This window comes from Fibrobacter sp. UWP2, from assembly GCF_900141705.1.
In the GTDB taxonomy this organism is placed as follows: Bacteria; Fibrobacterota; Fibrobacteria; order Fibrobacterales; family Fibrobacteraceae; genus Fibrobacter.
In genome coordinates this window covers 1-57,671 of the sequence record NZ_FQYM01000015.1, presented here as the reverse complement: position 1 = coordinate 57,671, position 57,671 = coordinate 1, and the positions used below count along the sequence as shown (strand labels likewise).

Here is a 57,671-nt window from a genome sequence, read left to right as displayed (position 1 = left end):
GAACGACTTTATCAAGGCCATTGACAACCGTTACTCCACCATGGAAAAGGTGATGCGGGCTATTGTCAAGCGACAAAAGGACTTTTTCAAAAAAGGGCCCGCCTTCCTCAAGCCCATGATTTTGCAGGAAATCGCCGACGAGGTCGGGCGCGACCTCTCTACCGTGAGCCGTGTGACCAACGGCAAGTACGTGGAGACGCCCTACGGCATTTACGAGCTCAAGCAGTTCTTTACCTCGGGTGTCAAGCAGGATCCCTCGAGCAGCTCGGGCGAGGTCGTGGGCTCGGCGCAGATCCTTGCTGCCATCAAAAAGCTGGTGGACGAGGAGGACAAGAAAAAGCCCCTCTCGGACCAGGCCCTGACCGACGCCCTGGAGTCCCAAGGCATCAAGGTGGCCCGCCGAACCGTGGCCAAGTACCGCGAAGAGGAGCTCAAAATCTTGCCGGCGCGCCTTAGAAAACAGGTCTAGCGTCCCAAAAAAGCCCAAAAAGGGCAAAAAAACTCATTTATTCCAAATGGGACGGCTTTTTATCGGAAAATTCACAAAAATGCTTGTTTTTTTTGGGAAAAAAGATGTATATACTCTAAATGCGAGGTAAAATCCCCGCGATATAGTGCCATCTTTACTTTACGGAGGTATCATAATGGACATTCAGTTTTCTGCTCGCCACTTTAATGCATCTGCCGGTCTCCAGGACCGAATCCAGGAAGAAATGGATAAATTGGCAAAATTCTACCCGAACATCACCAGTGCCTCTGTAATTCTCGACCATGAAGTGGAACATCAGCGTCATTGCGAAATTACAGTCAGCATCACGGGTTCCACCGTAGTCGCCTCTGCCGATGAAGAAAACATGGGCAAGGCTGTCGACGTCACCCTGGAGCGCATCAAGGTGCAGCTCAAGAAAGCGAACGACAAGCAGAACGACCACCGCGCTCAGCCCACATCTTCTCTTGCATAATGACTGAGTCTAGGTTGAAAGATCTAAAGGTCCTGCACCGGGAGAAGCTCTCGGTGCGGGACTTTTTTTGCCATTATGGCAAAGATTTGCAGTTGGCGATCCATTCTCCCGAAACGGACCTGGACACCTTCATTGCCGAAGGCGGCATCCATCGCCCTGGTCTCGCCATGGCGGGTTATACCAAAGTTTATAGTTCGGAGCAAATACAGGTGGTTGGCCATACCGAGTGGAACTACTTGGAGTCGCTCGGACCCGAGGGCCGCAAAAAAGTTTTCGAGAACCTCTCGGTTTTCAAGGCCCCCATGTGGGTGGTGACGCATGCGCAAACGCCGCATGACGAACTCAAGGAGATGTGCAACAAGCTGCACATCCCGCTGTTCTCGACCACGCTCCACACCTACGAATTCAACAAAGTCGTCCAGCGAATCCTTGAGGAGTTCTTTGCCCCGCACGCCGTTATCCACGGGAGCCTTGTGGACGTGTACGGCATAGGCATGCTCTTTATTGGCGATAGCAACGTGGGCAAGTCCGAATGCGTGCTCGACCTCGTCGAAAGCGGTCACCGCATGGTCGCCGACGACGTGGTGCACATCAGCCATGTGGGTAACACCATCGTGGGCCGCCCCGATCCGCTAATCCGCCACCACATGGAAATCCGCGGTGTGGGCATTCTCGACATCCGTTCTATGTTCGGCATCCACGCCATCCGCAAGGTCAAAAAAATCGAAGTCATTGTGGAACTCCAGCCGTGGAGCCGCGATGTCTCTTACGAGCGTACGGGCCTCAACGAACGTGACGAGATTGTAATGGGAGTCTCCATCCCCAAGGTCGTAATTCCGGTGGCGCCGGGCAAGAACCTGACCGTGATCAGCGAAGTCATCGCGATGAACGCCTTGATGAAGATGAACGGGCAAAACGTCGCCGCAGAATTCAACGAAAGTTTAATGCAAAAGATAAAGGCCAAGGCAAAGGGAGAATATTCCGACGACCTGCTCGAAATGGATCCCCAGCACTGGTCTCCGTACGAGTAATATGAGCCCTTTCCTTAGAAAAGTCAAGTCGAATATTTTGCCTGCCATGGTAGGGATCCTCCTACTGGGCGGCTGCTGTGCCGCGTGGTATTTGTTCCATCCGGCAAGCCCATACCATGAGCGTTACACGTTCGTGGTGCGCTACGAGGCTATTGGCACGCTCTCGCCGGGAAACCGCGTGGAAGTGCGCGGCATTAGCAAGGGGCAAATCACCAAGGTGGAACTCACGGACGACGCCGTCTACGTGACCGCCGAGGTCCTGGCCGACGCCAAGATTCCGCGCAATTCGGAATTCCGTCTTATTACTGCGGGACTCATGGGCGAACGCGAGATGTGCGTGTTGAGCGGTGACTCGCCGGATCTTATTTCTGATGGCGATACCGTTTCGGGCATTTACGACAAGGGGACTTCGGGAATTTCGAGGGATCTGTTTGCCGCCCTCGACAACCTGGTCGAGATCAAGGACTCCCTTGTCGCCTTTAAGGACTCCATTGCCGAGGGCTCTTTGGGCAAGCGCATAGACCGCGTTTTCAAAAAGGGCAAAAAGTTGGTGAATACCACTGAGTCGACCGTGGATTCGTGGAAGCAGGAGGCTGAGGGCATTATCGACCGGTGCGACAAGACTTTGCAAAATGCGAAGGGGCTGCTCGAAGACGCCAATGCCAAGGGTGACAATGCCATTCAAAGCGCCCATACGCTGGTCGAGCACATTGACCAGCTGCTCGCCAAGCTCAAGGACACCAAGAACGAGTTGAGCGCTCTTGCCTCCAAGTTGGAACAAGACGACAACACCGCCGGGGCCATCGTTTCGGGCAAAGGCCGCATAATTAGCGAATTGGACGCGATTTCTGCTGACATGGATGCCTTGATCAAGGACATCAAAAAGGGCGGTCTCAAATTAAATGTTGATATTTTTTAATTTGTGTTTGCTTTTTGTAAAAAAAAAGATAATTTATCACGGATAATAACGAATCTACCAACCGAACCCCAAAAGAAGGAGTTTACCATGGCTGAGAAAAAACCTGCAAAGATGAGTGATGCTGACCTGAAGTTTTTTGAGGAACTTTTGATTGAAAAGCGGCGCCAGTTGGTGACCGCTCAAAGTGAATCAGAAAAGGCGAATGCTTTCCAGGGGCAAAAGAGCCAGTCTGGTGACGGTGGTGATTCCGACAGTGCCGATTCCGCTACGGACTACAATGCCCTCGAGACGACCTTCTCGTTGGCGGCCCGCGAAGGCAAGTACCTGGTTTACCTCGAAGAAGCTCTGCAGCGCATAAAAAAGGGCACCTTCGGTGTTTGCAAGGTCTGCAAGCAGTTGATTCCCAAGACCCGCCTTTTGGCTGTGCCGACCGCCACCAAGTGCGTGAACTGCAAAGAGGAGACCAAAAAGAAGGAACAGGAAAACAACCGTATCGAAATGGCCCGCCTGTTTGCCGAGGAACAACGCCGCGAACTTCAAAAGAAGAATTCCGGCCGCTAATTTTTGGCGACTCCCGATTTTTAAGACGTCCCGGAAACGGGACGTTTTTTGTTTGGGTGTCGGACGTCTGCCCGGCTACAGGAGCATTCCGAAAAATGCGTCGCTGATGCGTGAGCGAAATGCGTGGATGCGGTCGGCGTTCGGTTCGCGGTGCGGGTAGGTGAAGTTGCTGAGCAGCACCACTGCGGCGCCGGCAATGGGGTCGGCGACAATGCTTGCTCCCGTGAAACCCGTTTTGCCGAATGCACGCGGCGAGACGCGGGTCCCCATGAACTTGGAGGCGTTCAGTTCCCAGCCGAGGGCGGTGCAGGCGTCGGCGGTTTCAGTCGTGCCCTTGGGAATGAATTGGCGGCAGTCGGGTCGTTCAAAGGCGTTGTGGCTCACTAGATCGAGGACGCCCTCGGGCATGACCCGCACATTGTTCAAAGTGCCATCGTTCAAAACCATTTGCACAAAGTTGAGCAGGTCCGGTATGCAGCTGAACATGCCCGCGCTCCCCACGGGGAACAACTCCCGCAAAACCCATGCGCTCTCGTCGTGGATTTCGCCCTGGATTTCACGACCGCGGAACGCGCAAATTTCGGTGGGCATAATCTGTGTTTTGGCGATGCGGTTGAAGTCGCGGGTGAGCGGATCCCAGCCACTGCGGGTCATGCCGAGTGGTTCAAAGAACTGCTCGCGGCCCAGGTCCTGCAGCGACTTGCCTGTAAGGCGGTTCAAGATGATACCCAAAAGGACGCTCGCCGGGTTGCCGTAGTTGAAGTCGGCACCGGGCGCCTTCTCGAATTGGTAGGTGAAAAGTGCGTTGAGGATTTCTTTTGCCGGGAGCGTACGGAGCGTCTTCATTGGTACACGGTAATCCAGGCTGTGCGTGAGCAGGTGGAATATGCAAATGTCGTCGCGGTAGTTCGTATGCAATTCGGGGATGTAGTCCACCACGCGGGTATTGACTGCGAGCTTGCCCTCGAGTATGTAACGCAGGGCGAGCGTCGAGGTGGGGCATACCTTGGTGAGGCTCGCGATGTCAAAGACCGTGTCGCGGGGTGTATTGAACTCCACTACACGTTGGGTGCCGTCGGGCAATACGAATCCCGCCACGGCCTTGTCAAAAACGCCCTGGTCCTTGGCGGATTGCATTAATTTTTGGATGGCATCTTCGTTGAACTGCATGCCCAAATACTAACAAAAAAACTCCACATAAACGTTTTTTTTCAAAAGATTGAAGAATTTTTTCACGCAAAAAAAACAAATTGTTTAAATTATACCTATGGAAGAAGAAATCGACATCTTGAAACCGGACGGAAGCCTAGCAGGCTACTCTCGCGGGCGTACCGAAGTCCACGCGAAGGGATTGTGGCACCGCACGGTGCATGTTTGGGCGTTCGATGAATCCGGTCGAATTCTGTTCCAGCTTCGCAGCCGGGAAAAAGAGAATAACCCGGGCCTTTTGGACACCAGTTGCGCGGGTCACATTACTGCGGGCGACACCAGCAAAAAGGCCGCTCTGCGTGAGCTCAAGGAAGAGCTTGGCATAACCAAAAAAGCCTCTGACCTCACGTACCTTTTTGAATCGACCCACGAGAGCGTATTGAACAACGGGACGTATTTTGATAACGAGTACTACGACACGTACCGTATTACCCTCAACGCCAAGGAAGCCGCCTCACTTGTGCCGCAACCCGGCGAAGTTGAAAGTTTTGTGTGGATGACGCGCGATGAATTTTTCTCGAAGCATAAACTGTACCCTGCAAAATTCGTGAGCCACCCCAAGGATTATGATTACCTGACTTCCGTGATCACAGAACATAAAGGAGAGGAACTGTGAGCAAAGCCATTAACGGGCACCGCTATCGTCATTACAAAAGTCCTACAATGATTTATACTGTTATTGAGGCGAACGCGCTTGATTGTGAAGACGTTAAGCCTATGGTTGTATACAGGAGTGAGTACGAAACTCCTGAACACCCGAGGGGGACCATTTGGATTCGTTCCAAGGCGGACTTTGAAAGCCGCGTAATGCTCCCGGACGACATCGTCATCGACAGATTTACGCAAATTGATTAAAAAAAACGCCTTTTGGTGTTTATTTTTTGTCAACGATATTTTTTAATACTGCTACTTTATATAAAATAATTTCGTTATATTAAGAATATGAAGTGCTTATATTCTATGTTGTTGCTGTTATCTTTAGGTGGCCTCGGCTTTGCCGCGGTAGGCGACACGCGGACTATCACCTATCACCTGAACGGGGGCGTGAATGACCCCGCGAACCCGGATAGCTATGTCGTCATAAAAGCAGATTCTAGCGAATGCACGATTACGCTCCAGGAGCCGACCCGCGAAGGTTCCCGGTTTCTGGGCTGGTTTAAAGAAGCTACCACCGGTGTTTTTTACGACGCTCCCCAAAAAAGTATATCCCGTTGCAGTGGAGACAAATACACGCTAACAGCGCTTTGGGCCCCTGCAGTCAAGGAACCCCAGTTAAGTGCTGACAGTTGTTACCAAATCACCTCCAAGGAGGAACTTTACGCCATCCCCAAACTTTCCACCTTTGCTTGCATAGAACTCCAGAACGATATCGTGGTCAATGAAAATCTGCTGGATGCGGAAGGGAACCCGGACTCCACCCGCAATGACATCATGTACTGGAAGCCTTTTGCATTTGGCGGAATATTTGAGGGCAACGGCCACACCATTTCGGGGCTTTATACAAAAAAACAGTATGAAGCCGGGTTTTTCTCTAAGCTTTATGAAGGCGCCGGCAAGCCCCCCGTCGTAAGGAACTTGGGTATTAAGGATTCCTATTTTGAAGGTACCCCTTATGCAGGAGGTATTGTCGGCTATATAAAACAGTCGGCGCTTCTTGTCAATGTTTTTAGCGAGGCGACGGTTGTCGCGCGCGGTAGCGCCGGCGGCATTGCCGGTGCAATTATAAGCAAGGAAGACTGGTCGTGCCTTTGTGCTCCGCCTCCCTTGGCAAAGCCTGCCCTAGCAAAGCCCGAATGGCCCACGATGAACCCGAGCAACGTGACTCAGATTATCAACGCCTACAATGCGGGCCGCGTTTCCGGTGCATCTCGCCCATATGATGGAACCGGAGGCATTGTCGGTCAAGCGCAGGATTTAACCCTCGAGAACGTATTCAACATCGGAACTGTTTCTGATAGCGGCGATGCCATTTTTGGCCTTCATAATCTTGAATGGTGTTACTATGACAGTTCCCGCCACCATGTTGAAATCAAGAACACCTACTATGCCGGCGATGGGGCAGCCCAATACGGTGGATCAAAGGCGACTGCGGACGAATTCAGGGACGGGACCGTTCTAGGGAAATTGCAGGAGGGCACCTATGGTGCCGCATGGGAACAAAGCGTGGGCGTAGATCCATACCCGGTTTTAAGTTCCAATGTGAGGTATTACCTTGACTACAAACTGAACGGTGGCGTGAACAGCGACAAAAACCCGGAGTACTACACAATCGATTCCGCCGTTATTCTGTCAAGTCCCACAAAGGAGGGCGATACCTTTGAAGGGTGGTTTGCCGACAGCCTGTATAAGGAACGGATTGACACCATCAAGGCCGGTAGCAAAAAATACTACACCCTTTACGCCAGGTGGGAGAGCGAATATCTTGTGACCTATGTTGCCAATGGCGGCATGGAGCCCGAAATCAATCCCTCGCGCTGGTCCTCGGATTCCGCGGCCTATACATTAAAGGGGCTTGAAAAAGTAGGCTACACTTTTGACGGCTGGTATGCCGATTCCACGTTCAAAACGCTTGTGAAAGAGCTTGCGAAGGATCGCCGCGACGATATCACGTTATATGCAAAGTGGATAACGAACAACTATAAGATCACGTACCACTTGAACGGTGGCGAGAATGCCCCCGCTAATCCGGCAACATTCAATTTCGACACCGACATCACCTTAAAAGAACCGACCCGTAAAGGCTTTATTTTTGTAGGTTGGTTTGAAAAACTCACTTATTCCAGCGAAATCAAGAGTTTCGGGAAAACATCCTACTACAGCCGCGATTTCGACCTTTATGCGCACTGGTACCCCGAACCCAAGAAGCCCGCCACAAACGAAAACGGCTGCTACCTCATCTCAAATCGCGAAGAACTGTACTGGTTTGCACTGTACACGAGCAACAAACTTGACAGCGCCAAACTTACAGAAACCCTCCCCTGTGCCTGGCAAACAAACGACATTGTCGTCAACGAGGTCCTCGTGGATGCCGACAGCAATTGGGTGGACGGAATCGTACTGTGGCAGCCCATTGGTGTACTGCTTAATGGCAATACTTTGGTTTATTATGCCAACAACCATAGTGTTTCGGGACTATTCATCAACGATTATTACAGCCAGTCCGTATGGGAAGAATTTTTCTGGCATCCGGATGGTAAGGGCTCCTTCCCAAATATCCTGAACAGTTGCGTAAACACATACGAAGGTACCATCTGGTCGAACAGTATAAGGCAATCGCTTCGCGAAGTTTCCAAGACGCTTTCGTTCGGCGTCAATGCCGCGGGTCGCCTGCTGCAAGTCTATGGCGCCCATGCGGGCTCAAAGGTAAGCGTGTTCGATATGCAGGGCCGGGTAATTGCCAAGGGGCTGGTGGGCTCCACCGGAAACGTTGCGCTCGAAATGCGTCGTGCCGGCAGTTATCTGGTTCAGGTTGACCGGCAGGTGCGCCGGATCGATGTAAAATAGCCGTTTCTTTATGCATGTATTTGCATTTTTGCATTGACAGGTTATAGAATCTTTCTATATTTCCACATAGCTTGAATATGGATTAGAGCCTTTTACACCTCTGGCTCTATCTATATTTGAGCAAAAAATTAATCAAGAGGCAAAAGAATGGCTCATATAGAAACCGATTGTGTACAGGCCGGCTGGACCCCCACCAAGGGCGAACCCCGCGTTCTTCCCATTTACCAGAGCACCACTTTTAAGTATGATACCAGCGCCCAGATGGCCGATTTGTTCGACCTCAAGGCTTCGGGTTACTTCTATACCCGCTTGCAGAACCCGACTAACGATGCTGTCGCGGCGAAGATTGCCGCTCTCGAAGGTGGCGTCGCTGCGATGCTCACCTCCAGCGGTCAGGCCGCGAACTTCTACGCCGTCTTCAACATTTGTGAAGCGGGCGACCATTTTATTAGCACGAGCGCCATTTACGGCGGCACCAGCAACCTCTTTAGCGTCACCATGAAGAAGCTCGGCATTGAGTGCACGTTTGTGGACCAGGACGCCTCTGACGAAGAAATCGAGAAGGAGTTCCGTCCGAACACCAAGTGCTTCTTCGGCGAAACGGTGGCAAATCCGGCCGGCAAGATTCTCGACTTGGAACGTTTTGCAAAGCTTGCGCACAAGCACGGCGTCCCGATGATTGTGGACAACACGTTCCCGACCCCGATTCTTTGCCGACCCTTTGAATACGGCGTGGACATCGTGACGCATTCCACGACCAAGTACATGGACGGCCATGCGACTTCTGTCGGCGGCTGCATTGTGGATAGCGGCAACTTTGACTGGGAAGCCCATCACGACAAGTTCAAGGGTCTCACGGAACCGGACCCGAGCTACCATGGTCTCGCTTACGCAAAGGCTTTCGGCAAGGGCGCCTACATCACCAAGGCGACGGCTCAGCTCATGCGCGACCTCGGATCCATCCAGGCTCCGCACAACGCATTTCTTTTGAACCTCGGCCTTGAAACACTTCACCTCCGCATGCCGCGCCATTGCGAAAACGCGCTCGCTTGCGCAAAGTTCCTCCAGAACCATCCGAAGGTCGCCTGGGTTGATTACGCGGGCCTCGAAGGCAACAAGTACCATGAACTTGCAAAGAAGCAGTTCAAGGGCGGGCTCCCGTGCGGCGTGTTGACGTTCGGCATCAAGGGCGGCCGTGAAAAGAGCATCCAGTTCATGGACAGCCTCAAGATGATCTGCATCGTGACCCACGTGGCTGACGCCCGCAGCTGCGTGTTGCACCCGGCAAGCCACACTCACCGCCAGCTCACCGATGAACAGCTCATCGAGGCGGGGGTCGCACCTGACTTGATTCGTTTCAGCGTCGGTATCGAGAACGTGGAAGACATTATCGCCGACCTTACGCAGGCACTTGAAAAAGTGTAGCCGCGTCGTCGCGCGGTTGAAAAAGCGCGGGCGGTATGTAAAAGCCCCGGACGTTAACCGTTCGGGCCTTTTTTCTTGTACTCCGCCATGACCATCCCCAAGATGATGGCGGCGGCGCCGGTCCAGGCCATGGCGGTAATGCGTTCGCCGACGGTCAAGGAGGCGGTCACAATGGTCACGAGCGGAATTCCGTAAACGTAGTTGCTCGCAAAGATCGTTCCGAGTTTTTCCATGACTTTGTTCCACACGAGGTAGCCGAACACGCCCGCGAATATGGCGAGGCAGAGAAAGTTCAGCGCCACGACTGGTTTCTTAAATGCATGCCATGGTATGGTATGGGCCTCGCCCATGAACCCGAAGTAGTCTGCAATCATCAGCGGCATGGCAGTCACGAACGCGTAGAAGAACACCTTGCGTATCGAAAAGAACGTGCCGTACTTGCTTCTTATCTTGTCAGTAGAGTAGGCGTAGAACGTCCATGAGATGGCGGCAGTGAAGGCGAGTATGTCGCCCAGGGGCGAAAGGTTCAGTATGAACCTGCCGTTCAGAACCACGAGCACCATCCCCAAAAAAGTGATGACGGAGCCTACGATTTGCCGCGGCACGAGTTTTTCGCGCTTAAAGAAGAGCACGCCCGCAAGCATAATCAAAAGGGGGTTCGTGCAAACAATCAGTGATACGTTGGACGAGGGCGACAACGAAAGGGCGGTGTTCTCGGTCCAAAAATAAAGCGTGCCGCCAGTGAATCCGCCCAGCAAAAACTTGAGTTCGTCGGCGATGCTCTTGGCAACGAACTTTTTGTGGCTTGCGCATAGCAAGATCAGGTAGGTGCATGCAAACCGTATAAAGAATATTTGCACCGCCGAGAAACCGTGCTCTATGAGCACCTTGGTGCTCACAAAGCTCGTGCCCCAGAACGCGATGGTGATCACCGCGAGCACGTGCCAAACAAGAGGCGAAGTTTTTCCGTTGCTGTTGAACATCGCCGTCAAATTTAGAAAATTACTTTATTCCGTTGTTCCGGTAAAATTGGACGTCATCCAGGACTTCTTTGATCCACGAGCTTTTGAGAGGGCTCTTGCGCCACTCCGAATTTAGGCCTTGGGTATTGTGGATGGGGTAGAACGTCGCAACGGCGTCCTCCACACCTTGGCATGTGTCCAAGGCCATGCGCAGCCGCGCCGCCCCGACGTACACTTGCTCCAAGCCGATTCCGGAGTCTTGCGCCATGAGGCCCGCCAAGCGGTTGTCGCCTTCATAGTTGAAGTCGAAATCGGAGATGTGCCTAATGATGGACATCAACAGCGCGGGGTCCACATGCTCGCGGATGGCGGCTTGGGTGGCGGGGAGCCCGCAAAGTTGTTCGTTGTCCCAGGGCTCGCCGCTGTAGGTCACGGTGATGGTGTGGCTCGTGCCGGAGCTTTCCATCTTAAGGGGGTAACGGGGGCCTAGCTTTTTTTGTGCGGCCTTGGTGATTTTGATGCTCCGATTCTTGAACTGCTTATAGCCATCGAACGAGAGGATGAGCTTGTCGTCGAGCCGCAGGAGCCTAGGCGTGGTGGGATTCTCCACAACCTGGTTGTACACGCCCACTATGGCGGGCAGCACATAGGCGAGTTCGGGCATGGGCGACTGCAGGTCACAAAGGCTGTCGATGGAAATGGTTCCTTGCTCCTGGAGCCCCAGCACTAACGACTGCGAAAAACCCTCGAAAATTGGGCGCGAGTCCATCTTCTCGATGGTCGCGGAGGGGAGCAAAATAAAGGCAAGCGATATGACGGCAAGCGTTACAACGGAGACAATGGACCACTTGCGTATTTTTTTACTGCGCCAAAGAATCCTGAACCACCCCTTTCCCTTGGGGGTGTGGTAAAAGTAGAGCGTCAAAAAAAGGGCAATGACAAACCACAGGATTATGAGCAATAAAAAGATCACGAATCCAATATAATTCTATTTTTGGGGTCATGATGGATTCCCTTAAAAATGTTGTAGTGATTGGCGACCGTGTTTTAATCAAACCGCTTGAAGCCTCGAACAAAACCGATAGCGGGCTCTTTTTGCCGCCAAGCGTCAAGGAGCGTGACGTGGTGCACACGGGTATTGTGATGCGCGTAGGTCCGGGGTACCCCATCCCGGCAAACCAGGATCCCGACGCCATTTTCCGCGAGGAGTCCCAGAATCCTGTGAACTACGTGCCGCTGCAGGTCAAGGAGGGCGACGAGGCGCTCTACCTCCACGCCAACAGCACGGAACTCGAAATCAATGGCGAAAAGTTCGTCATCGTCGGGCAAAACGCCATTTTGCTGGTGGTGCGTAACGAAATTCCCGACAGCGTCGACAACCTCTAGGCAAAACGCTACAAGAGCCGTTAGTACTTGTTCTGGCCCGCGATAAGCTCGTGGGCTTCCTTGATTTTGCTGATGACGACCTTCGTCTTGTCAAAGAGTTCGCTCACCTGTTCCTGGGACTTTTTAAAGAATTCCTTATTGCAGAAGAGGTCGTCCTTGGAGGCCTTGATGTCGCCGAATACGTCGCGGAGTTTTTGCAGGTTCCGTGTCTCGTTCTCGGCGGCGTCCTTGATCTCTTGACGGATATCGGCCAGCTGGGACTTTTTCGACTCGATGACCTCGGGGTCATTTTCCTTCAATATGTATGTCGGCAATGTACCGAAGTCCTCGAACTTGCCCTTGGGCTTGAGTTGCGACGACTGGGTCCCGCGCGCCATGTTGGTGCGGAGGCCGATGGTCTTGACGGCGGAATCGATGGAGATGGTGCAATTCGAAGTGCCATGGAAGTTGCAGCGCACGCGCTTTTCTTCTTGGCGTAGTTCGTTGTAAGGGTTAAAGTCCTGCTCCGTCTCGATGTAGCGCGAAGGCACGTAGAGCGGTGCGGGCTCGCCGGCGATGTTGATTTTGTAGAGCACGCATGGTTCGCCGTTGAAATCCTTGGTGTCGTATTTGTTGTCGCTGGTGTCCAAAATGCGGTGTACGCGGTTGAGCAGGTCGTCGGCGTCGTAAGGGTTCGCAATGATGTTCGGGATGTCCTTCAAAATGCGGTCGCGCACAATGATCTTGTAGTTGTCCACGATGGCGGTGTTCGAGGTGGAACGCCCCCAGATGGGGCTGCCCAAAAAGAACGTGTCGGTGATGCGCGTTTCGGTACGGCCGTTAAAGAATGCTGCCGCCTTGATGATGTTCGAGAGGGCGAGCCACTTGCGGATGGGAACGTAAATCTTGTTCTCGTCACAAATCTTGGCGATTTCGCCAATGATAAACAGCGTGTCTTCGGAAAGGGAAATCTTTTTGATTTCTTCGTTCCATTGTGCCTTTTCTTCGGGAGAAACCGCAAGTCCCACGGGCACATAGGTCTTGGTCACGTCACCCTGCGTTTGCAAAAGCGAGCAGAGTGCGCCCGCCGAAATGCTTTCGGGGAGCGTCACGATGAGAGATATTTTATCTGTAATCTCAGTGCGGTTGAGTGCCACTTCGGGACGGAGGTCGCCCGAGATGACGAGTGATGCCTTGTGACGGTAGTCCAGGGCGATATGCACGTTATTTTTGTTCTGCTCGTTAAACGGGTCGAAGCTCTGGAAAATAATGAGGTCGTAGCCCTCGATCTTTTCGGGCAGTTCATGTTCGCGTTTGCCGAGCTTCAAGATTTTTGCATTCTTAAAGGCGGCTTCGAGACGATCGATCACGAGCGACTTGCCCGAACCCGAACGCCCGTACAGGTAAAATGGTTCGCCCACGAGCGTGGCGAGGAAGCCGAGCTGGATGCAGAACTCGCGTTCTGGAATGCCGGCCGAAAGCGCTTGCAAAAGTTCTGTGATTCTCTTGGTCAGAGTCATAAGTCTATCCTTTTCCCTTGTCCTGACCAAATAATAAAAAAATAGGGTTCTACAAATAAGCGATTTTTTGTTGAATTTGTTCCGAAACCACAACTTTTTGCCTGGCGATGTACAAATTTGCGCTTTGGAGGAATTTTGTGGCGACCTTCACGGCGTCCTTCTCGGTGATCACCACTGGGCGGCCCGACCGCAGTTCCCTTGCCAAAGCCGATTCAAAACGGGAGTCGTGATCGGGGCGTTTTTTGACGCGCCTGGGCTTGACGCCAAAGCGTTCGAGGTCTTCTACAAAGCGACGTGGGTCGCCTATCGCGCAAAGGACTGTTGCCTCTTTTGCACGGGCGTTTTCGAGAATGGACTTGTCGCGGTTGTTTTTCACGCCCTCGATCAAATAATACACGTTGGCGTTGTCAAGCGCGGGGTCGTTGCCGCAGCGCAATACGAGTGCGGCTTCGCCGTGGTCGCAAAAGAGGCTTCGGTACTTGCCCGCTGGAATCAGGTCGCTCCATTTGTTCGGGATTTTTGCAGTGCTACCTTCGCCCCAGTCCAGGCGAATGGTGGTGGCGCCTGCAAGGCGGGAATCCTCGAACCCGTCGTCGCAAATGATGTAGTCAAAATGGCGGTCGAGGGCGTGGGCCGCAATGTAGCGGTTCTGTGTTGTGGCGACGCGTGCGAACGGCAACTTTTGCCCGAGCAGTTCCGCTTCGTCCTTTGCCTTGCTGTGGCAAAGGATGGCGATGCGTGGGGGCTGGGCGTTCTCGCCGTCGCCGTTGCGTGATGCGAGGAAGCTCGCGAGCCAAATGCAAAATGGAGTTTTGCCGGCACCGCCCGCAAGGTAGCTGCCAACGACAATCAGCCTGGCGTGCGCCAAGGGCCTGCCCGGTTTTAAGCAGAGCTTGTGGTGTAGTACGTAACCTGCGCGGTATAGCGCCGCTGCCGCCAACCGCCAAGGCTTCATTAAAGGCTATTCCGCTTTTGTTGCAGGTAGAGGTCGGCGAGCACGAGCGCCGCCATGCTCTCCACAATCACGGGAGCGCGGACGGCAACGCAAGGGTCGTGGCGACCCTTGGCGGCGAGCTCGCCGTTTTCGCCAGACCTGCTGGCTGTCTTCTGGGGTTGCGAAATCGTTGCTGTCGGCTTGAACGCCATGCGGCAAACGATGTTCTCTCCGTTGCTGATGCCGCCGACAATGCCGCCGGCGTTGTTGGTGTGCGTGCGGAACTTTCCGCCTTCGCAGTAAATCTCGTCGTTGTGCTCGCTCCCGCGCATGCGGGCTGCGGCAAAGCCGCTCCCGACCTCGAATCCCTTGCAGGCGGGAATGCTGAGCATGGCCTGGGCAAGCAGGGCGTCGAGCTTGTCGAACACCGGTTCGCCGAGGGCGGCAGGCACGTTCCTAATGAGCAGGCTCACGATGCCACCAACGCTGTCCATCGACTGCTTTGCTTCAAGTACGGCCGATTCCATCTTGTCGCTTGCCGCCTTGTCGGGGCAGCGCACCGGGGAGGCTTCCACCATCTCGAGCGTTAGTTTGTCTGTATCAAACTTTGGGCAGTCCACATTGCCAATGGAGTCGACCCAGGCAATGAACTCGGTCCCTGCCACCTGTTGCAAAAACTTTTGGGCCACGGCACCCGCGGCGACGCGACCGATGGTCTCGCGGGCGGAACTGCGTCCGCCACCGCGGTAATCCCTAAAACCGTATTTGAGGTCGTAGCACAGGTCGGCATGGCCCGGGCGGTACCACTTTTCGATTTCGGCGTAGTCGTTGCTGTGCTGGTCTTCGTTGAACACGGCAAACGAGATGGGAGTCCCCGTGGTTTTGCCCTCGAAGACGCCGCTCAAGATTTTCACCTGGTCCTTTTCGTTCCTGGCGGTGGTCATTTTGCTCTGCCCGGGGCGCCTGCGGTCCAGGTATTTTTGGATGTCCTGTTCGCTAAGGGGGATTCCCGCCGGGCAACCGTCCAAAACGGCCCCGACAGCCGGACCATGGGATTCTCCCCAGGTCGTTACAGTGAAAATCTTGCCAAATATGCTTGCCATATCACAAAATATAGATAAAGGGGCATAAAAACCAAAAAAAATGTGCCCGTTTCGGGAAAGTTTATTATCTTTTACAATGGTTTTAGGAGACTAACGTGCCAAAGTTTGTGACTATATTGACGCTGCTCGTGCTGACACTTTCCATGGAAGTGTTCGCCCAAAAGCGTAGTGAGCTGGAATTCGCAGGAATTCCTTTTGGTGCTACCCGCGAAACCGTCATTGAGGAACTCATGAAAATGGGTTACGATACTTTTGACCAGGGCGGCCATATTCAGGTCCCGGTGTTCAAGTTTGGCGAGCTTCCGGTACAGGTAGATTTCATTTTCAATAAAAACGAGAAGTTCTACGCTTTCGAAATCCGCACAGGCCGTGTCGAGGAAGCCCGCCGCAGCAAGGCGATCGAGGCCGTAGAGTACATGTCGGAACAGTTCACCCTCAAGTACGGCAAGCCCTCGGGCGATCCCACCGTCAACGAGATGAACCTGCGCAACGGCCGCAACATTTACCAGGAATGGTATGGCGTCAAGCTGTTGAATGCCGCCACCTCTGTGATCCAGCAGGGCAACAAGTACTTCGCCGTGGGTGTGGTCGAACACCGTACCCTGGCCAAGGAAGCCATCCCCGTCAAAAAGACGGACGCAAAAACTTCGGCCGAACCGGTGTTCTAAGTCAGACCGGACTGGCACTCTAAGTCTAAGTCATTTAACAAGTTAAGCCCCGCCGGAGCGGAGCTTTTTGTTTGCTGTCGGTCCAAGTGTAGAAACTGAACCGGCAGCAATGGTGTGACGAATATCACGCTTAGTTTATATGCGATGGAACTACTTGCAGTTCATGCACTTGCCGTAAAGGTAGAGGGACGCCGACGAGAGTGTGCAGCCCTTGGGGAGCATCTTCTCGCACCCTTCGGCAGTTTCCATGATGTCAATAACGGCGCCGCATTTCTCGCACTGGAAGTGGCTGTGCGGTTCGACGTTACCGTCATAACGCAAGAACCCCTCGCCAAAGTCGAGCGTTAGGATGAGCCCTTTTTTTGTCAACAGTTCAAGCGTGTTGTACACGGTAGTACGCGAAAGGTTTGGGTTCGTGGCCTGTAGTGCCTGGTAGATGGTATCGACCGAGGGGTGCGTTTTCACGCTACGCAGGTAGTCGAATACGACCAGCCTTTGCGCCGAGGGCCGTATGCGATGTTCCTGCAGTAGTAGAGCTGATGATTGCATAAGCGAGGGGGGCTTGTTTCTAGGTTACTTGAAGTAGCGTCCGAGGAGTCCTTGGAAGGCGCTTCCGTGGCGGGCTTCGTCCTTGCACATTTCGTGGACGGTATCGTGGATGGCGTCGTAGCCAAGTTCCTTGGCGCGCTTGGCAAGAGCGAGTTTGCCTTCGGTGGCGCCGGCTTCGGCGGCAACGCGGAGCTCGAGGTTCTTCTTGGTGTCGGGGTATACTACTTCGCCAAGGAGTTCGGCGAACTTGGCGGCGTGCTCGGCTTCTTCGAAGGCGATGCGCTTGTAGGCTTCGGCCACTTCGGGGAACCCTTCGCGGTCGGCCTGGCGGCTCATGGCGAGGTACATGCCTACCTCGGTACACTCTCCCGCAAAGTTCTCCTTAAGGCCCTGCACCACTTCGGCGTCGAGGCCCTGGGCAATGCCGATCTTGTGTTCGTCGGCCCAAACGATCTTGCCGCCGGCGGCCTGTTCTACTTTTTCAAAGAACTTGCTCTTGGGGGCGTGACACTGGGGGCATTCATCGGGAGCCTCGGGACCCATGTGGACATAGCCGCAAACTTTGCAGACCCATACTTTCATTTTGTCTCCTATTTCCGCTTGGCGGAGAGGTATGTTTTTGCCTTGACTCGCGAATCTCGTTTTATTCGCTTGTCGTTACTCTTTGTATTGTTTCAAAATAAATTATTTCGATTCTTTTCGCAATAGGTTTTCGAAAAAAAACGAAATTTTAGGTTCCTACGGGTCTGGGATTAGCTCTTGAACTTGTCGAGGGCGTCGTTCGGTCCAATAAGGAACAGCACGTCGTCTTCCTGAAGCACCACGTCGGCGATGTTACCGATCTTGGGGGTGGGCTCCTGCGGGTCGCGGATGGCGATGACCTGCACGCCGTACTTGTGCGTGATGTTCAGGTCCTTCAGGGTCTTGCCCATAAAGTCCTTGGGGCACACGACTTCGATAATGCTGAAGCCTTCCATAAAGGGGAGGAAGTCGAGCATGTTGGGACGGTTCAGGCGTTCGGCGAGCGCAATGGCGCTGTCGCGTTCCGGGTGGAAAATGTCGGAGACGCCCAGCTTTTCGAGGATGCTCGAGTGGGCTGCGCTGCTGGACTTGGCTATGATGTGCTTGACGCCCAGCTCCTTGAGGTTCAAAACGGTGAGGAGCGAGGCTTCGAGGTTCTCGCCAATGCAAACAATGACGCTATCGGCCTTTTGCAGCGGGATGGAAGCCAGCTGTTTTTTTCGGGTGCTGTCGGCGACCACGGCCTGAGAGACGGTGCTCGAGATGTCTTGCACTTTTTCGGGGTGGTTATCGACGACCATCACGTCGTGGCCGAGGCTGGTCAAATGGCGGGCTAAGAAGATGGCCGAGTTGCCGAGACCGATAATGATGTACTGTTTAGATGCCATGATTTAAATGTAGTTAATAGTTACTAGTTACTAGTTACTCGGTGATGCTGGCTTCGCGATGTTTATAGCCTTAAATGCAATAAACTAGAAACTGCGGCGGAGCCGCTAGCCCACCATGATGTCTTCTTCGGCGAACCAGGTGGTATTTTGGGCCGTGCCGGCCACCGCAGAGATCAGGAACAGGGGCCCCATGCGCCCGATGAACATGAGGCTGCATATGACGACCTCGCCCACGGTGGAGAGCTCGGTGGTGAGTCCCATCGAGAGGCCGCAGGTGCTGTAGGCGCTCACGACCTCGAACAGGACCTTCAGGAACTGGCTGCTGCCGTCGGCGCCGTTGGGGACTTCGGTAAAGAGCAAAATGAGTGTGCCGAGGGCCATCCCCACGATGGAGACCACAAAGATTCGTACCGCCTTGTCGACCGTCGCTTCGGGGAGGGTGCGTCCCATGACCTGGGTCTTTGTGCGCCCGAGCAGGCGGTTGAACCCGAGGAGTCCGATGACCGCGGTCGTCGTGATCTTGATGCCGCCGCCGCAGCTTCCGGGGTTCGCCCCGATGAACATGATGATTACAAAAAAGAACAGCGAAGAGGCCGAGAGCGTGGGGATGTCAATGTTGTTGAGGCCCGCGGTACGGCTGGTAAAGGCCATGAAGGTCGTGGTGAGCATCTTGTCGCCAAAGTCGAGGTCGTTCAGCACGTTGTTCCACTCGGTGAGGGTGAATACGAGGGTGCTGGCCAGCACGATGATGAGCGTGCCGAGGGTCGCGATCTTGGTGTGCAGGGAGACCTTGCTTATGGAGCGTTTCTTGATGTCGACCGCATAGCGCAGTTCCGTGATGGCGAGGAAGCCAAAACCGCCCGCCAGCACCAAAATGCAGGTGGTGATGTTCATGACGGGGTTCAGCTGGAATTGCACGAGCGAGTCGGGGAACAGGGTGAACCCTACGTTGCAGAAGGAGCTCACTGCTTGGAACATGGCCCCGAAGATGCGCTCGTAGAGAGGCATTCCCGAGAACTGGGTAAAGTAGACTACCGCGCCAATGGCCTCGAGGATGAAGGTAAAGGGGATGACCGCCTTGAGTATGTGGACTGCGTCCACGTTGCCCTCCTGGGTGTAGTTGGCGAGCAAAACGGACTGGTGGTTGAAACCCGGGTGCATACCGGCCAGGAGGATCAAGGTGGTAGATACGGTCATGATGCCGAGACCGCCCATCTGCATGAGGACAAGTAGGGTCCAGTGGCCAAAGTCGGTAAAGGTGGTGGAAATGTCGACGACGGTGAGCCCGGTGACGCACACCGCCGACATGGAGGTGAAGAACGCCTCGATGAACGAGAGCGGGCGGGTCGACGCTGCGGGGATGCTCAATACGCCTGTGCCAATGGAGACCAGCAGCAAGTAGCCCAGCACAACGAGGGTGATGGGGTTGCTCTGCTTTTTCGCCTTGAACACGTTCTCGGACGTGGTGTCGGTGAACGCTTGGTACTTGGAACGGAACATGGGGCTAAATTTAGCTTTTTTTCTAAATTTGCGACCGCTATGCGGAATTTGCGTTCCATACTGATGCCGATTGCCATTGTGGCGGGGATTTTATTGCCGCAGGCGGGGGCTTTGGCCCCGGCACTCCCCTTCCTCATAGGCATCATGATGTTTTTGACCTTCGTGACCAAGATTCCGCCGCAGACCCACGGCTACACATTTAAAATAGAGATTCGCGCCTTTGTGGTAAGCCTCGTTTTGATTGTGGCCCTGTGGGGAATCGTAAAGCTGTTCAGCCTCCCGCGTGAGGTCCTTTTGGGTGGCGCCATCATCGCTCTTTGCCCGCCCGCCAACGCGGCGCCTGCCATGGCCAAGATGCTGGGCGGGAGCGCCTCCCTCGCCTTGAAGATATTCCTCAGCGGGAACCTGATTGCCTGCTTCAGCATCCCCATCGTGTTCGGCTACCTCACGGGCATCGAGGCGAGCCTGTACGAGGTCGCCCTCAAGATTTTCAATACCATCCAGCCCATCATCAGCATCCCGCTCGCCTTTGCGCTCGGCATGCGCGCCTTTTACCCAGAGCTGGCCGACCGTGCCGCCAGGTACCAAAAGTACACGATGGTCGTATGGACCGTTTCGGTGTTCCTCATTCTGGCGAAGGCGAGCATGGATATTCGCGCCATGGGTTTTGCGGAACTGTGGGAGAGCGGCAAGCTCCCCATGATGGCCGCCGTTTCTCTGGTGCTGTGCATTTTGCAGTTTGCTTTGGGCTGGTATTGTGAGCGTGGCCGCCGGCCCATCGAGGGTTCCCAGAGCATGGGTCAAAAGAACACCACCCTCGTGATTTGGGTCGCGAGCCTCTACGCGGGGCCTGTGGTTGCCTTGGCGCCCACCTGCTACGTGGTGTGGCAAAACCTGGTGCTCACCTACATGACCGCCAAGATCAAGCCCCAAAAAGAAGCGGCCTGATCAGATCGCTTCTTTTTATTAGGGTCGCAGGTTTGTTTTTCCCGCGGCTTTGGGCTACCCGTTGTTACTTGAACCGCACGTTGATGGACGCCTTCCCGCCGGGGCCGCGTACCGTGGCGATGTAACTGCCGGCGGGCGCCTGCACCGCAAAACTGTGGGTCGCCCCCTGTTGTACGTAGGCGCGGGTGTTGGCCACTACGTGGCCCGTCATGTCCACAAGGGAGAACGTGACTTCTCCCGGAAGTTGCGGCGACACCACGATGTTTTGCCCCTGCAGTTGCACAAATGCTGCTGCGGGTGCGGTAAGGGCGATAAACTCCGTGGTGGAGCTGCTCCCCGGTGTTTCGGGTTCGCTGGAGCTGCTGGTGGGGATGGAGCTTGTGGCGTAGAGCGGTGCCAGCGCCTCGGCCCACAGCCGGTGCATGGCTTTGCCGCCGCCAGTTTCGCCGTTGGGGTGCACGCCGTCGTTGGCCAAAAGCTCGGGGTGGGCTTCAAAATAGCTGTAAAAGTCGGGTCCTTTGGGCAAACCGTTCTTTTGTGTTAAGTTGTCTATAACATCCAGGAACTTGGGGTTGATTTGCCAGCCGCCATCGGTTTTGGCCGGGTTCGTGGCGATGATGCGGGCCAATACCGGCGTGATGCCGTGCGCCTTTGCCGAGTCGATGATGGTCTGCATGTTCTTTTCGAAGGTCCCTACGTTCCAGTCGCCGCCGCCCCAGGCGTCGTTGGTGCCCATCTCGATGGCCCAGTATTTGACGTTGCCCGCGTATTCCAGGTATTCGCCCAGGTGGGCGACCACCTCGGTGCTGTTGATGCAGCCGATGCCGCCCCGCAGCATGGCGGGCGTAAAGTCGGGGTGGCGTGCGTGGATTAGGTCGGCGGTGGTGGAGTCGGTGTCCTGCTGCTTAATTCCCATCTGGCTGATGCTCGTGCCCATAAAGAACCAAGTGTCGTCACCGTCGTTGCTCATGTCGAACGCCTGCACTTCCAGAATCTGGCCCACTTCCTTTTCGCTTTCGATGCGGAACCAGGACTTGCCGGCAAAGTCGATGTCGACCCCGCGCGCCATGACCGGGTTTCCTTTCACCTCGGTGGCCAAAGTCCAGTCCCCGTCGACGCCGTTGGTGGAATTGGCGGAGGTAAAAATCTTGAAGTCCGAGAGCGCGGTGCCTGAGTGACCACAACCTGTGGTAAAATTGGTGGCCCAGGCGCAATCGCCCAGCGATTCCCAGTTGATGCGGAGCTTGGTGGGTCCCTCCTTGAGTTGGAAGGCAATTTTTTTGGCGGTGCTGTACTTCCAGTTGATGAGCGAACCGTCGGTGAGGTAGTCGGTTTCGGTGCCGTCGGCAATCGCTTTGACCCCGCCGCTCACCAGCGGGTTTGGCGTAATGGCCTTTACCTGTGGGCAAATTGCCATGGCGGCAACGCATAAAAACAGCCCGAGGGCTTTTGTCTTTTCCATAACACTCCTTTCATAACTTGTATTATGTTCAATATAGTGTTGTTTATTGTTTTTTGCAAGAAAACTTTTGGAAAAAGGAACTGTTTGGGCTTTACGCCAGAAGAATAAGGTCCCCGCTAGCGAGGGGACCCGATGGAATCTGGGAGTCAGAATTTACTTGGTGACGTAGTAACCACGGGGCAGGCGGCGCTCTCCAGACAATCCCGATCCATTGCCGACTGCGCGTCCGTTCAGGTTGTAGACTCGTGTGCGGTCGCCCAAGTGGCGGACTTCCGGCGCCTTGCTGGTCAAAACCTTGTTCAAGCGGGTGGTGCCGGGGTCTGAGCTGGAACTGCTGACCACATACTTGTCCCAGCCAGGCATCTTGTCGAGGGTTAAAATGCGGTCGTCCTCCATGTTGCTTTTCCATACAGCGTCGGGAGTCTGGTCGATGAATTTGCTGTTCCATGTGTGGTACCAGGGCATCCACCAGCTCCATACCGAGACGTCCTCGTGCATCTTGGCTACGTCGGGGATGGGCCCGTTCTCGGTGAGGGCGAGTATCTTTTTGCCCCCGTTCTTTGCCTTGAGGCCGTCAAAGCTTGCCGCGTTGCTGGAGTTGTCGCCTGATCTGTTGTAGATGTCTATGCCGAGCACGTCGTAGTAGCTGTCGCCCGGGTCCCAGCCGTTCACGTCGTCGGTGGAGGGGTTGTAAACCCAAACCATGTTGCGGACCCCCTTGACATTTACCATGCGGTCATAGACGAGCCGGTATAGTGCCGCGAACTGCTTGCCGGAATTGATGCTCCACCAGAACCAGGTGCCACCTGCTTCGTGGAGTGGGCGGAAGATTCCGGCAACTCCATCCTTTTGAAGGTCGAGGAAAAAGTCCGCGATGAAATCGACGTCGTTAATGATTCCCTTGTAGGCTGCGCTTTCGGTATTCCATTCGGTGGTCCCGGCTACAAAGGCGTCTGCGAAATTGAAGTTTGTTGTGGTCCCGTTGCTTGCCCCCGGGGTGTAGAATGCGTCATCCTTGTCGAGGGGGTCTTTCCAGTGCCAGGTGAAGTTCGGGATTCCTCCGGCTTTCCAGACACCCTTCGCAATGTCTATCGCCTTCGTTGTGTATTCCATGTTCCAGGAGGATTTGGCGTTTGGCCCCGAGGCAAACAGGAAGTCTACACCTACAAGTGCCGGGTACTTGCCGCTCCGCTTGTAAATTTCCTCCACGTCGTCCTGTTTACGGAAGTCGTCTCCCAAGGTATGGCTGCCCAAGTCGCCCGTCATGATGCCACTGATGGTCTTTTTTTCGAAGTTCTCCACCAGGAATGCGTAGAGCTTGACGAGCCCTTCTGTGGGGTTTGGGGTCACCGGCTTGGGGGAGATGCTGAAGGGTGCGGGTGTGTAGGGCGTAATATCGATGTAGTCCACGCTGATCCAGCCCCAGTCCTTGTCGATGGCGATGGAATTGTTTCCCTTTTTGAGGGTGACGATGGCGATCGCCTTGCTCCAGCTTGTGGTTGCGGGGAACGCCAGGGTTTGTGAAGTGGAGCCGTTTACCTTAATGAGGTTGTTCTTGGGGTTATCGGCCCTATAAGTGATGGCGAGTTCGTATTTGCCGGCGTTTTCGACAGATACGTTCGGGAATGTGATAGTCCCCCCGTTCATGTTGACAAATTTTGAACCCGAAGCGGAATTATCGGCGCCTGGGGTGGCGCCTCCGCTGAGGGTGGCCGATTCGGCTTCGTACTTGGCGGCAAGAGCCGGGGCCGATGTGAGAAAAGTTGCGGAAACCGCTAAAATTAAGGCTTTTTCAATGTTTTTCATAAGGACTCCTTGATAACTATAATGTATATCTAGAGGTTTGCGAGTACAAAGGGTTTTGCTTGCGGGTGTGGACAAAAATGTCAACTAATGTAACTTTTTGTTGCATCGGGGGCTGCAATTATTTATATTCATAATGTATAGTGAACTCAACTATACGGGCGCCTATGTTTTCGAGAAGTAAAATCAACGTCTTTGACTTTACGGATTACCGGAAGTTCTTACAGGCCTTCTACGTGATGGAGAAGGCGCTGGACCCGACTTTCAGCTACCGCGTGTTCGCCTGCGCCGTGGAGATGGACGCAAGCCTCCTTTTGAAGGTCATCCAGGAAAAGCGACACATATCGTCCAAGTCCGTGGAGGCCTTTGTCGCCTTCTTCCGTTTTAAGGAGGCGAAGGGCGAGTACTTCCGCGAGATGGTCGCCTATGGCAAGGCGAAGACCGATGCCGATATTCGCATACACTTTGAACACATGCAAAAGATGCGGCCTGCCTCGTGCCGCGAGCTCGACGAGGTGCAGTACCGTTATTTCCAGACGTGGTACTACCCGATGATCCGCTCGGCCCTGGATGTGTTCGATTACCGCGGCGTGGCGGATGCCGATGCCCTCGGTGATGCGTGCATCCCGAAGCTTACTGCGGCGCAAGTGAATGCCGCCGTGGAGGCGTTGCTTTCGCTTGGGCTTGCGACCAAGAAGCCGAACGGCCGCGTGGTGCCGACGATTGCCCATGTGCGCACGGGCGAGCGCTGGTGCAGCGCCTGCATTAGCGAGTATCAGGGGAGCATCGCGGAACTTGCGAAGCAGGCCATCTCGAACACGCCCAAAGAGAACCGCGACATCAGCACGCTCACCCTCGCCATGGATTCGACGCAAATCCAAAAGGTCCGCCGTATTTTGGCGGAGGCGCGTAAGGAGATTGTGAACGTGGTGAATGGCATGCCCTCCGAAGTTTGCGACAGCGTTTACCAGTTGAATTTTCAGTTGTTCCCCATGATGAAAAAGGAATGCGAACGATGAAGTTGTTAGCGGGATGCTTGTTTAACGCGACATACCGACGTGCGAAGCTCGGAGTGTATCTCCTGTTCGCAGCCTTTTTTGCAGCTTGTTCGGATTCCTCTAGCACGGCGGGTGCCACCAGCGAGACCACCAACGGTATTGCAATCCGCGTGGTGAATGCAGAGAATGCCCCCTTGGCACAGGCCCGCGTGGCGCTTTACGTGGCTCACGGCACTGACCTTTTGCAGGCGGTGGAATCGGATTCCCTGGGCGAGGCCCGCTTTGAATTTATGGTTGCCAGTTTGGACTCGCTCTGCGGCTTAGGCGGCTGTTTTGTGGAAGCCATCTCGGGTGCGGATTCCGCGCTCATGGCGTGGGCGCCGCTTGAGTTGCCTGCAGGTGGACTGACGCCGGACCCCCTGGCGGCTGCCTGCGAAATAGAGCTTTTGCCTTCGTCGAGCATCCGCGTGCGAACCGTTTCCGCTGAGTCGGATTCTTTGCTGCTGGCGGCTCAGGTCTCGTTGGCGTCAACGCCATATGTCGCGCAATTGCATGGCTCGGAATACGTGTTTGCCCACGTGCCTGCGGGCAGTTACACTCTCGTCGCGGATTCTACGGAGCTCCGGGTTTCGCTTGCCGCGGGGGAGGCCCTCGACACGTTGGTCTCGTTTATGGACGCTTCGGCGGAGGATTCGTTGTCGAAGGAATTCCTGTTCGAGGACTTTGATGATGGCGACAATGTGAACAACCTTGTGACGGTCTCCAAGGGTTACGGCTGGTACCTGATGTCGGTTACCGGCGTGACCTGGATTTTCCCCGATACGGCGGGGAACGTGGTCGCGGCGCTGGATTCTGCAGATGCCTTTGAAGGGCTTTCTCTTAAGCTGGAATACGAGCTTGATAACAACGGGGGCATACTCTTGGGGACGCACCTGGGCGCCGATTCCACCTATTTTGATTTGAGTATGCTGACCGCCATTCGCATCAAGGTGAAGGGCGACGCCGAATTCGGCCTTGCTCTGGAGCATTACGAAGAAGTGGAAGACAACAAGTTCCGCAAGGCCTACTGGAAGGTGAATGCGACGGACGATTGGACCGAGGTGGTGCTCCGCCCCGGTGAGGAGTCCCTGGACAGCGCCAGTTATAATGTGCCTTTTGACGAGGTCTCCTCAGAAATTGCCCTCTTTAGCCTGTTCATTTACAGTGGCACCCGCCTGCAAATTGACGAAATTGTCTTTGAAGGCCTGGGAATCGAGGACTTCGCAGAAATACGGCAATAAAGGCGCTTTGTTGTGCGTAGCTCGAAAAAAAAGACTTTTTATCAAGCTTTTACTATAAATTGTACTACCTGCGCGAAAATTATTATATATTTGAGGCATGAGCCAGTACGTCAACATATTCGAATTTACCAAGGTCAGGAACTTTTTGGCGGAATATCAGGAACGGCGCGCCCTTTCGGAGCCTACGTTCACCCGCACGGAATTCTGCAACAAGCTGGGGCTGCCGCACACGCGCAGCTATTTCAACGACGTACTCAAGGGCAAAGCCATCACCAAGGAGATGCTCTCGCGCTTTGTTGCGGTCATTGGGCTCAAGGGCGATGAGGCGCGCTACTTCGAGGCCATGGTGCATTTTGACCAGGGAAAGACGGCGGATGCCCGCGAGCTTGCCATGAAGTGCATGCTCAAGTTGAATCCGAACCCGCAAATCATCGTGGAACCCGAAAGCTACGAACTATTCTCCAACTGGTACAACGTGGTGGTGTTCAACGCCCTCGACTCCATGAACGTCGCTGACGATGTTACGGAACTGCAGCAAAAGCTGTTCCCGCCTGTATCGGAGAAAAAGATTCGCGAATCGCTTGCGCTGCTCAAAAAGATGGAACTTATCCGCAAGAACGACAAAGGCTTTTGGAAGGCGACCCGCGAAAGCTACCGCACCGTGAGCGAGTGCAAAGACAAGATGGTGCTCCAGTACCAGATGAAGTGTCTTGACCTTTCGCGACAGGCGCTGGAATCCGCCGACGGCGAATCCAGGGATTTTACCACGTTCAATTTCAGCGTCTCGCGCAGGGGCCGCGAAAAAATTGAGCATGCCACCGAGAGATTCAAAGAGGAAGTCCGCAAGATTGTGCGCGAGGACCGCGCTGCCGCAACGGAGGTGGAGCACATCAACCTCCACGTGTTCAGCAACGTCAAGAACGAGAAGGAGGGCGAATAATGAAACGTTTACTTATCACGAAGCCTTTCTGCACGCTGAATTTTGCGATGTTTCTCTGCGCCGCGTCGCTGGTCGTGTTTGCTGCTTGTAGCGATTCTCCTTCTGGCGCGAATACTGCGGGGACAATCATCGAGACGAACACCGGCAACAAGGGGCTCGCCCGCATGTACATTTCCACGGCGGCTCTTTCTGCTGCGGCGTTCGACACGCTGGTAGCGAGCTATACCGAGAGCGATACCGTGGGCGACACCATCTATGTTTCGCGCTATGGTTTCGAGAAGGTGCTGGATTCCGTCGAGGTTTTGACAGGCATTGCTGAGATCGTGGATGTCCCTGTGGGTACCTACGATTCTGTCGAGATCCGCTCCGCCTCGGGCGAAGTGCGCTCCGTTTCTGTGGAATGGGTGGCTGTCGAAGGCGAAGTGAGCTACGATGCCGCGCTTCCCATGAAGGAGCCCCAGGCGGTTTCCCTTGACGTGGGTACCGCGGTCGATGGCGCCAGTGCGGCGGAACTAGCCGATATGCCGTTTCCTGTGTGGCTTCCGGCTTCGCTGAAAAACCCGTGCCTCACCGATGCCGCGGGCAGTATCCTCCTCTTGGACTCTGCTGGTGCCGCGGGCGACAGCGTTTTGTACTGGGGCCTCATGGAAACGGTAGCCTTGACCAAAAATGGATCCATTGAATTCAAGGCGTTTGACAACTGTGCGTTGACGAACCATACAGGGCTCCCCCTGGCACGTGCCTACTGGTTGCCCGAGGTCGTCATGGATACGACCGGCGATGGCCGGATTATCGGCATGGAAAAGACGTTTACGGATAGCCTTACCTTGGGTGTTTCCTTCTGGATCCACATGGATGCCGCCGAGCAGTTGCATAACTATGCGCGGATTCTCGTGTCCGACAAGGATAGCGCCGGCTTCATTGTTCAGCAGCGCGAGGCTACGAACAAAATAAACATCCGCATCAACACCCGCGATGGCGATTACAATGCGGTGTTTGGTACGGCGGAAATTCTGGATGGCGCCTGGCACCAGTACGCCTTTACAATTGCTAAAAACGAAATAACCATTTACGTGGATGGCGAATTTTTGGAACGCAGGACTTTCGAGGGCTCCGAAGGGCTTGATGAGGCGAGCTATCCTCTTATCGGTGGCTACAACAACATGGTGGGCGGCATTCAGAACGTCTTCTTTACCGATGGCGCCCAGGGCGAGGACTGGTTCAAGCTGTTCTACGCCCTGCAAAAGAACGCCGTTTTTTAGTCGAGCTATAACAAAACTTAGATTACTTCGCCAAATTCAACCCCCGCTTGGGCTCATCCTTCAAGTCTCTAAATGTGGACTTTTTATGTTTATAAATTGTTGAAAATGTTTAAAAATAGTAAAAAATAAACAAAAGTGTTGACTTTTTATTAGTTTGAAGGTATATTTTAGGTGTAGGTTGACTAAAACCTGCAAAAGGGATGTATTATGGGATATTCTTTCTTGAACAAAGCTTTGCTTTGCGGCACTGCTCTTTGCGCTGCGTTTTTTCCGGCGTTCGTGCTTGCGGCGAACCCGCTCACTACAAAATTCTACTCTGCCGACGCCGCGGCGCTCGTGCACAACGACAGCCTGTTCATTTTTGCGGGCCACGACGAGCAGGGCGCTCAGGGGGATAACAACAAGTTCTTCTTGATGAACGACTGGCACGTGCTGGTAACCGACGACATGGAAAACTACCATGACTACGGTGCGGTACTTTCGTGGCGCACCTTCAAGTGGGCGAGCGGCAACGCCTTTGCGGGGCATTGCGAATACCGTAACGGCAAGTTCTACTGGTACGTGGCGGTACATCACGCAACAATCAAGCAGGATGAGGGTTTCGCGATTGGCGTCGCGGTGGCCGATCACCCCTCGGGCCCGTGGAAGGATGCTATTGGCAAGGCGCTCGTGACCGACGATACCCAGAACGATGTCGCGCTGAATATCGACCCCGCAATTTTCTACGACGGGAACGATATCTGGATGTATTGGGGCTCGTGGAATGCGGGCCGTCGCGTGAAACTCAAGGAAAATATGATTGAACTCGCGAGTACGCCCGAAGACATTAAGATCAGGGACTTTTTCGAGGCTCCCTGGATGCACAAGTACCGCGGCAACTACTACTTCAGTTATGCTTCGGGCTACCCGTCCACCACGAACTACTCGATGGCCACAAGCCTGAATGGCCCGTGGACGCAGAAGGGCGTGCTGAACGACAAGCTCGACAATTCCGAGACGAACCACCAGGCGATTTTCAAGTATCTCGGCCACTGGTACTTTATGTATCATGGTGCGAACGCTCCGGGTGGCTGGACCTACCGCCGCTCCGTGAATATCGACTACCTGTACTATGACGAGAATGCGAATATCCAGAAAATCAAGCGCACTACCACGGGTGTAGACAAAGTAAATAACGCGCTCGTGGAAAATGGCACGTACCGCCTGACTGTTTCGCACAGCGCCTTGTCGCTGGTCGAAGAAAACGGAATCGTGGTGCAGCGCCCCGAAAGCGAAAAGGATGCAAACCAGTTCTGGACCGTGGAACGCAGCGCGAAAAATGCCCGCCATTACACGCTCAAGAATTACGGTACCGGCCGCTACTATTGCCCGCCCAAGACACTGCTCGATACCGTCAAGACGTCGGCGACTGCCTGCGAAATCCGCATCGAGAACGCCTCTGCCGCGAAGGGCTACTACCTGTATGGCGATTACGACAGCGACTTTGTGGGCGATGTGCTGAATGTCTCGAAGGACGCAGGCATGCCTGTGATTACCTGGGTGCGTACCGGTGCCGACAACCAGAAGGTGAAACTCGCGAAGGCGACCCCGCCGGCTGTTGAACCGGAATCGTCCTCTAGCATCAAGGAGTCTTCCAGCTCTGTTGTCGCCGAAAATTCTTCGAGCAGCGAAGTCGCGCCCGAAAGTTCCAGCAGTGGAACTACCGCGATTGCTCCGCGTGCCGCTCGCCAGGGAATGCAGGTGCCTGCTCGCAAGGGTTACCGTGACCTCAAGGGCCGCAGTTTTGACAGGCGGATTCCGTATCGGGTGATGTTCTAGCGGAATTAACTTATTCTAAAAACAGGAGTGTTTGGATGTATGGATTGGGAAACGCCCTTCGGGGTGGTTTTATAGGTGCAGGATTGTCGCTTGCCGTTGGTGCATTTGCCGCAAGCAATCCCGTTGTCACAAAAATGTTCACGGCAGACCCCGCGGGGCTCGTTCACAACGATACCATGTATATCTTCACGGGGCATGACGAAGCGCCCGCCGGTCACGAAGGTTACATAATGAACGACTGGCACGTATTCTCTTCGGGAGATATGGATACCTGGGTGGATCGCGGGACCGTGCTTTCTATCAAGTCGTTCAAGTGGGCACGCGGCAGTGCCTGGGCGAGCCAGGCTATCGAACGGAACGGCAAGTTCTACTGGTACGTGACCGTGCACGACGGCAGGGACTTTGCAGTTGGTGTCGCGGTTGCGGACCATCCGGCCGGCCCGTACAAGGATGCCATCGGCAAGGCGCTCATTACCAGCAACATGACTGCTGCGAATAGCGGCGTGAATTACGATATCGACCCGACCGTCTTTATCGATGACGACGGACAGGCCTATATTTATTGGGGCAACGGCGCCGTGATGGGCTACAGGCTCAAGGAAAACATGGTCGAGCTGCAAGGCAACATGTTCAACGTGACGCCGCCCAGTTTTACCGAGGCGCCGTACGTTCACAAAAGGAACGGCTACTATTTTTTGACGTATGCCTACGGCTGGGAAGAACGCATTGGCCAGGCGACCATGAAAAGTCCGACGGGGCCCGTATCCAATTCCAAGGTCATTGTCGGCTACAACAAGAATTCCAATACGAGCCACCAGGCGTTCGTTGAATTCCATAACCAGTGGTATTACATATACCATACGGGCGCGATTGGCGGCAGTTTCCGCCGTGCGCTGTGCGTGGACTACGCCTACTACGAAAACGATTCGACCATCGCGAACATCACCATGACCGACGCAGGCGTAAAGAAGGTTGACCATGCGCCAATCAGGGATGGCGTTTACCGCATCAAGGCGCGGCACAGCGGCTTGAGTCTCGAAGATGCGGCTTCCGCAGTAATCCAGATGGATTCCGAAGAAAGCGAATCGCAACTGTGGGCGCTCAAGAGAATCGACGGCTACACCTACACGCTCAGGAACATCGAAACGGGGAAGTATCTCTCGTTCGGCAAGGGAAACCTGCTTGATACGGCAAGGACCGTCGAGGCCGAGAATCGCATTGTCATCGAGAACTTTAATGTGGATGACGGTTACCGTTTGTACGCGGATACTGCAAGTGAATACCTAGGCGACGTCCTGAACATCTCTACGGAGGCGGGCATGCCGCTTGTTGTGTGGAAACAGACCGGGACGCAGAATCAGTCGTTCAAGTTCGAATACATGGGCGATGAATCTGCATATGGTTCTTCTAGCTCTGTTGTCGCCGAAAGTTCTTCTAGCGAGGCCGTGTCGAGCAGTTCCGTAGAAACCACGTCGCTGATCGCGGTGCCCGAGAATCTCGGTGCACGGATTGTCGGGGTTTCTCGCGTGGATGGATTGCGATTCTCGCAGGTTGCGGATTACGCCCTGATGAATCTGCACGGCGTGGTAGTTGCCCGCGGGCATGCTGCGCAAGTCGCTGTGAAGAACCTTGCTCCCGGCGCATACGTGGTAAGGCTCGGCGGCCGCATCCAAAAAATTGAGCTGAGGTAAAGCATGTTCGAACGTGAAAATTTCGCCATCGTCAAGCAAATTGCGGTGCTCGGCCTACTCGCCATCGCGCTGGGACTTGTTTACGGGTGAGAAAATTCTTGTTTCGTGTTAAATATCGCCGTTTTTCGCTCGAAAAAGGCGATTTTAAATTTTCTCAAAAAATATAGTACGTTTTGTAGTAAAATGAGTTATATTTATAGAAAATGTAGTACAATTTATAGTACAACAAAACAATAACTCAAACAAAGGAGTGAAGGATGTTTGGAATGGGTAAAATCATCAGGAAAATAGCGCTGGCTCTGGGTGCCGTGGCGGTTGCGGCGCTTGCGCGCCCGTATATCGTGGGCGTCGATATCTCGTGGGTGCTCGAAGACGAGTCCTTGGGGGCAACATACTACGATGACGGTAAAAAGCAGGATCTTTTCGACATCTTGCAGAACAACGGCATCAACTTTATCCGCGTGCGCACCTTCGTGAATTCGTGCATCGGCTACGCCAAGGAGAGCTACTCCGGCGCGAATTCCAACGTGTGCTGGTGCGACCTGGAACATACCATCGCGCTCGCCAAGCGCATCAAGGCGCACAACATGGGATTCTTCCTCGATTTCCACATGAGCGACACGTGGGCATCCATCGGCCACCAGAATGTTCCGGCCTCGTGGGCGGGCAAGAGCAATGCCGAGATGGGCAAGCTCGCCTATAACCACGTGAAGACGACCATGGATGCGCTCATGAAGGCGGGACTTCGCCCCGACATGGTGCAGGTGGGTAACGAAATCAACTCGAAGGTGGCGGGCGTTTCGCTGAGCAAGACGGCGGACTTCGCGAATATCATCAATTCGGGTGTGCGTGCGGTGCGCGAGACGGATCCTTCTATCAAGATTGTGATGCAGCATGGACAGCCGCGCCCCGAGAAGGGCTTCGCGGATTGGTACAGCAAGATTCACGCGAATATCGACTATGATGCCATTTGCGGTTCCACCTACGGCACCACGAACAACGGGCAGGATTGGCGCGATATGTTCGGCTTGGTGGTCAAGAACAAGAAGGCGGTGTTGAGCTGCGAATATACGGGCGAACGCACGGCCCTCGTGAACTCGGTGTTCTACGAATTTGGCGACCTGGGCTGGGGAACCTTCGTGTGGGAGCCGACCCGCTACAGCAAAAAACCGATGTTCGATCGCGATGGCCAGAAATATACGGCGAACGCGCGCCTTAGGGAATTGCGCGATATTGCGAAAAAATACAACGCGACGCTCCCGGACTGGGTGCAGGTCGGCAAGGCCGTAAAGAAGTACAACGTGAAGACGACTGTCGCTTACGGCGGCTCGATTGCGCAGAGCATCGAGGGTAGTGAAATTGCGGAAGGCAGCAAGGTGACCTTTACCGCCGTTCCGCAGGAGGGTTGGGAATTCGTGGCGTGGACCGGCGACAACACGGGTAACGGCAAGGAATACACGGTGGCAAGTCTCGGCAAGGATGTGAATTTGGGCGCGACCTTCAAGTTCGTGGGCAAGGATTCGCTCAAGTACGAGGCGGAAAACGGCGTGTTCAACAAGACGGTTCTCGAGTCGACGCACGGGGGCTTTTCGGGCAAGGGCTATGCGAACCTTGACAACGAGGTGGGTTCCTCGGTGACGCTTTCTGTGGTTACTGCAGGCGAGGGCGACAAGGACGTGAAAATTGTATTCGCGAACGGCTCTACGGCAAATCGCCCGGTAAGTGTTGCGGTGAATGGCAAGGTGCAGGTGGAATCGGTGGACTTCGAATCGACGGGTGCCTGGGAATCGTGGGATTCTAGCGTGGTGACGCTCAAGTTGCCTGCGGGTGCAAGCACCATCACTATCGCCTCGCTCACGAAGGATGGCGGCCCGAATATCGACCGTATCGAGTTCGTGAATAAGAATGCGGTAATCCCCGTCAATCCCGGCGACTCGGTGGTAGGCGACAGCGGCACGACGGTACTCCAGAGGATTCCCGTGCGTAGCAATACGCTCCGCAATGGTAGCCGGAACTTCTTGGTGAACGGACGTTCTGCAGGTGCCTTGAAGAACCGTTCCGGGAAAATTAAGGTATATTCAAGGTAAGTGTTTGAGGTGTTTATGAAAATGAAGCGCATGTTGTGTGCGGCCGTGATTGCCTTGGCTGCAGCGGAAACTTTCGGTGCGGTCTACTACGTGGCCCCCGACGGAAAGAATACGAACAAGGGAACAAAGGATAGCCCCTTCGCGACCCTCAACAAGGCGAATTCCGTAGTGAACGCGGGCGATACCGTCTGGATTCGCGGTGGAACCTACTTGCATACGGACACGAACTATGTGAAAAACGACAATATGTTCGCGGGCATTCACTTGACCAAGAGCGGCTCAAGCGACAACAAGCGCATTCATTACCTCGCATACCCGGGCGAAAAGCCGGTCATCGACTTCAGCAAGATGCCGATTGCCGACGGTTCGAACAACATAAGGTACACTTCGGGTATCCTGATTCAGGCGCAGTACCTGCACCTGAAAGGACTCGAAGTCAAGAACGTGCCCATGAAGGGCGAATCTAACGTGGGCGTGTACATTTCACGCAGCAAGCATATCTTCTTGGAACTGATGGATAGCCACCATAACGGCGGTTCGGGATTCTTCGTGAACGAACGCGGCACGGGAAGTGCGGGCGGCCACCTGTTCTTGAACTGCGACAGTCACGACAATTACGACCCCAACGGGCGCCAGGGAGACGGACAGAATGCCGACGGCTTTGGTGTGCACTACCAGCAGGGTGGCGATACGACGAAGTTCATCGGTTGTCGTGCCTGGTGGAACAGCGACGACGGCTGGGATTTTATTAGCCAGGAATTCCCGGTAGTCATCGAGAACAGCTGGGCGATGGGCCATGGCTACAGCAACTACGGTACAGGCAAGCCGAAGGATGGCAACGGCAACGGTTTCAAGGCGGGGAGCAGCAAGACGGGTGTGCGCCACACCATCCGCAACTGCGTCGCCTGGAAAAACAAGGCGTCGGGCTTTTACGCAAACCACAGCAGCGGCGGTAACGACTGGTTCAACAATACGGCCTACATGAACGGTACTGCGTTCAACATGTGGGCGAGTACCTGGGATGCAAATGACAACCGCACCGACGGCGTCGTGCTCAAGGGGAGCAAGGCTCACGTGATGAAGAACAACATCGCCTTCCCAAACAAGACGGCCTACATTGGCGGTGAATATGCGGCGGGCGAATACAATACCTGGAACCTGAACATTACCCCGAAGGAATCGGATTTCGTGAGTGTCTCTGACCCGAGCATGACCGTGACGGGCGAGGAACTCGGGCCTCTCGGTGGTGCATTCGGCCCGCGCCAGGCCGACGGCAGCCTTCCGGATATCGACTTCCTGAAACTTGCGAAGAACAGCCAGATGATTGACAAGGGCGTGAATGTGGGGCTCAAGTACGAGGGCGAGGCTCCGGATTTGGGTGCGTACGAATACGGCTATGTGGCGCCTGTTATAGTGCCGGTCGATACGTCGGTTGCGTCGGCCGATTCCAGCACCACGGCGCTTGCAGCAAGTCCGTTCGCGTTCGCCGCGGCTGTAGCTTACAATGCTTCAACCCGCACCTTGACCGTCCATCACAACGGTTTGGGCAAGAGCGTGCGCATCTACACCGTGGGCGGAAAAAATACCTATGAACAGAGCCTCGGCGGCACTTCCGCAGAAACCATGGTCTTGCCGGCAAGTATTGCAAATGGCGTGTACTTTGTGCAGGTGGTGATGCCGCACAGTGTTTCCAATGCCCGTGTGCAAAAAATCAAGGTCACGGAGTAAAAAACTCAAGATATAGGGAGTGAAATATGAAAAACTTTATTGAAGAACTTGCCTTCATGCCTGCAACGATATTTGCCTTGACTTTGCCTTTCAGTTTTGCGTATTCTGCCGATAGCTACAAGTTTGATTTTGGGGATGGACCCGTTGCTGCGGGTTATACCCAAATCAAGTCGAGTACCAAGTTCTCGGAATCGCAGGGCTATGGCTTTGAATCGGGAACGGTCAAGTCGGTGGATCGCCTTTGGGACGATGAACTCACCACGGATTTTTTGACATGCTCAGGAGAAATGGTGTTCTCTGTGGTGTTGCCCCAGGCAAACTACGAAGTGACCGTTACTTTTGGCGATGGTGAAAATGATGCCGAGACCACCATCAAGGCCGAAAACCGCAAATTGTTATTCGACAGGGTGACGACCGCGGGTGCCGTATTCTCTACACAGTCCGTTTCACTCCGCCGCATGGAAACCAAGAGTATTGACGGCAGCGTGACCATGAAGATTAAGGACAGGGAAAATGGCTATAGGACTTGGGACAACAAACTCACGTTTGTCATCAGCGGAAAAGCCCCTGCCGTGGCGGGTATCGAAATCAAGAAGAAACCTGACGTGACGACCCTGTGGCTTTGCGGGAACTCCACCGTGGTGGACCAGCTGACGGCTCCATGGTCGGGCTGGGGGCAGATGATACCTGGATTCTTCAAGTCTTCGGTTGCTGTTGCCAACTACGCAGAATCGGGCCTTACGGCTAGTGGCTTTTTGTCGATGAAACGCTTGGACAAGATCCTTGCCGAAGTCCGCAAAAACGACTACGTGTTTGTGGAGTTTGCCCACAACGATCAAAAGAATGCGAATGACGTTGCCAATTACGAGAATACGCTGAAGTCTTATTGCGACAAGATTAAGGCCAAGGGCGCTATCCCCGTGCTAGTGACATCGACGGCGCGCCAAGGGGAACTGGACCCTGCGACCAGCGTGGGCGGGCTCCCCGAGAAGATGCGCAAGTTCGCCAAGTCCAACGGGATTATCTGTTTGGATTTGAACCAGCGTACGGTGGAACTGCAAAAGGCGTTGGGCAGCGAAAAGTACCAACTCTACATGCACACTGCTAGCGACAAGACCCACTTTTGCGAATACGGCGGTTACGAACTTGCGCGTGCCATGCTCCTGGAAATCGAGGAAAAGATTCCGGCGCTTAAGCCGCACTTCCGTGATGACTACGAACCGCTGAATACCGCGAAGCCCGACCCGACGGACGTGTTGAGCCTCCCCAAGGACCCCATTACTGCTGGCGGCCTGATTAACGTTGACGAGGAGGTCCCCGGTGTGGAAACTCCCGTTGATTCGGTTTACGAGGAAGTGGAGGGATTGAGGAAAAAAGAGGTTCGGAGTTTGTATAAGGAAGGTTTACGGAAACAGTTCCTAATAAATGGCAGGGCTTATAGGGACCGTGCCAGGAATTGGAATCCAACATATACTCGCTAAAAAGTTCCCTATACCTCAGCGTCCTCGGGTTTTTGCCCGGGGACGTTTTGTGCATATATTCAGGTTTTGTCCACATTTGACTTTCGGGCGTTTAACATATATATTTACATCAAGGAGTTGGTTTATGAAATACTGGAGCAAGTATTTAATGATGGCGGTCTTCGCCATGGCGGCCCTTGCCGCAAATTCCATGGCGCAAACGAAGGTCGTCGTGGACCCTTCCAAAAAGTACCAGACCTTTGAGGGCTGGGGCTCTAGCCTGTGCTGGTGGGCTGTGAAGGCGGGCGCCTGGGACGAAGCGAACTACCAAAAGCTGGTGGGCGCGATTGCCGACCCCGATACGGGCTTGGGCTACACGATTTTCCGTTACAACATTGGCGGCGGAGACCAGCCGGGTCACAACCATTTGACCAAGGGCGATGGCGGTGGCAAGGTGCCGGGTTACAAGACTAGTGAATCGGGCAGTTACGACTGGTCGGCGGATCCGGGGCAGCGCAACATTTTGATGGCGCTCAACAAGAGGGTGAAGGACCCGATTTACGAGGCGTTCAGCAATTCGCCGCCGTGGTGGATGACCAAGAGCGGTTGCGTGTCGGGCTCGAACGACGGCAGCGACAACCTCAAGGAAGATTACTTTGACGATTTTGCCGAGTACCTCTCCGAGGTGGCGAAGCACTTCAAGACGGAATGGGGCGTCACCTTCCGCACGGTGGAGCCGTTCAACGAGCCGAGCGCCGGCTGGTGGAAGGCGAACGGCGACCAGGAGGGCTGCGGTTTTAAGAACAACCAGTCCAAGATGATTGTGGAGCTGGGCAAGGCGCTCAAGAGCAAGGGGCTGTTCCCGGAGACCATGGTGAGCGCCGCCGACGAGACCTCGATTAAGCAGGCTCATGACCAGCTGGGCAACTACACTGCCGAGGCGCTTTCGTACCTGGGCCAGGTGAACACGCACAGCTATTCGGACGGCAGCTACCGTGCGCAACTGTATAACCGCGCCTTTGCCCTGGGCAAGCGCCTGTGGCAATCGGAGACGGGACCGCTGCACAAGAGCGGTGACGAGAACATCACGCTGTGGATGGCGAACGTGATTATCCAGGACCTGCGCGACATGAAGGCAGAGGCGTGGATAGACTGGCAGCTGGGCGACCCCGCCGAGAACTGGCGCACCTTCGCCATGAACCACAGCAAGCAAACGTTTTCGTATGGCCCGCGCTATTACATGCATGCCGCATTCAGCCGGTTTATCCGTCCGGGCTCCCGCATTATCGCAAGCGACAATGGCAATACATTGGCGGCGCTCAGGCCCGACGGGGCGCTTGTGATTGTGGTGCGCAACAGCGGTTCTAGCGACGTGAATTACAGTTTTGACTTGAGCGGGTTCGAATCGGCAGGCTCGACGGTGAAGGTCCACCAGTTCGCCTTGCCCGGGAGTCTCAAGGCTCTCTCGGATTTGAAGGTCGCGAACAAGGCGATTGCCATGACGGCCCCGTCGAACACGGTGACGACGCTGGTGGTGGCCGACGTGGACCCGGGTGCGGGCGGTCAGTGCACGCCCAGCGACTTGATTCCCTACGTGAAGGTGCATGACGGCGGTTGGAACGAGACGACCTCAGTGGAACCCAACAAGGGCGATTCCCTGGTGATTGGCCCGCATCCCTATGACGGCGGGCGTTGGCTGTGGTCTGGCCCCAACGGCTTTAGCTATGCGGGCCGCGAAGTGCGCTTCAAGAACATGGACGGGACCATGAGCGGCGTTTATACGGGCACCTACACCAATGCGGTGGGCTGTGAAAGCTCTGTGGACATCAAGGTGGTGGTGAACGACCCGGACCACCCCTACGTGGAGCCCGACACCTCGACGACAGGCATTCGCGTTGCCCGTCGTGGCGCCGAATTGGAATTGACTGCCCCGCGTCAGCAACTGCATGTGAACGTGTACGACATGCAGGGAGTCTTGGTAAAGCGCCAAGAGGTGGTTGGCTCGGCCACGCTCTCACTCCAGGGATTGCCTCGCGGCGCCTACCTTGTACAAGTTCGCAATAATCGCGGTAAAACGCTCTTACAGCGGATGGTACATTGATGGATAGTTTACTGATGGTTGTATAAAAAAGTACAAACAACATAAGGTAGAATTTACTATTATTGCGGTTATGATGAAAAGAATACACATAACCGCATTTTTAATTGTCGTCACGATTCTTGCCGTGGCGTTCTTTGTTCGCGACTGGTATGTATTTTACCAGTGCGGTGCCGTTGAACAGTGCCTGGTGGATTCCAGCCATTTCCAAAATTATGCCAAGTTCGCTGTGACGGCAATTATGACCATTGTCGCCCTCTTTATTGGCAAGGATGCCTTGTGCAAGCGGGATCGCCGCTTTTTGCAGCTCAGCTTTGTGTTCGCCCTGTGCGCGGACTTTTGCCTCAAGATCCTCCACAATGTGGCGAGCCTGTTTGAGCACAGCGGCGACTACACGCTGCTCGGCATTTGTTTTTTTATGGTGGTCCAGGCGCTGTTCATTTACAGGCATACCCGCGAGAGCGATGACGACAAGCATACGCCGGGCATTATTGTGGTGCCGTTCGTTGTGATGTTCATTTGCAACGCGCTCCACTTGTTTGGCGTGTTCGGCGGGCCGACCATCCCCACCGTGGCTACCTACGGCGCCTTCCTCATTTGCAGTTTGATTGTGGCGTGGCAGGCTCCCAAAAAAGGCTACTTCCCGGCAAAGAACGCGCGCAATATCAAGCGCGGCATGATTCTATTCTTTTGCTGCGACGCCTGTGTGGGCATTTCCTTGGCGACCGGCGCCGACCACAGCCTGCAAGAGATCGTGGCGACCGTTGCCAACAACTTTGTGTGGTACTTCTACACGCCGGCGCTAATACTTTTGGCCCTTAGCGGGTATCGCCGCGACAGGTAGTTTTGGCCTGGGGGCAAGTCCTAAAAAAAGACGCTCGGTCGATTGACCGAGCGCTTTTTTTTAAAGGTTAGGCACACAAACACGGTGGAACACTCGAAGCTACTCATCTAAAATGGATAGCAGTGCCTTGGGATTTCGTTTTTCGCGTCGAAGCGCGCCTAAACTTGACCACAAGAGCAACGAGCTGTTTTAATCTTGTTAGATCGGGCGTTAATCCGTGAGGTGCCTTGACTATAATATATTCTCGTTCACTCAATAAAACAAGTATTTTATCGCTAGATTTTGCACTTTGTTTGTCACTTTTGTGTAAAACCTTGATTTACCCCCATTCCTTGGAGTGGTCGATCCCCTCCTCGAGCAGCGACGTGATGTCCTTGATCCCCTGGTCCATTTGCTCCTTGAGCACCTTGGCCTGGTGGAGACGCTTGCGCAGCTCAAAGATTTGCTGGCCCATTTCGAGGGCGAGCAGGGCCATGCGTTTGCTGGCTTCCAGGTTGTACTTTTTGTAACCTTCGTAACGCTCGGCAATGTAGTCGAGGATTTCCTTCAGGTCCGCGTCAGACAAATCTGTACGGATCTGAAGCCGTTCCGAGGCGACGGTCACGCTTAAAGGTCTGTGAGATTCGAGTTCTGGCATTATCGCATTCCTACGCCGAATGGATCATCGTCCATCAGCATCCTTATCCGAAAAAATTTGTAGACGAGCCTCCATTGCTCGTCGAAAATAAATCGTTGTCCTTTTCATTGGCGCCATGAACCTCAATGGGTTCGTCCTCTTCGTCTTCAGAAATCTGGTTGAAGTCGAGGACCGGTTCGTCGGGGTTGATGTCTTCGGAAATTTCTACGGAGGGTTCGGGGGTCGCGGGTTCGGCGGCGCTCTCGGGTTCGGCTACCGGCTCTTTGACGGCTTCCTGGGCAGGGGCTTCTTCGGCCGGCGCAGGTTCTTCGGCGACGGGCTGTTCCTCGGCGGGTTGTTCCGCGGTAGGCGCCTCGGCTGCAGGGGCAGCGGTGCCGTCCAGCGTAAATTCCGTACCCAGTTCCGTCTCGATGGTGGAGAGAAGCTGCTTGAACTTTTCCTGCGCCTCGGTGATCTCTTCGCCCTGCGCTTGGATGGTCTCGTTCAGCTTTTCGATGCAGTTGACTTTTTCGGTCAGTTCGGCGTTGAGGCGCTCGATTGCCGCATCCCTGCCGGCGATTTGCCCGTTGAGGCTCTCGATGTTTGCGACCTTGCCGGCGAGCTGGCTGTTGAGGCTGTTGATGATGCCGTCCTTTTCTTCAATCTGCATGTTCATCGACTGGATCTTGGCACCGTTTTCATCAATCTGCATCTTCAAGAAGTCGACCTCTTCCTGCTTTTTGTTCAGGGCGTCGTCCTGGGCGGCGACTTGGTTCGCGCGGGCGTCCAGGGCGGCCTTGCAGTCCATGAGGTTTGCGTTGGCGGTTTCCAGGAGCGTATTCTTGTCCTGGAGTTCGGCCTTGGCCCCGGCAAGGCTTTGCTTGAGGCTGGCCACTTCTTGGCGCAGGCCGCGGACTGTAGCGAGTACCCCGTCGACCTTTTGCGAAAGGAGATTGATGTTATCTAGATTCATTTAGTTACTCCGTAATTTCAGGGGGTATGGTATACCTATAATAAGATATATAAAAAAACGGACGGGGTAGATAGAAAAAAAATGACTATAATTCTACCCATGGTTCCCGTTTCCGAGCACATAGAGCGACGCTTGGCGGAGCTCCCGGCCCTGCCGGGGGTTTACATTATGCGCAATGCCCAGGGGAAGATCATCTACATTGGCAAGGCGAAGGTCCTCAAGAACCGCGTGCGCAGCTACTTTGACGGGAGCGACCACAGCGGACATAGGGCCGCCACGCTCATGCTGCCGTTTATACGGGATATCGAGTGGATTATTACCGAGAGCGAGGCCGAGGCCCTCATTTTGGAGGCCAACCTGGTGCGCAAGCACACGCCCAAGTACAACGTGGAACTCAAGGACGACAAGCATTTCCCGTACTTGGCGTTCTCGGTCCACGAGCCGTTCCCCAGGCTTTTTTTGAGCCGGGCGGTTCACAAGGACGGCTGCCAGTACTACGGCCCGTACATGGGTTCCCGCATGATAGCCCAGCTCCAGGATATCGCGGCGAGGCTGTTCCAGATTCGGGAATGCTCGCTCAAGCTCCCGCTCGCCAAGCCGGCGCGACCCTGTCTCAACTACCACATAGGCCGCTGCAACGCCCCCTGCGCCGGGCTTGTTACGCCCGAGGAGTACCGTAAGTCGGTAGAGCAAACGCAAATGCTGCTGAACGGCAAGCGCGACGACCTGATTGCCCTTTGGGAGCGCGAGATGCTGGAGGCGAGCGAGCGGCTGGATTTTGAGACCGCCAAAAAGAGGCGCGACGCCATCCAGGCGCTCAAGGTGACGGGGATCCATCAAAAGACCGACGTGACCGACGCGAACCTGTGCATGGACGTTTTGAGCCTGCGCCGCAACGGCAGCATGGCCGCCGCCGTGATATTCGAGTACCGCAACGGCGTACTTTGCGGTCGGCGCCATTACCGCCTCGACTGCAAACTCGAGGAGAACGAGACCGAAATTTTGCAGCAAATGGTGCTGCAGTGGTACATGGACGTGGACTTTGTGCCCGGCGAAATCGCGACCGACGTGCCACTCCCCGACGACGCCGAGAGTTTGATGCAGGCGCTTTCGACCCGGGCGGGCCACAAGGTTACGCTCACCAACCCGCAGCGCGGCGAAAAGCTGGGCTTCCTCAAACTGGCTGGGGCGAACGCCGACATGATTTTGGTCGAGATGCGCGCCGAGATCCAAAAGTACAGCGAAATCGACGGCAGCGTGTTTGAGCTCCAGCGGGTGCTGGGCCTCAAAAAGACGCCCTTCCGCATCGAGTGCGTCGACATTTCGCACTTGAGCGGCACCAACACCGTGGCAAGCCTGGTCGCCTTCAAGAACGGCCGGCCCGACAAGGCGAACTACCGCAAGTTTATCATCAAGACCGTGGAGGGCGTCGACGACTTCGCGAGCATGCGCGAGGTCATGACCCGCCGCATTAGGCGGCTTGAAGAAGAGGGCACGCCCATGCCCGACCTGTGGGTGTGCGACGGCGGCAAGGGCCAGGTGGACGCCACCATGCAGATTCTCAAGGAACTGGGGCACGATCAGGACCTGCCCCTGATAGGCCTTGCCAAACGGCTCGAAGAGATTGTGTTCCCCGACGACCGCAAGAGCATTGTGCTGCACCGCACGAGCCCCGCGCTCAAATTGCTGCAGAACGCCCGCGACGAGGCCCACCGCTTTGCCATCACCTACCAGAGGAGCAAACGCAAAAAGGACCTGGAGGTGGAGTGGCTCAAGATTCCAGGCGTGGGTCACGAGACCCGTATAAAGATCTTGAGCAAATACAAAAGCGCGGAGGCCTTTATGCAGGCTCCGCTCGAAGATATCATTGATTTGCTGGGGAAGATCCGCGGCAGCAGGCTCCGCGAGCAGGTCGCGAAGTACGTTGCCGAGTAGTGGTTATTCTTCGCCTTCCTTCTTTTGAATGCAACGGACGTTGTAGGCGCGCTCGCTGGCGGAACCGCTCTGGAGCTGTAACGTGTGCTTGTCGGTGTAGTCTTCGATGCGCCAGGAGTTGAACTCGCCGTTGCTCTCGACCCAAATGTAGCCCTGCTCTTTTTCAAGGCCGTAGCTGGCGTTGTCGCCTTCGATCTTGAAACGCCCGCCAACGGTCCACCAGGTGGTGTCCTTGGCAGCGGCGGCAGCCTGGACTTCGTCGACGGTCGGGAGTCTCCAGCCGCCGGGGCAGGCGTAGGATGACGCCGCGGCATAGGTATAGAACGTGCCGTACAGGTCGCAAACATCCTTGTCGTCGCCGTTCGTGGTGCAATAGGAACCGGTGGGCGATTCGCGTTTGATGTTCTCGGACATCCAAAGACGGCCGGCCACGGTTTCAACAGTGTACGTCTTGTTGTCGCGGACGTCGGTCATCTTGTTGCCTTCGACCTTGGCTGGGTCTTCTTTTTGGACCTCGATGGTAATGGCGCCTCCGCCCACGTCGGAACTGGACTGGGGGGCTTGTTCCGTGGAGGAGGAACTGCGGGGGTAGTTGGCCTCGCAGCCTTCGGTCCAGCAGAATACTTCGCCACTACTCATGTAGGGCTTGTCGTAAACGTTCGAGCTGGCAGAGATATAGACCGGTTTGTGGATGGTCGTATCGTTATTGATTACGGAATCCCTGATTACGGTGGAGTCGCCCGGATCAACGTATGTTGTTTCTGGAACAGCAGTTGAGGAAACGCTAGTCGGAAATTCATTCACTTCCATGGCTGCTGACGGAGTATCAGAAGAACAGGCCGTAAAGGCAGAAAACACACCCAAAACGCCCATTAATGTAATGATTCGTTTCATGTCCCCAAATATACTTTACATTTTACGGGGTTAACAGAAAAAAGTTTTTTACTATTTTTTTTATCACTATGAGCAATGTTGAAATTTTCGACACCACTTTCGCCATGACCATCCTGGTTATAATGGCTATCTGCATTCCGGCCATCCTCCTCCTTGCCAACTGGTTCCTCCACCCGGGCAAAATTAAGCAGGTTTTGATCAAGGGATCGTCGTATGAGTGTGGCCTAGCTCACGTTTCTGGTACCGCCAACGAGCGTTATCCGGTCAAATATTACATGGTCGCCATGCTTTTTTTGGTGTTCGACCTCGAAGTGGCGTTCCTCTACCCGTGGACAGTCCAGTTCTTGACCGGCGGTTGGGAACTGCTCTTTGTGCTCCTCGGCTTCCTCGTGATTCTCGAAGCGGGCTACACCTACCTGTACAAGAAGGGCGTACTCGACTGGACGAGCATCAAGGACTAAATCAAGAAATTCTATTTCGCTAAAAGCACGGACTTCGACCCTAGGAGTCCGTTTTTTTTGCCCTAAAGGGATTAAAAGGCTTCCCTCAGGTAAAAGGTGAGCCCAATGTTTTTAAAATCCACAAGCGAGAGGTCGGCGCGGGCGTAGAGCCTTTCGTTCATGTTGAGCGCGAGCTGCCCCCCGAAGCCCACTCCCGTGTGCCACTGCTCGCGCCACAGGTCGCTAAAGTATTCGCCTGTTTTGCCGCCTTCAAAAAAGATGTTCCCTGCGAGGCGCCAAAAGAGCGCTTTGCGGAACTCGGTTTGCAGGAACAGCGCCTGGTTCCCGTTGAAGTAATTTGTTTTTACGCCGCGGAATCGTTTGACGCCATCGGCTCCAGCCAACATGTCGAACGGGGCGTTGCCGTTGACGCGCTTCCACATGCAGCCCACGGCCATCGAGGTGTTCCATATAAATTCACTGAAGCCGCGCAAGTCGAGTTTTGAAACGCTGTAGTCAAAGTCCCCCAGCGTCTTGGGGTAAATGTCCTGTTCCCATTGCGCAAAAAAGCCGTGGCGGGCCCAGTTGAGGTTGTCGCGCGTATCGTAGGTGAGGTGGTAGCCCACGCCGTTGCGCCAGCCGTCCACGTCGCCGGGGTACACGATTTCGCCCTCGTAGTCCTCGTGCTTGAAGGTGCTGTTGTTGAACTCGAAGTTGACCCCGTACTTGAAAGCCGAGAGCTTTCGGGGCAAGAGGAAGTTGGTTTCGAGTTCGCCCTGCGTGTAGAACGTGGAACGCTCGAATTTGCGATAGTCGTCTATGTCGGGGTCGTTGCCGAACCCGTAAAAGCGCCCCGTCCAATTTTCGTAAAAGAAGTAGACTTTGCCCGAGAGCTGGTCGTGGAACAAAAAGAACAACGGTGCAATGGAGGCCGAGTACTGGTCCTCGGTGGTGGCGTAGGCAATAATGTCGAGTTCACTGGTGCGGCCGCCCTTGAAACTGGGCTTAAAAAAGAAGTTGCCCATGAGTCCGTATTCGAACTTGGTCTCTTCGGTGTAGCCAACTACCGGGATTATGGCAAAGCGTTGGAAGTCGTCTTCTTCGGTTTGCGCCGGAGCGGGCGTGAACAAAGACGCCCCCGCGAGGCAAGCTGCAAAGACGATTTGAAAAAGGCGGCTCACAAGGGGTAATGTAGAAAATTCTAAATTGGGGTCATGCCCATTCTCTCTGCGCAAAACATAATGCTCCGTTTTGGCGGGCCGCCCCTTTTAGACAACGTTTCGTTCGACATTGAGCCGGGCGACCGCATTTGCCTTGTGGGCCGCAACGGCGAGGGCAAAAGTACGCTCCTCAAGATTTTGACGGGCGAAATGGAGAGCAATTCGGGCGAGATTGTTAAAAAGGCGGGCCTCCGCGTGAGCCGCATGATCCAGGAAATCCCCGCGCACATCGAGGGGACTGTCCGCGAGATCGTGATGGCTGGACTCTCGGCGGACGGCCAGCACAATACCCATGCCGAGGCGATTCTGGGCAAGACGGGTATTGATGCCGACGCTTTTTACGACGATTTGAGTGGCGGGCAAAAGCGTCGCGTGCTGTTTGCACGGGCCGTCGCCGAGGATCCGGACCTGCTTTTGCTGGACGAACCCACGAACCACCTGGATATCCCGGCGATTCAATGGCTCGAGGGGATTGTGACCCGTTTGAATTGCGCCGTCATGTTCGTGAGTCACGACCGCGCCTTTGTACGACGTACCGCCACCCGCATTTTTGAACTGGACCGCGGACGCGTGCGTTGCTGGGACTTTCCGTATGACAAGTTCGTGCAGTTCCGCGATCAGGCCCTGGCCGAAGAGGAGAAGGCGAACGCGTTGTTCGACAAGCGCTTGGCCGAGGAGGAAGTGTGGATCCGCAAGGGAATCCAGGCGCGGCGCACCCGTAACGAGGGTCGCGTGCGTGCGCTCATCAAAATGCGGCAAGAACGGGCCGAGAGGCGCACGCGCACCGGATCGGTGAACATGCAGATTACCGAAGCCGAGCGATCCGGGCGCCTGGTGGCTCGCCTCACCGACATCTCGTACACTTACGACGGAGCGCCGCTCATTAGCCATTTTACGACCGAGGTCAGCCGCGGCGACCGCATTGGCATTGTGGGCCCTAACGGGAGCGGCAAGACCACGCTCCTCCGCCTCATTTTGGGCGAACTCAAGCCCAACGAGGGCGAAGTGCGCCTGGGGAGCAACCTGCAAATCGCCTACTTTGACCAGATGCGCACCCGGCTGCGCGAAGACAAAAGCCTCGTCGAGAACATTGGCGACGGCCAGGCCTACATTACGCTGAACGGCGTTAAACGCCATGTGTTAAGTTATCTGCAAGACTTCTTGTTTTCGGCCGAGCGTGCCCGCGGGCCCATTAGCGCCTTGAGCGGCGGCGAACGCAACCGTCTTTTGCTCGCTTGCTTGTTTAGCCACCCGAGCAACGTGCTGGTGCTGGACGAACCCACCAACGACCTCGACATGGAAACGCTCGATCTTTTGGCTGAGCTCCTTGCCGACTACAAGGGGACCGTGCTCACTGTAAGCCACGACCGCGCCTTTTTGGACACCGTGGCGACGGGAATTTTTGCCATCGAGGAAAACGGCAACGTGTTCGAGGCGGTGGGCGGTTACAGCGACTACGAGGCGAACAAGAAGATGCGCGACAAGGAGACCGCTCGCGCAGAGCAGGCCCGTGAGGAGCAAACCCGTGCTCAGGTTGCCCGTACCGGGGGGAGTTCCACCGAAACCGCGGCCCCCAAAAAGAAGAAGCGCAGCTACAACGAGGAGCGCGAATACAACGCTCTCCCCGAAAAAATCGACAAGCTGGAGGCCGAGATAGCGGGCTTCCAGGCGGAGCTCGCCAAGCCCGAGGTCTACACCAACGCCACCCGCATTGTGGAACTTCAAAAGGAAATCGCCGACCGCGAGACCAAGCTCGAGAAGGCATACGAGCGCTTTGAAATTTTGGACGCGCTGGGCGGCTAGACCGCGCCTGGCAGACCGTCAACCGTTTTTTTTCGAAAAAGGGCCTGTTTTGGGGGCTTTTTGGGGCCATCCCGCAAAAACCGCCCCCTCCCCCCTCTTGTGTGACGCCCGTCAAATTGTTATTTTAATATTACGTGGTAAGGGGTCCGCCGCACAGGCGGTTTTAATCGGTTTTAAAGAAAGGAGTTCTTTATGACAGTTACAAAAACTCTTTTGACGGTAGCGGCCCTCGGTATTGTGGCCGGCTACACCCACGCCGCCACCGCTGTGGTGTGGAGCGACGAAGACGAAGCCACTTTCGAAACGGCATATTCGTACGTTTATGAGTATGGCACCAAGGCCACCGTCGATACGACGAACGTGAACGAAGTCAAGGTGATTGACTTCTCTGTTCCCACGACAAGCACAAATTCGGGCGCGGGCTACGGCATCGGCTGGAAGCAGACCTGTGACGAAAATGGGGAAAATTGCAAGGATTCCTACATCTCGCTTTCTGCGTACAAAGGCGCTTGCGTTACCTATAAGGCTTTGGCGCCGGTCCGTCTGGATTTTAAGCAATCCTCCATTAGCGACGGCAACTTTTACGGTGTCACCTTGCCGGCTTCGACCGGATTCAAGTCAACTTTTGTGGCTTTCGATGACCTGACCCAGGGCTGGAAGTCCGATGTAACCGTTAAGTGGAATGTGGATAGGCAGACCGGTGTCCAGTTTAGCTACAAGAGCGAGATGGCCAAGAAGTCCGGCATCGCCGAAAACACTGTTGAAGTTTCAAGCTTCATTTTGGGCGACAAGTGCGTTACTTACCCGCCAGCCCTTGTTGGTGACGCCGAAGGTGAGGCCGTCTTGAACGAAGGCGACACCCTTTCCATCAAGCTCTCCAGTATCTTTAGCGACAAGGATGGCGACGCGCTGGTGTCTGTTTCTTTTGCGGATCCCGTTGCTACGGCTCTTGTTGCAAAGGACCTCGGTTTGGGCGAAACGGTAAAAATTGTGGCTGTCTCCAACACCGATGGCGAGACTGTGGTTACCCTGACTGCCGATGACGGCGAACACGCTGCTGTCACCTACGAACTCGCCCTTACCGTAATTGACAATGAAAATGCTCCGGTGGCTGTCGACGACGCCTACTCCATGTCTGAAGACGATTCTCTCAAGGTGCTCGCCAGCAAGGGCGTGCTTGTCAACGACTATGATGCTGACGAAGATAGCTACACTGCGACTTTGGTTAAGGAGCCGTTGCACGGTACTTTGACATTCAGCGAAAAGGGCTCCTTCACTTACGTCCCCAATCCCGATTTTTATGGTACAGATGTATTTACCTACGAGATTACCGAGGTTGCCCGTACAGATGACTCCTATGAACCCAAGACCAGTGAACCTGCCACGGTGACTATTACGGTGAAGAACGTGGAAGACCCGGCCAAGGTTGTGGTCACTGACTCTACCATCTATGTCAATGACGAGGCGCAAAAACTCGGCACTGTTATTGAGGTGAAAGAGGACTTTGACGCGTTTGAAGTTTCCATTCCGACGGCGAATATTGTGTTCACTGACCCTGATGCGATAAGCGCCACCGGCATCGAAGTGAAGATCAAGAGCAACAAGGGCGTTGTCACAGTTTCTGAAGTGGGCAAAATTGCCAACGATTACATATTCGATGTGACGTCTGTCGCTAACGCAAACGGAACGGACACCCTCTTCTTGTTTGCCGCCGAGGGCAAAGATACGGTCGGCGTGAACATAATTATCAAGGTCAGTGCGGTGGACGATCCTCCACTTGCCGTTGCAGACTCCTTCAAGGCTCTGCAGGGGGCGGAATTCAAGACGACTGCCAAGAATGGCGTTCTGGCTAACGACAAGAACCCCGACAATGCCAAGGATACTTTGAAGGCTGTGCTGGTTGAAAAGCCCAAGAACGGCAAACTTGAACTTAAGGAAGACGGCAGCTTTACCTACACCTCCGACGCCGACTTTACGGGTGAGGATTCCTTTACCTATAAGGCAGTCAATTCGAAGAAGGTGGAGTCCGAAGAAACGACGGTGACCATTACGGTCGGCGAGAACTTGGTTCCCAAGGTTCTTGTTGCCAAGGTCGATACGTCTACGACGGAAGATGCCACCAAGAGTATCAGCTTCCTCAAGGCCATTTACACAAGCTGGTTCAAGAGCCAGACTGACGGAACGCTGACGTATTCTGCCAAGAGCAATGATGGCAAAATGACTGTGACTGTAACGACGGCTTCTATTACCATTAAGCCGGTCAAGGATTCTTGTGGCAAGGCTGTGGTGACGGTGTATGCGACCGATGGCGACTACACTCCGGCTGAAATGCAGATCGTCGTGGATATTGCTCCGGTGAACGACAAGCCTGTGCTGCTCAAGACGGATACGCTCTATGTGAAGAACATAGAGAAGTGGTCCGTGAGTGTTGATATGAGTGATTATGTGAGCGATATTGATGACGACTCTTTAACCTATACGCCCAATATGACTCCGGCTTTGTCTAAAAAAGTTGAAGCGGCTATCAAGGGCGATTCCCTGACGTTCTCCTTTGTTGAAAAGGCTACGTATGAAGAAGGCGAGACTTTTGCAATTGGTGTTAAGTCGGCCGATGCTGCCGGCACCTATGTGACGGTGAACTTCTTTATTGTGCTGGGCAAGGAAAACGCCAAGGACGGCATTGCCCCGATGATTGCGCAGCCCAAGGCTACCTGGCAGAATGCCGTGATGCAGAGCCACGGCAGCGTGGCTCTCCTCGACATGCAGGGCCGCGTGATGTGGCAGGCTAAGCTCCCGGTCTCGGAAGCCGACGTGCGTAACGCGAGTGCCCAGGTGCAGGGTCGTAAGATCCTCCGCGTCAACAACCAGACCTGGACGATTAAGTGACGCACGTAGTGTGTCAATAACGAAAGAAAGGCTCCGCAATGCGGAGCCTTTTCAGACCGTTTGCGCTAGAATCTGCAAAATAGGTGCAGGGCTGGCGCTCTCGTACCTATCACACCAGAGCTTCGGTGTCGAGGGCGATGAGGAGTTCCTCGTTGGTCGCGACGACGATGGCTTTGGGCGTGCCGTCCTTCGTGATGAGGTGGTTCGATTCCTTGCCGCTCTTGAGGTTCCTTTCCTCGTCGACCTGGTAACCGAGGAGCTTGAGGTTGTCGAGCGCCTGCTTGCGCACGTAGAAGCTGTTCTCGCCGATGCCGCCGGTAAAGACGATGGCGTCGATGCGCGGAAGGGCCATGGCGATGCCGCCGATTTCGCGGGTGAGGCGGTAGCAGAACACGTCGAGGGCGATTTGCGCCTGCTTGTTGCCTTCGCTCGCCGCCTGCGTCAGGGTGCGCATGTCGTTGGAAAGTCCAGAGAGGCCGAGGAGGCCCGATTCCTTGTTCACGAGCTTGTCGAGGCGGTCGATGTCGTAGCCGTACTTCTTGCTGATGTAAAAGAGGATGGCGGGGTCGAGGCTTCCGGAGCGGGTGCCCATGATGAGACCCTCGAGCGGGGTGAAGCCCATGGTGGTGTCGACGCATTTGCCGTTCAAAATGGCGGAACAGCTGCTGCCGTTGCCCAGGTGGGCCGTGATGAGGCAGGTCTCTTCGGGCTTGGTGCCAAGCACCTTGCAGGCTTCAGCAGTCACAAAACGATGGCTGGTGCCGTGGGCACCGTAACGGCGGATCTTATCTTCTTCGTAAAACTTGTAGGGGATGCCGTAGAGGAAGGCCTTTTGCGGCATGGTCTGGTGGAAGGCGGTGTCGAACACGGCCACCTGCGGGAGGCCCGGGAAGAACTTCATGGCGCATTCCATGCCGGTTGCGTGGGCGGGCTCGTGGAGAGGGGCAAAGAGCGTGATGCTGCGGATGTAGTCGATGACTTCTTGCGTCACCTTTTCGCTCTTGATGTACTTGCCGCCGTGCACTACGCGGTGGCCAATGGCTTCGATGGTGTCGGTGAGTTTTTGCGTGTCGAGGAACTTTTTGACCTGGTCCACGGCTTCGGCGTGCGTGGGGCAGTCGAAGTTGAAGTCGATCTTGCCTTCGGGGCCCTTCGCCTTGGTGTGGCCGTCAACGCCGATGTTCTCGACGAGGCCGCTTGCAATGGATTCCCTGGTCTTGGTGTCGATGACGGCAAACTTCACGGAGGAGCTGCCGCAGTTTAAAACGAGTACGCGCATGTTGAGCCTCTATATTTTATTGTTTGTTTCCAGCGTGGAAAAATAGGAAATTCAAATAAAACTAGATTTGGGGTTGATGTTAAAACGCATAGCAGAATTTGACAATCGGGTGTCTGTCTACTGGACAAATCGCCGTTTTTCCAAGGGAACCGAGAAACTCCTCAAATTTTACGTGCGCCTTGGCGACGGCTACATCTGGGCGGCGTTCGCGCTGTTCGTCTTCTTGAAGGTCGGCTGGGACCGCTTTTTGCCGATCCTCTGGCAGGCGCTCATGGCGCTCGCGGTGAGCCTTGTGCTTTACGAGGTGGTTAAACTCAATACCAAACGCCCGCGCCCGTTCGCGGCGAACCCGCAAATCAAGGCGGAAGTTCCGCCGCTCGACAAGTACAGCTTCCCTTCGGGTCACACGATGAACAACCTGGCGGTTGCGAGTGCCGTTTTCTTTTGTGTTCCCCAATATGGCTGGATCATGATTCTTTTGCCGCTCACATGGGGGCTTTTGCGCGTGTACTTTGGCGTGCATTGGCTCACGGACATTTTGTGCGGGTTCTTGCTCGGCATATTGAGCTTTGTGCTTGGGCATGTCATTTGGATAACGATTTTTTAGGGAATTGTGTCATTCTTGGACTTTGTTTTGGGAAAAGATTTTTTTGAGTCGCTGGCGAATGACGAGCGCGTGTTCCTCCTGATACGTCACGGAGAACGCAACCACATTACGCCTAACGACCCCGATTACGGCGCGCATGTGGGTCTTACGGAACGCGGTCGCGAGCAGGCTTTCTCGCTTGGCCGGAGCATCCCCGACGGCGACATGGTCTTTTTCTCGAGCCCGGTAGGACGCTGTATGGAAACGGCCCGTTGCATCGGGGAAGGGCACGGGCTTCGCGAGGTCCATGTGGAACCGCTCGGTTGCCTTGGCGATTTTTTCGTGCAGGACCAGGGCGAGTTCGAAAAGGTGCTGCGCGCCGGGTTTTACGAAGGCATTTGCGCATGGCTAGAAAACGAGACCTCGCAAGGGGCCCGCGGTACCCGCGAAGCGTTTTACCCACTGGCGAGCCGCTCCAGAGAGATGCTTTCGACGATGCTTTCGAAGGGTGTTGCACGCTTCAACATCTTCGCGACGCACGACGCCTGGGTGGTTCCGTGTCTCACACACTTCTGTAACATGCGTTTTACGCCCCGGCGCTGGATGAATTACCTCACCGGAATGGCCGTGGTGACTGGCCCGGAAGGCTGTGCGCCCCGCCGCATTGTTCCCGTGACTGGCCTTGAAACGGGCTGGCTGGAGTTCTAGATTCGCGGTTCCAAACAGGGGCCTGCAAAGGAGTTTCGCAATGCCGGAACAAGTCTTGACGCATGAATCGCTGGTGGAGTTTTTCGGCGAAGAGGAATTCAAGAAACTGTGCAACCACGAGGCGGGCCACGCGCTTGTCGCGTTCCTGTTCAAGCGCCCGCTGGATTACGTGAAGATGAACAATTCCAGGGAGCAGCCGGGCACCACGCACATCGCGGGTACGGAACTCGAGGGCGACGCGCATATCGCGATGGCGGGCCATATCGCGGAATTCCTGATGCGCAAGGATTTCAAGTGCGACCTCGACACCGTCATGAAGGAACTGCCCATGGAGCTCTACAAGAGCGATCCGGATTACCAGAAGTTCCAGGCGGCGTGCTACTATTTTCAGCTGGTCGAGACGAACGTGGTCGAGCAGGATTACAACATCCTGATGGCATGCCGCAAGGCCCTTTGTGGGATTGCCGAAGCGTTGAATCAGCGCGTGTACCTGACCCGCGATGATATCGAAAACATCCTGAAAAAAGCCTAAAAACCCCAAAAATACGATTTTTGGCAAGTGACATTTTTTGTCGCTCTCTTTTTGTATATTAATCACTGTGCTTATGCATATATTTACATACATGCATAGCGAATATGAAACAAATATTAGAAAAACACCAGGAGGTTTTCCATGGCAATCATATTCGACGATTCAAGATCTATCAACGATTACCTCAAGAAACCGGACTCCCATCCGGAATCGTTCGTCTCAATGTGCAAGCGGCAGGCGGCGGGGCTGAAGCTGATTAGCGACGAAATGGAAAAGGAGAGAAAAGAGCAAGAGGAACTGCACGAACTCCAGGAGAAGCGTTTCGAGCGCAAGAAGAAATTGCTGTTCGACAACCTGGACCTCATCATGCGCCACCGGGACGAAATCCTCGCGACACCGCGCTACGCGAACATAGACGCCCACTACGCCATCAAGGGCGGCGGGCTCTACGTAGGCCCCCTGCACACCTCAAGGGCGTTCAACATTGCAGGCAGCATCGTCAGGGTCGGCCTCAGGCTTGCGACACTTCTGCGCATCTGGGAAACCGACCAGTTCAAAGTCGAGTGCAAGTGCGGCGGAACGGCGGTCATCCGCAGCTTCACCGGGTCCCCGCTTTCGGGCAGTTCCCGCGCGACCGCATATTGCCCCGAGTGCAAGCAGGAAATTCGCGTCAAGAACCGTAGTTTCGGGCAGTATTTCTGGTTCTTGCAGACCAGCCTTTCCGAAGACGTCGAGACCGTCGCAAAGTCAATCATCGCCAAGTGGACGCTCGCCGAAGCGGAATACGAGAAGAAGGTCGAAAAGGGAAACTATAAAGACCCGAGACCCGGAGCCGAATTCCACGGCGACGGCGAGCCTTGCAATCTCGAAACGATGATTAACGAGTTAAGGTTGAATGAAAATGTCAATATTTGACATAAATTATTGGATAAATTTAAATTGCAAAAAAGGAGCAAATTATGACACTCGAAGAAAAAGTAAAAGAACTCTACAACGAGCTGAAGCCCAAGTGCCAAGCCGAAAACTTGAACCTGGATTGGGAAATCCATAAAGCCCTAAGGCGTTTTCGCAAGGAACATCCCGATCTCGATGACCAGTGGGCCCGGGAGGCAGAAGGATTAGGGCCAGAAGATTAACGGCACTCAACACCAGGAAAGGCATTTACAATACGAATGAAAAAATGTAAAATATGCAAAAATAATTCCTAATATACTCGTTTTCCACTAAAATTATATATATTAGGAATGAAAAACGTTATAATATGCAAAAATAATTCCTAAAAAGGGCGAAAAATGTTCAAAAGACAGGTCTATCTGGACAAATTGGTCCATTCCATCGGGAATGGTTTTATCAAGGTGATTACCGGAATTCGGCGTTCCGGCAAGTCCTTTCTGTTGAACACCCTCTTTTACGATTACTTGAAATACAATGTAACGGATGCAGAACATATAATCCGGTTTGCTTTCGATTCCGCCGAAGACCTTGAACGAATCGGCGAAAATCCGATTGAACTACAGTTGAAGAAAAAGCAGGTGGATCCGGCAAAATTTATGGACTATCTGAAAACGCATACCAAGGAAGGTGAACGGTATTTCTTGTTGTTGGACGAAATCCAGGAGCTGGGTGCGTTTGAGTCGGTCTTGAATTCGTATCTTCGGAAACCGGAATTTGAAATTTTTGTAACGGGGAGCAATGCGAAGTTTCTGTCGAAGGACTTGATTACAGAATTTGCGGGGAGAAGCGACCAGATTCATTTGTTGCCGCTTTCTTTTAGCGAGTTCATGGAAAATTTTTCTGGGGACAAGTACCAGGGCTTTGCGGAGTATCTGCTTTATGGTGGTCTGCCACTTGTGGCACAGGAAAGTAATGCCGAAAAGAAACGTCATATCCTGTCGAGTCTTTTTGATGAAGTCTATATTCGCGATGTCGTCAAGCGGAACAAAATCAGGAACGAAAATGATTTAAGGGACTTGATTGATGTCTTGTCTTCGTCAGTGGGTTCACTGTCGAGTGCAGAAAAGATAACGAACACCTTCCATAGTGAAAAGAAGTCCAAGATAACCCGCAATACCGTAGCGAAATTTATCGATTATCTGGAAGATGCTTTCATGATAAGTTCGGCTTCGCGCTATGACATCAAGGGCAAACGATATATCGGTGCTCCGAAGAAGTTCTATTTTGCAGACTTGGGACTCCGAAATGCGAGACTCAATTTTAGGCAGTTCGAGGAAACGCACCTGATGGAAAACGCCATATACAATGAACTGCTATATCGCGGTTTTAACGTGGATGTTGGCGTGGTGGAGCTAGCGCAAAAGAACGAGAACGGGTCTGTTTCCCGCAAGAACCTTGAAATAGATTTTGTCTGTAATCTTGGGTCGCAGCGTTACTACATTCAGTCGGCATTTTCAATGCCGGATAATGAAAAAAGGGCCCAGGAAATTAGGCCGTTCAAGACGGTTCGGGATTCGTTCAAGAAAATTGTCGTCACAAAGGATTTTGTGCCGGCTTTCTATGACGAAAATGGAATTTTAACCATGAACGTCATTGATTTCTTGATGGAACCGAATAGTTTGATTTCCTTGGGCTTAGATGCCAAAAGGAGCATAAGTTCCAAAATCTACGCCCCAAAATCCGTGATCGTGCTGTAGATGGTCGCGAGGGATAGAGGGTAAATGAATCCTTAAACTTGATATCGGAAATTCCGATATCAAGATGGGGAGGATCTCGGAAGCCACCCTACGCATTTACCGAGCAGGGTATTTACATGCTCATGACTGTTCTTAAGGGCGAGCAGGCGACAGCGCAGAGCAAGGCGCTCATCCGCCTTTTCAAACAGTTGAAGGATTACGCCGTATCGGAAGGCTTACTGCTCAATGGTTCGGGTGTCACTCCGCTGGCGCTGCAAACCGCCCAGAACACAAGGGATATTTCCGATGTATCGGCAGATGTCAAGGTTCTTTCTGGCGAGGTGCACGAAATACTGCGACAGCATGTTGCAGTTTTGGCCAGAAGGGTGGACAGCTGAAACGCTTATATGTCTTTTATCTGATCACTCCAAAGCTTTGGCCTTGCTTTCTTTACGAAGCTTTTGCAACGTTTTTTTCATGCTTTGTGCCGACGGATGTTCGTTGTCGCGGATATTCAGGACTCGTAATTTGGCTTGAATGAGGTCCTTTTCGATTTTTTCAATTTCCGTCTTGGCTTCGATGGAATTGATTTCATAATTGCTATAGAATACTTCTACTTTTAGGCGATCTATAAAATCGTTCGTTTCTTTTTTGGCCAGTTGATTATTTGCAACAATACTCGAAATTGTTTGACGTAAAGTTGAAAGGTAACCTTTCTCGACTCTCTTTTTATCGTGCTTGTCATTCACATGCCAATTAATTCTTGACCGCACGGACTCCTTTACGGCAATTCCCACATAAACACAATAAAATTCATCAAAACATTCAACGACATTTTCGCGAATAATTGTATCAAAATCAGCTCCCAGCTTCGAAAGAATCATCCTGAAATCTTTTTTATTCGCCCACCATTTGTAGTAACCGGGGCGGTTCTCTATTTCATTCAATTTTGGGGATTTTTCGTTATCGACGGGGCGAAGTTCCTTAGGTTCAAAAAAAAATCCATGCATCATTTTATTTTCCCCCATAAAAAAGAATTTGTCCCTTTTTTAGTTGAAAATCCAGGTCTCCAACTGGTGTAAATCTAGGCTATTAGCGCTTCATTGTCAAGTAGTTTCATGCTCTTTTC

Annotated in this window: 52 protein-coding genes (1 of these 52 running past the window's edge); 34 read left to right on the top strand and 18 right to left on the bottom strand. The window is 54.1% G+C overall.

Annotated features, from left to right (window positions below; genetic code table 11):
• The 5 genes from rpoN to BUB55_RS08500 form a co-directional block, all read left to right on the top strand.
• Positions 1-469, top strand: the 3' portion of a protein-coding gene (gene rpoN, locus BUB55_RS08520; protein ID WP_073189964.1) for an RNA polymerase factor sigma-54. Its footprint begins 1,154 nt before the window's first position; only the last 469 of its 1,623 coding nucleotides appear in the window; the start codon falls outside the window, past its left edge; the stop codon is at positions 467-469.
• A gap of 175 nt (positions 470-644) precedes the next feature.
• Positions 645-962: a ribosome hibernation-promoting factor, HPF/YfiA family gene (hpf, locus tag BUB55_RS08515; RefSeq protein WP_073189962.1), complete on the top strand. Its 318-nt coding sequence runs from the start codon at positions 645-647 to the stop codon at positions 960-962.
• Positions 963-976: 14 nt separating this feature from the next.
• Positions 977-1,993, top strand: coding sequence for an HPr(Ser) kinase/phosphatase (gene hprK / locus BUB55_RS08510; protein WP_234971870.1), 1,017 nt, complete (start codon positions 977-979; stop codon positions 1,991-1,993).
• Between the two features lie 46 nt (positions 1,994-2,039).
• On the top strand, positions 2,040-2,912 hold the full coding sequence (locus BUB55_RS08505) for an MlaD family protein (RefSeq protein ID WP_159431950.1): 873 nt from the start codon (positions 2,040-2,042) through the stop codon (positions 2,910-2,912).
• Positions 2,913-2,999: 87 nt separating this feature from the next.
• On the top strand, positions 3,000-3,473 hold the full coding sequence (locus BUB55_RS08500) for a TraR/DksA family transcriptional regulator (protein WP_073189957.1): 474 nt from the start codon (positions 3,000-3,002) through the stop codon (positions 3,471-3,473).
• Between the two features lie 75 nt (positions 3,474-3,548).
• Here BUB55_RS08500 and BUB55_RS08495 read toward each other — a convergent pair whose 3' ends face one another.
• Positions 3,549-4,643 carry a serine hydrolase domain-containing protein gene (locus BUB55_RS08495; RefSeq protein ID WP_073189984.1) on the bottom strand — a complete coding sequence of 365 codons (1,095 nt, stop codon included), beginning with the start codon at positions 4,641-4,643 and terminating at the stop codon, positions 3,549-3,551.
• A gap of 97 nt (positions 4,644-4,740) precedes the next feature.
• On the opposite strand from BUB55_RS08495, the gene BUB55_RS08490 reads away from it, so the two are divergent.
• The 4 genes from BUB55_RS08490 (at position 4,741) to BUB55_RS08475 (ending at position 9,611) form a co-directional block, all read left to right on the top strand.
• Positions 4,741-5,298 (top strand): NUDIX hydrolase, encoded by a 558-nt coding sequence (locus BUB55_RS08490; protein ID WP_073189956.1) that lies wholly within the window; start codon positions 4,741-4,743, stop codon positions 5,296-5,298.
• Positions 5,295-5,537 (top strand): DUF1653 domain-containing protein, encoded by a 243-nt coding sequence (locus tag BUB55_RS08485; protein ID WP_255369497.1) that lies wholly within the window; start codon positions 5,295-5,297, stop codon positions 5,535-5,537. Before BUB55_RS08490 ends, BUB55_RS08485 begins: the two co-directional genes overlap by 4 nt.
• A gap of 111 nt (positions 5,538-5,648) precedes the next feature.
• Positions 5,649-8,186: an InlB B-repeat-containing protein gene (locus tag BUB55_RS08480; protein ID WP_159431949.1), complete on the top strand. Its 2,538-nt coding sequence runs from the start codon at positions 5,649-5,651 to the stop codon at positions 8,184-8,186.
• Positions 8,187-8,333: 147 nt separating this feature from the next.
• On the top strand, positions 8,334-9,611 hold the full coding sequence (locus tag BUB55_RS08475) for an O-acetylhomoserine aminocarboxypropyltransferase/cysteine synthase family protein (protein WP_073189951.1): 1,278 nt from the start codon (positions 8,334-8,336) through the stop codon (positions 9,609-9,611).
• A 53-nt stretch (positions 9,612-9,664) separates the two neighbouring features.
• Here BUB55_RS08475 and BUB55_RS08470 read toward each other — a convergent pair whose 3' ends face one another.
• Together BUB55_RS08470 and BUB55_RS08465 are read right to left on the bottom strand one after the other, a co-directional pair.
• Positions 9,665-10,594 (bottom strand): DMT family transporter, encoded by a 930-nt coding sequence (locus BUB55_RS08470; RefSeq protein WP_073189949.1) that lies wholly within the window; start codon positions 10,592-10,594, stop codon positions 9,665-9,667.
• A 19-nt stretch (positions 10,595-10,613) separates the two neighbouring features.
• Positions 10,614-11,546 carry a hypothetical protein gene (locus BUB55_RS08465; protein ID WP_143152977.1) on the bottom strand — a complete coding sequence of 311 codons (933 nt, stop codon included), beginning with the start codon at positions 11,544-11,546 and terminating at the stop codon, positions 10,614-10,616.
• Between the two features lie 29 nt (positions 11,547-11,575).
• Between BUB55_RS08465 and BUB55_RS08460 the strand changes: the two genes are divergently transcribed.
• On the top strand, positions 11,576-11,959 hold the full coding sequence (locus BUB55_RS08460) for a co-chaperone GroES (protein WP_200778524.1): 384 nt from the start codon (positions 11,576-11,578) through the stop codon (positions 11,957-11,959).
• A gap of 20 nt (positions 11,960-11,979) precedes the next feature.
• Here BUB55_RS08460 and BUB55_RS08455 read toward each other — a convergent pair whose 3' ends face one another.
• Genes BUB55_RS08455 through aroC form a run of 3 tightly spaced genes read right to left on the bottom strand, consistent with a single transcriptional unit; the run spans position 11,980 to position 15,495 of the window.
• On the bottom strand, positions 11,980-13,458 hold the full coding sequence (locus BUB55_RS08455) for a hypothetical protein (protein WP_073189946.1): 1,479 nt from the start codon (positions 13,456-13,458) through the stop codon (positions 11,980-11,982).
• Positions 13,459-13,507: 49 nt separating this feature from the next.
• Positions 13,508-14,413 carry a tetraacyldisaccharide 4'-kinase gene (locus BUB55_RS08450; RefSeq protein WP_083596945.1) on the bottom strand — a complete coding sequence of 302 codons (906 nt, stop codon included), beginning with the start codon at positions 14,411-14,413 and terminating at the stop codon, positions 13,508-13,510.
• The gene (gene aroC / locus BUB55_RS08445) at positions 14,413-15,495 is read right to left on the bottom strand and encodes a chorismate synthase (RefSeq protein WP_073189942.1); all 1,083 of its coding nucleotides are present in this window, start codon (positions 15,493-15,495) and stop codon (positions 14,413-14,415) included. The genes BUB55_RS08450 and aroC overlap by 1 nt, the downstream gene beginning before the upstream one ends.
• A gap of 95 nt (positions 15,496-15,590) precedes the next feature.
• Here aroC and BUB55_RS08440 point away from each other — a divergent pair, with 95 nt between their 5' ends.
• Positions 15,591-16,163 (top strand): hypothetical protein, encoded by a 573-nt coding sequence (locus tag BUB55_RS08440; protein ID WP_073189940.1) that lies wholly within the window; start codon positions 15,591-15,593, stop codon positions 16,161-16,163.
• A gap of 150 nt (positions 16,164-16,313) precedes the next feature.
• Here BUB55_RS08440 and BUB55_RS08435 read toward each other — a convergent pair whose 3' ends face one another.
• The 4 genes from BUB55_RS08435 to BUB55_RS08420 form a co-directional block, all read right to left on the bottom strand.
• The gene (locus BUB55_RS08435) at positions 16,314-16,712 is read right to left on the bottom strand and encodes a Fur family transcriptional regulator (RefSeq protein ID WP_073189938.1); all 399 of its coding nucleotides are present in this window, start codon (positions 16,710-16,712) and stop codon (positions 16,314-16,316) included.
• Between the two features lie 24 nt (positions 16,713-16,736).
• On the bottom strand, positions 16,737-17,294 hold the full coding sequence (locus tag BUB55_RS08430) for an NADH peroxidase (RefSeq protein ID WP_073189936.1): 558 nt from the start codon (positions 17,292-17,294) through the stop codon (positions 16,737-16,739).
• Between the two features lie 170 nt (positions 17,295-17,464).
• Complete coding sequence (locus tag BUB55_RS08425; protein ID WP_073189934.1) at positions 17,465-18,121, bottom strand: potassium channel family protein; 657 nt, start codon at positions 18,119-18,121, stop codon at positions 17,465-17,467.
• Positions 18,122-18,226: 105 nt separating this feature from the next.
• Entirely contained in the window at positions 18,227-19,621 is a 1,395-nt protein-coding gene (locus BUB55_RS08420) for a TrkH family potassium uptake protein (protein WP_073189932.1), read from the bottom strand.
• A gap of 39 nt (positions 19,622-19,660) precedes the next feature.
• Between BUB55_RS08420 and BUB55_RS08415 the strand changes: the two genes are divergently transcribed.
• The gene (locus BUB55_RS08415; RefSeq protein WP_143152976.1) at positions 19,661-20,569 is read left to right on the top strand and encodes a hypothetical protein; all 909 of its coding nucleotides are present in this window, start codon (positions 19,661-19,663) and stop codon (positions 20,567-20,569) included.
• Between the two features lie 64 nt (positions 20,570-20,633).
• Here the strand turns inward: BUB55_RS08415 and BUB55_RS08410 are convergent, their stop codons facing one another.
• Positions 20,634-22,031 (bottom strand): SGNH/GDSL hydrolase family protein, encoded by a 1,398-nt coding sequence (locus tag BUB55_RS08410; RefSeq protein WP_073189928.1) that lies wholly within the window; start codon positions 22,029-22,031, stop codon positions 20,634-20,636.
• Positions 22,032-22,184: 153 nt separating this feature from the next.
• Positions 22,185-23,837 carry a glycosyl hydrolase gene (locus BUB55_RS08405; protein ID WP_073189927.1) on the bottom strand — a complete coding sequence of 551 codons (1,653 nt, stop codon included), beginning with the start codon at positions 23,835-23,837 and terminating at the stop codon, positions 22,185-22,187.
• Positions 23,838-24,001: 164 nt separating this feature from the next.
• Between BUB55_RS08405 and BUB55_RS08400 the strand changes: the two genes are divergently transcribed.
• From BUB55_RS08400 to BUB55_RS08350, 11 genes are all read left to right on the top strand, one after another.
• Positions 24,002-24,853, top strand: coding sequence for a TIGR02147 family protein (locus BUB55_RS08400; RefSeq protein WP_073189925.1), 852 nt, complete (start codon positions 24,002-24,004; stop codon positions 24,851-24,853).
• Positions 24,850-26,112 carry a hypothetical protein gene (locus BUB55_RS08395; RefSeq protein ID WP_083596944.1) on the top strand — a complete coding sequence of 421 codons (1,263 nt, stop codon included), beginning with the start codon at positions 24,850-24,852 and terminating at the stop codon, positions 26,110-26,112. Before BUB55_RS08400 ends, BUB55_RS08395 begins: the two co-directional genes overlap by 4 nt.
• Before the next feature lie 97 nt (positions 26,113-26,209).
• On the top strand, positions 26,210-27,052 hold the full coding sequence (locus BUB55_RS08390) for a TIGR02147 family protein (RefSeq protein WP_073189923.1): 843 nt from the start codon (positions 26,210-26,212) through the stop codon (positions 27,050-27,052).
• Positions 27,052-28,314, top strand: a complete 1,263-nt coding sequence (locus BUB55_RS08385; RefSeq protein WP_073189922.1) for a LamG-like jellyroll fold domain-containing protein — start codon at positions 27,052-27,054, stop codon at positions 28,312-28,314. The genes BUB55_RS08390 and BUB55_RS08385 overlap by 1 nt, the downstream gene beginning before the upstream one ends.
• Positions 28,315-28,521: 207 nt before the next feature.
• On the top strand, positions 28,522-30,132 hold the full coding sequence (locus BUB55_RS08380; protein ID WP_234971869.1) for a glycoside hydrolase family 43 protein: 1,611 nt from the start codon (positions 28,522-28,524) through the stop codon (positions 30,130-30,132).
• A 35-nt stretch (positions 30,133-30,167) separates the two neighbouring features.
• Positions 30,168-31,823: a family 43 glycosylhydrolase gene (locus BUB55_RS08375; protein WP_073189920.1), complete on the top strand. Its 1,656-nt coding sequence runs from the start codon at positions 30,168-30,170 to the stop codon at positions 31,821-31,823.
• Between the two features lie 257 nt (positions 31,824-32,080).
• Positions 32,081-33,910 (top strand): glycosyl hydrolase 53 family protein, encoded by a 1,830-nt coding sequence (locus tag BUB55_RS08370; protein WP_073189912.1) that lies wholly within the window; start codon positions 32,081-32,083, stop codon positions 33,908-33,910.
• Positions 33,911-33,925: 15 nt separating this feature from the next.
• Positions 33,926-35,638, top strand: a complete 1,713-nt coding sequence (locus BUB55_RS08365) for a right-handed parallel beta-helix repeat-containing protein (RefSeq protein ID WP_234971868.1) — start codon at positions 33,926-33,928, stop codon at positions 35,636-35,638.
• Between the two features lie 26 nt (positions 35,639-35,664).
• On the top strand, positions 35,665-37,119 hold the full coding sequence (locus BUB55_RS08360; protein WP_234971867.1) for a GDSL-type esterase/lipase family protein: 1,455 nt from the start codon (positions 35,665-35,667) through the stop codon (positions 37,117-37,119).
• A 124-nt stretch (positions 37,120-37,243) separates the two neighbouring features.
• The gene (locus tag BUB55_RS08355) at positions 37,244-39,199 is read left to right on the top strand and encodes a glycoside hydrolase (protein ID WP_073189910.1); all 1,956 of its coding nucleotides are present in this window, start codon (positions 37,244-37,246) and stop codon (positions 39,197-39,199) included.
• Between the two features lie 70 nt (positions 39,200-39,269).
• On the top strand, positions 39,270-40,040 hold the full coding sequence (locus BUB55_RS08350) for a lysoplasmalogenase family protein (protein ID WP_073189909.1): 771 nt from the start codon (positions 39,270-39,272) through the stop codon (positions 40,038-40,040).
• 319 nt (positions 40,041-40,359) lie between these two features.
• On the opposite strand, the gene BUB55_RS08345 is transcribed toward BUB55_RS08350, so the two are convergent.
• Together BUB55_RS08345 and BUB55_RS08340 are read right to left on the bottom strand one after the other, a co-directional pair.
• Positions 40,360-40,677 (bottom strand): hypothetical protein, encoded by a 318-nt coding sequence (locus tag BUB55_RS08345; RefSeq protein ID WP_073189907.1) that lies wholly within the window; start codon positions 40,675-40,677, stop codon positions 40,360-40,362.
• Positions 40,678-40,720: 43 nt separating this feature from the next.
• Complete coding sequence (locus BUB55_RS08340; protein ID WP_073189905.1) at positions 40,721-41,629, bottom strand: hypothetical protein; 909 nt, start codon at positions 41,627-41,629, stop codon at positions 40,721-40,723.
• 81 nt (positions 41,630-41,710) lie between these two features.
• On the opposite strand from BUB55_RS08340, the gene uvrC reads away from it, so the two are divergent.
• Positions 41,711-43,564, top strand: coding sequence for an excinuclease ABC subunit UvrC (gene uvrC, locus BUB55_RS08335; protein ID WP_073189904.1), 1,854 nt, complete (start codon positions 41,711-41,713; stop codon positions 43,562-43,564).
• 3 nt (positions 43,565-43,567) lie between these two features.
• On the opposite strand, the gene BUB55_RS08330 is transcribed toward uvrC, so the two are convergent.
• A complete protein-coding gene (locus BUB55_RS08330) occupies positions 43,568-44,458 on the bottom strand; it encodes an FISUMP domain-containing protein (protein WP_083596941.1) in 891 nt (296 codons plus the stop codon).
• Positions 44,459-44,526: 68 nt separating this feature from the next.
• Here BUB55_RS08330 and BUB55_RS08325 point away from each other — a divergent pair, with 68 nt between their 5' ends.
• On the top strand, positions 44,527-44,919 hold the full coding sequence (locus BUB55_RS08325; protein WP_073189900.1) for an NADH-quinone oxidoreductase subunit A: 393 nt from the start codon (positions 44,527-44,529) through the stop codon (positions 44,917-44,919).
• A 71-nt stretch (positions 44,920-44,990) separates the two neighbouring features.
• Here the strand turns inward: BUB55_RS08325 and BUB55_RS08320 are convergent, their stop codons facing one another.
• Complete coding sequence (locus tag BUB55_RS08320) at positions 44,991-46,079, bottom strand: BamA/TamA family outer membrane protein (RefSeq protein WP_234971866.1); 1,089 nt, start codon at positions 46,077-46,079, stop codon at positions 44,991-44,993.
• A 33-nt stretch (positions 46,080-46,112) separates the two neighbouring features.
• On the opposite strand from BUB55_RS08320, the gene BUB55_RS08315 reads away from it, so the two are divergent.
• Both BUB55_RS08315 and BUB55_RS08310 read left to right on the top strand, forming a co-directional pair.
• Complete coding sequence (locus tag BUB55_RS08315; protein ID WP_073189898.1) at positions 46,113-47,921, top strand: ATP-binding cassette domain-containing protein; 1,809 nt, start codon at positions 46,113-46,115, stop codon at positions 47,919-47,921.
• A 192-nt stretch (positions 47,922-48,113) separates the two neighbouring features.
• A complete protein-coding gene (locus BUB55_RS08310) occupies positions 48,114-50,807 on the top strand; it encodes an Ig-like domain-containing protein (protein WP_083596940.1) in 2,694 nt (897 codons plus the stop codon).
• Positions 50,808-50,916: 109 nt separating this feature from the next.
• Here the strand turns inward: BUB55_RS08310 and BUB55_RS08305 are convergent, their stop codons facing one another.
• The gene (locus tag BUB55_RS08305; protein WP_073189894.1) at positions 50,917-52,086 is read right to left on the bottom strand and encodes an acetate/propionate family kinase; all 1,170 of its coding nucleotides are present in this window, start codon (positions 52,084-52,086) and stop codon (positions 50,917-50,919) included.
• 76 nt (positions 52,087-52,162) lie between these two features.
• Here BUB55_RS08305 and BUB55_RS08300 point away from each other — a divergent pair, with 76 nt between their 5' ends.
• From BUB55_RS08300 to BUB55_RS08275, 7 genes are all read left to right on the top strand, one after another.
• Positions 52,163-52,693, top strand: coding sequence for a phosphatase PAP2 family protein (locus tag BUB55_RS08300; protein WP_073189892.1), 531 nt, complete (start codon positions 52,163-52,165; stop codon positions 52,691-52,693).
• A 27-nt stretch (positions 52,694-52,720) separates the two neighbouring features.
• Positions 52,721-53,380, top strand: a complete 660-nt coding sequence (locus tag BUB55_RS08295; protein WP_234971865.1) for a histidine phosphatase family protein — start codon at positions 52,721-52,723, stop codon at positions 53,378-53,380.
• 40 nt (positions 53,381-53,420) lie between these two features.
• On the top strand, positions 53,421-53,912 hold the full coding sequence (locus BUB55_RS08290; RefSeq protein WP_073189888.1) for a hypothetical protein: 492 nt from the start codon (positions 53,421-53,423) through the stop codon (positions 53,910-53,912).
• Positions 53,913-54,053: 141 nt separating this feature from the next.
• Entirely contained in the window at positions 54,054-54,827 is a 774-nt protein-coding gene (locus BUB55_RS08285) for a hypothetical protein (protein ID WP_073189886.1), read from the top strand.
• A 44-nt stretch (positions 54,828-54,871) separates the two neighbouring features.
• Entirely contained in the window at positions 54,872-55,048 is a 177-nt protein-coding gene (locus BUB55_RS14220) for a hypothetical protein (RefSeq protein WP_159431948.1), read from the top strand.
• 156 nt (positions 55,049-55,204) lie between these two features.
• On the top strand, positions 55,205-56,563 hold the full coding sequence (locus tag BUB55_RS08280) for an ATP-binding protein (RefSeq protein ID WP_073189884.1): 1,359 nt from the start codon (positions 55,205-55,207) through the stop codon (positions 56,561-56,563).
• 38 nt (positions 56,564-56,601) lie between these two features.
• A complete protein-coding gene (locus BUB55_RS08275) occupies positions 56,602-56,940 on the top strand; it encodes an ORF6N domain-containing protein (protein ID WP_369828160.1) in 339 nt (112 codons plus the stop codon).
• 24 nt (positions 56,941-56,964) lie between these two features.
• On the opposite strand, the gene BUB55_RS08270 is transcribed toward BUB55_RS08275, so the two are convergent.
• On the bottom strand, positions 56,965-57,570 hold the full coding sequence (locus tag BUB55_RS08270; protein ID WP_200778523.1) for a GIY-YIG nuclease family protein: 606 nt from the start codon (positions 57,568-57,570) through the stop codon (positions 56,965-56,967).
• Positions 57,571-57,671 lie beyond the last annotated feature (101 nt).

Coding starts and splice junctions, on each gene's coding strand:
- BUB55_RS08365 (WP_234971868.1), top strand. CDS start 33,926: ATGAAAATGAAGCGCATGTTGTGTGCGGCCGTGATTGCCTTGGCTGCA.
- BUB55_RS08290 (WP_073189888.1), top strand. CDS start 53,421: ATGCCGGAACAAGTCTTGACGCATGAATCGCTGGTGGAGTTTTTCGGC.
- BUB55_RS08400 (WP_073189925.1), top strand. CDS start 24,002: ATGTTTTCGAGAAGTAAAATCAACGTCTTTGACTTTACGGATTACCGG.
- BUB55_RS08420 (WP_073189932.1), bottom strand. CDS start 19,621: ATGTTCCGTTCCAAGTACCAAGCGTTCACCGACACCACGTCCGAGAAC.
- hpf (WP_073189962.1), top strand. CDS start 645: ATGGACATTCAGTTTTCTGCTCGCCACTTTAATGCATCTGCCGGTCTC.
- BUB55_RS08430 (WP_073189936.1), bottom strand. CDS start 17,294: ATGAAAGTATGGGTCTGCAAAGTTTGCGGCTATGTCCACATGGGTCCC.
- BUB55_RS08415 (WP_143152976.1), top strand. CDS start 19,661: ATGCGGAATTTGCGTTCCATACTGATGCCGATTGCCATTGTGGCGGGG.
- BUB55_RS08425 (WP_073189934.1), bottom strand. CDS start 18,121: ATGGCATCTAAACAGTACATCATTATCGGTCTCGGCAACTCGGCCATC.
- BUB55_RS08270 (WP_200778523.1), bottom strand. CDS start 57,570: ATGGGGGAAAATAAAATGATGCATGGATTTTTTTTTGAACCTAAGGAA.
- BUB55_RS08370 (WP_073189912.1), top strand. CDS start 32,081: ATGTTTGGAATGGGTAAAATCATCAGGAAAATAGCGCTGGCTCTGGGT.
- BUB55_RS08305 (WP_073189894.1), bottom strand. CDS start 52,086: ATGCGCGTACTCGTTTTAAACTGCGGCAGCTCCTCCGTGAAGTTTGCC.
- uvrC (WP_073189904.1), top strand. CDS start 41,711: ATGACTATAATTCTACCCATGGTTCCCGTTTCCGAGCACATAGAGCGA.
- BUB55_RS08340 (WP_073189905.1), bottom strand. CDS start 41,629: ATGAATCTAGATAACATCAATCTCCTTTCGCAAAAGGTCGACGGGGTA.
- BUB55_RS08470 (WP_073189949.1), bottom strand. CDS start 10,594: ATGTTCAACAGCAACGGAAAAACTTCGCCTCTTGTTTGGCACGTGCTC.
- BUB55_RS08495 (WP_073189984.1), bottom strand. CDS start 4,643: ATGCAGTTCAACGAAGATGCCATCCAAAAATTAATGCAATCCGCCAAG.
- BUB55_RS08375 (WP_073189920.1), top strand. CDS start 30,168: ATGTATGGATTGGGAAACGCCCTTCGGGGTGGTTTTATAGGTGCAGGA.
- BUB55_RS08490 (WP_073189956.1), top strand. CDS start 4,741: ATGGAAGAAGAAATCGACATCTTGAAACCGGACGGAAGCCTAGCAGGC.
- BUB55_RS08380 (WP_234971869.1), top strand. CDS start 28,522: ATGGGATATTCTTTCTTGAACAAAGCTTTGCTTTGCGGCACTGCTCTT.
- BUB55_RS08280 (WP_073189884.1), top strand. CDS start 55,205: ATGTTCAAAAGACAGGTCTATCTGGACAAATTGGTCCATTCCATCGGG.
- BUB55_RS08450 (WP_083596945.1), bottom strand. CDS start 14,413: ATGAAGCCTTGGCGGTTGGCGGCAGCGGCGCTATACCGCGCAGGTTAC.
- BUB55_RS08345 (WP_073189907.1), bottom strand. CDS start 40,677: ATGCCAGAACTCGAATCTCACAGACCTTTAAGCGTGACCGTCGCCTCG.
- BUB55_RS08325 (WP_073189900.1), top strand. CDS start 44,527: ATGAGCAATGTTGAAATTTTCGACACCACTTTCGCCATGACCATCCTG.
- BUB55_RS08350 (WP_073189909.1), top strand. CDS start 39,270: ATGATGAAAAGAATACACATAACCGCATTTTTAATTGTCGTCACGATT.
- BUB55_RS08475 (WP_073189951.1), top strand. CDS start 8,334: ATGGCTCATATAGAAACCGATTGTGTACAGGCCGGCTGGACCCCCACC.
- BUB55_RS08395 (WP_083596944.1), top strand. CDS start 24,850: ATGAAGTTGTTAGCGGGATGCTTGTTTAACGCGACATACCGACGTGCG.
- BUB55_RS08455 (WP_073189946.1), bottom strand. CDS start 13,458: ATGACTCTGACCAAGAGAATCACAGAACTTTTGCAAGCGCTTTCGGCC.
- BUB55_RS08360 (WP_234971867.1), top strand. CDS start 35,665: ATGAAAAACTTTATTGAAGAACTTGCCTTCATGCCTGCAACGATATTT.
- BUB55_RS08405 (WP_073189927.1), bottom strand. CDS start 23,837: ATGAAAAACATTGAAAAAGCCTTAATTTTAGCGGTTTCCGCAACTTTT.
- BUB55_RS08355 (WP_073189910.1), top strand. CDS start 37,244: ATGAAATACTGGAGCAAGTATTTAATGATGGCGGTCTTCGCCATGGCG.
- BUB55_RS08385 (WP_073189922.1), top strand. CDS start 27,052: ATGAAACGTTTACTTATCACGAAGCCTTTCTGCACGCTGAATTTTGCG.
- BUB55_RS08300 (WP_073189892.1), top strand. CDS start 52,163: ATGTTAAAACGCATAGCAGAATTTGACAATCGGGTGTCTGTCTACTGG.
- BUB55_RS08315 (WP_073189898.1), top strand. CDS start 46,113: ATGCCCATTCTCTCTGCGCAAAACATAATGCTCCGTTTTGGCGGGCCG.
- aroC (WP_073189942.1), bottom strand. CDS start 15,495: ATGGCAAGCATATTTGGCAAGATTTTCACTGTAACGACCTGGGGAGAA.
- BUB55_RS08390 (WP_073189923.1), top strand. CDS start 26,210: ATGAGCCAGTACGTCAACATATTCGAATTTACCAAGGTCAGGAACTTT.
- BUB55_RS08460 (WP_200778524.1), top strand. CDS start 11,576: ATGATGGATTCCCTTAAAAATGTTGTAGTGATTGGCGACCGTGTTTTA.
- BUB55_RS08505 (WP_159431950.1), top strand. CDS start 2,040: ATGGTAGGGATCCTCCTACTGGGCGGCTGCTGTGCCGCGTGGTATTTG.
- BUB55_RS14220 (WP_159431948.1), top strand. CDS start 54,872: ATGACACTCGAAGAAAAAGTAAAAGAACTCTACAACGAGCTGAAGCCC.
- BUB55_RS08310 (WP_083596940.1), top strand. CDS start 48,114: ATGACAGTTACAAAAACTCTTTTGACGGTAGCGGCCCTCGGTATTGTG.
- BUB55_RS08410 (WP_073189928.1), bottom strand. CDS start 22,031: ATGGAAAAGACAAAAGCCCTCGGGCTGTTTTTATGCGTTGCCGCCATG.
- BUB55_RS08435 (WP_073189938.1), bottom strand. CDS start 16,712: ATGCAATCATCAGCTCTACTACTGCAGGAACATCGCATACGGCCCTCG.
- BUB55_RS08500 (WP_073189957.1), top strand. CDS start 3,000: ATGGCTGAGAAAAAACCTGCAAAGATGAGTGATGCTGACCTGAAGTTT.
- BUB55_RS08330 (WP_083596941.1), bottom strand. CDS start 44,458: ATGAAACGAATCATTACATTAATGGGCGTTTTGGGTGTGTTTTCTGCC.
- BUB55_RS08285 (WP_073189886.1), top strand. CDS start 54,054: ATGGCAATCATATTCGACGATTCAAGATCTATCAACGATTACCTCAAG.